Consider the following 57,671-nt stretch of genomic DNA (forward strand, 5'->3'; position numbering starts at 1 on the left):
AAAAGACTTTCCTAAGTTTTTACAAGATGTGCAAGGAAGACTAGAAGTAAGGGGTGAAATATATATCAGTAACAGCGACTTTTTAAAGTTAAATGAAAATAATGAATTCGCTAATCCTCGAAATGCAGCTGCTGGTTCTTTAAAGCAATTGAATGCGAACATTACAGCAAAAAGGCCTCTTAGATATTTTGCTTATTCTTTAATTGGTGGAATAGAGAAAAGTCAAAGTGAGATACTAGAAAAGCTTGAGAAATTTGGTTTTTGCGTAAATGAGAATCGTTCCTTAACAAGTAGTTTGAATGGAATGCTAAAGTTCTATAACGAGATCTATGATTGTCGTTATAACTTGGATTATGATATCGATGGGATAGTCTACAAAGTGAATGATTTGGTGCTACAAAGTCGTCTGGGAAGTACACACAAAGCTCCACGCTCAGCACTTGCATATAAGTTTTCTGCGATTTATGCGAAGACAAAGTTAAATAAAATATTTATACAGGTGGGTAGAACGGGGGTTTTAACTCCAGTTGCAGATTTAGTACCAGTCAATATTGGTGGAGTATTAGTTAGCAGAGCAAGTCTACATAACCAAGACGAGATAAAACGTAAAGATATAAGAGAGGGAGATGTTGTAACAATTAAAAGGGCTGGGGATGTAATTCCTCAAATTGTCAAAGTAGATGAAGGTTCTCGTCATACAAATATGCCTGAATTTATTTTTCCTGACATATGTCCTGAATGTGGCAGTAAAGTGCAGATTGAAGGAGTGGCAGTAAGATGTCCTGAAGAATTTAATTGCAAGGCTCAAATAGTAGAAAAACTAAAACATTTTGTATCAAAAGATGCATTTGACATTGTTGGCCTTGGTGAAAAACAAATAAAGTTTTTTTATGATCTTAGCCTAATAAGGCAAATTCCAGACATTTTTATTTTAGAGAAAAGATTAAAAGAGTTTTCATTGAAAGAGCGTCATGGTTGGGGCGAGAAGTCAATAGCTAATCTATTAAGTGCTATACAAAATAGAAGAGTAATCACTCTAGATAGGTTCATATTTTCTTTGGGTATCAGATTTATCGGCCAAGTTGCAGCAGAATTGCTCGCAAATTATTATGTATCTTATGATAACTGGTATAATTCGATGTCATTAAATGATGTTGAGTTGGTAGGTATAGATGGTATAGGAGAAAAAGTAGCTGAATCTTTAAAATCGTTTTTTTCTCAGGAACGTAACATTAAAATGTTAAATGACCTTACTGCATATCTGCAAATTCTTCCCGTGAGCTCCAACTCTAGCGATTCTTTTTTGAATAACAAAACTATAGTGTTTACTGGTAAGCTACGTGCTATGAGCAGAGGGGAGGCAAAAGTAAGAGCTAAAGTTTTAGGGGCAAAGATCAGTTCAATCCTTTCTACTAAAACTGACTATTTAATTGCAGGAGAAGATCCAGGTTCAAAATATAAAAAAGCAATGGAATTGGGTGTGGAAATTTTAGATGAAGAACAGTGGAACAAGTTGTGCTAAACACAACTTAATCTGATGGGAATGAATTAACTGATAGAAGAATTGAAAACTAATATCAGACTCTTATTTAATACAATTGAACACTCTCTGCTCTTTATAAACATTTATGCAACAAAGCAAGTTAAATAGCTAAGCACCTCTCTAATATATGATTTCTCTGTATTCAACAAGATTAAATCTGACAGTTTAAAAAAGTAAGTTATAAAATAATAAAAGAAAGGAGTGTTAGAAATGAATACAATACAAACAAAAATATTAAAACCAAAACTAGGTTTATTAGAGCTAGCAAAACAGCTCGGGAATGTATCTCAAGCGCAAAGTAATGGGATATTGAAGAGATACGTTTTATAGATTCAAGGAGTTATACGAAAATGGAGGAGAAGAGGCGTTACATGAAATCAGTAAGAAAAAACCGCTATTTGCAAACATAGTTTCCGAAGATATAGAAAGAGCAGTAGTAAATATTGCAACATAATTTCCAGCATATGGACAGCAAAGAGTTGCAAATGAGCTGAGAAAAGAGGTATCCGAAGGTGGTTGTATAGGCTAAGAAACGACATTAAAACGTTCAAAAAAGACTTAAAGCCCTTGAAGCGAAGGTTGCACAAGATGAAATAATTTTAACTGAAGAGCAACTTGCAGCTTTAGAGAAAGTGAAAGAATAAAGATGGTGAAATTGAAACACTGGTTATTTGGGTTCTCAAGACACTTATTATGTAGGCAATATCAAAGGTATAGGAAGGATCTACCAGCAAACTTTCATTGATACCTATTCAAGGGTTGCTATGGCAAACAGACAAAACTGCAATCACTGCTGCAGATCCTCTTAATATACCATTCTTTGATGGATAAAATGTGACATTATCACACATTTTGACTGATAGGGAATGTGGCAAACCAGAGAATCATGCTTATCAGCTTTATTTGGGAATTGAAAACATTGATCATTCAAGAACTAAGGCCAATTCTCCATAAACTAATGGAATATGCGAGAGGTTTCATAAAACTAAGCAAGATGAGTGTTACAATATTATCTTTAGAAAGAAAATCTACAGCTCTTTGAAAGATTTGCAGATTGATGTTGATCATTGGCTGCGTTCTTACAATGAGACAAGGCCTCATTAAGGCAAATATTGCTATGCCTATGCAAAATTGTCTTGATAGCAAACAAATTGCTTTTCAGAAAAATATTAGCAACATTAAACAAAAGACTGATATTAGTTTTCAATTCTTCTGTAAGTTAATTCTCACCTGTCAGATTAATTTGTGTCTAGTACAATTTATATCAACTCCCTCTAGAAAGCTAGATGGATTTTCCATTGTACAATCTGACTTTCTAATAGTCTCACCTAACTCTTTAAAAGCACTACTATTTCTTTCGAAATATCCATTTTCTATAGCTGTCAAAACACTTTTCCCACCTAAAAGACAACTCTGCCCTAAACTTGATTTATTCTCTAACTTGTTAAATCTTACTTCATTGACAAGCCTCACTTCTATTTTATTACTATCTTTCTCACTAGGACATAGATGAATACTGATCTCTCCTACTTCAGTGGTAAAAGACATTTCAATGATATCTCCAGAGCACTCTGTATAATTTCTCCTTCCTCCTATATTTTCAACTCTAATTATACTGTTTCCAATTTGGAGTATACCAATGTTTAGATTTAAATCTTTAGCTTTTTGATTATTTAATATCCTTGCAACTTCAACAATACTATTTTGTGGATAATCTATGCAAAAATATCCATTATCTATTTCTAGTCTAAAGTCATGTTCATCAATTTGCTCACTTTTATTTATAATACTTTCAAGTGCTAATTCCTTAAGCTTTAAAAGGTTTTCGGATCGTTTACTCAAAGTGTCTAAATCTGAACAAATTACGTTCACAAAATCTTCATGCTCTTCGTCGCTCAATCCATTTAAAGATGCACCTTCTGATATTACCTGAAATATTTTGCTCTTGTGTAAGAACTCATGAATTCGAGTAGTGTCAGCAGATAAATATAGCTTTTGAAATATGTCAGCTATACGATCTATCAAGGACATACCAGATTTATATGGAAAAGTGAACATTATTCCTTGTTCCAGTGCTGCGCTTATAACTTTATCAAGTTCTTTTTCGCACTCCTCATAATCTTCTTTGCTACCAGAGTAACCTAAAATGTCTAGATAATCATGAATCTTATTTATTTTTTGCCAAATACTTTCATACTTTTCTTCTTCTCTTGTATTCAGCTTTACCTTTGTTAGAGAAAAAGAGTCTTTTTGACGGATTAAAAGAAAAGTATCTTTTCCTTTTTCTTTATGGGTTATCTCGTCAGTATAGAATAGCTGACTGTAACGCTTACCAAAACTTTCATCATAATCAGGGCTAGGGCTAACATTGTCTTCATTTTCACTTTCACTATCCGTTCCATTCCATACTTCAATCGGGAAATCAGTATTTTCAAGGTTTTTATCTTCGCTTGTGAAACAATTTTCTGTTTTTCCATATAGCCGAGTTGATTTATGATCATCGCTACTTTCATTATCAGCTTCATTCCATACTCCAATCTCGCAGTCAGTATCTTCAGAGTCTTTATCTTCACTTGTTTTATCATATTGATTATTTTCTCCTTCTCTACATAGCCAGGTTAGTTCTTGATCATCATTATCTTTAATACACCTGGTTTCTACTTCAGGTATAGACTGAGTTCTCGCTATTTCTTTTCTTACGTTTTCTTTGTTTATTTCATCTGCAAGAGAAACTTCATTACCAATATAGAAATTTTTCTGTTTTAAACTCTCGTTTTCCTTCTGCAGACTATTGAATTCTGCAAATAGCTCTTTATACTCTGATAAATACATACACAATTGATCTCTTATGTCACTAAGTTCCTTCTTTTTTTCTAGTATCTGATTTTCATAATTACCTTTCAAATCCTCTATACTGTTTATCAGCACTGTACTTTCTTTTCTTACTCTGTTTAACTCAGCTTCAGTCAAATCGAGTTTTTGCCGTAACTCTTCATTTATTTTGTCTGTTAACTGAATTTCATTCTTTGCCTCTTTTAATTGGTTATTTAAGTTCTGAGTTACATCACTTTTGTTCTGAGTTTCTAATGATAATATTCCTACCTTCTGTTTTAGCTGTTTGATTTCTTGATCATTTTCAGTTACACTTATTATACTTTTTTGTAATTTAACTTCAATCTTTTTAATTTTTCCTTCTAGGGTTTGCATTTCTCTGGCAAATTCACTTGCTTCCTCTTCTGCTCTTTTCTTATGGTATTTTTGTAACTCTACATTTTTTTTAAGATCAAAATTTTCCTGTTGTAGATTTTCTATTTTGCTTTCTAAAATATCTATTACTTGATTTTCCTCACTGCTAATCTCACATACCTCTTCAGGAAAATGTGCAAATTTATAAGATGAAATGCCTTCAAGGACGTTACTAGCAAATAAATTATATTGTACTACCTGCTTCGAACTAAACATACCTATACCCCCTACTAAAATAAACAAGTAATATATTGTATGCGCTATATATCATAAATAAAATCGGTTTGAACATAATCTATTTACTAATTCGTATTGTGAATTTTTATAGAATAGGTTTAGGTGTAAAATATTATAATATCATTAAAGTAGATGGATAAAGCACAGTCTTTTTGAGAGGATAAATTTAATGAAAAGACCATACTAATTAGTGTTATAAGGAATTTGATCATTTACTCTTTCCAAAAATCACAAGAAAGTACCTACCTTCGTGAGAACAATTTAAATAAAAGCGGCGTTATGTAAATAAGAATGTGAAATTGTTGTAACAAAGTTATACAAAACAGTTTGTATGTAAACATGGCTAAAGTAGGTTAATATAGTTGGTCTTAGCGTACAGTGAAATCACCATATAAAAAAGTTCCTATGTATTACGTGGTAGACCAACACATCCCAAAACGAACAGTTCTCACGGTTGGTGTTTTTAGTTACTGGAAATGGTTATCTTACTTAATTATTAACAAAATGCAATACTAAATTAATAGTAGTTTATTTTAGAATAATAATTAAGGTAGACTTATAAAAAACAGAATTAAAAAGCAAATAAAAGGCCTTATATTGAGCCTGCTAAAAGCCTTTTGCCCAAAATTACTCTAAGTCTGAAAAATTTTCTAAAATAGTAACTGACAAAGTTTTAAAGGTAGAGCAACATGCCTAAAATATATTAAGTTTTGTTAGGTAGGAGATTAAGTATGGGTTACGAAAAGATATTATTAGCTTCTATAGGAGAAAGTGATTCTTATAAGGGGGCTAAAGAATTGGAGATCAAAAGGTGGTGTAGTGCGTACTGGCCACTAATGGAAATCTGGGGAGAAAGAAAAGCACTGTTTTTTCAAAAGGTCTTTAGTGATAAAACTTGCTGGGAAGTAATGGGTGATCAAGTTAAACTCAATAGATATACTGCTGGAAAAAAATTGCTAACATTGAAAGCTGAAGATGGGCAAAAGAATCTTCTCAATCCCTTTGACCGCTACAGGATTGCATGCTGGTGTTGTTTTGAGGACGAGATAAGAGCTATTTTTGAGGAATTTAAATTAACATTAGGTAATAAGCCAGTAGAGAGTTTAGTTAAGGGATGTGATAACGGGGCTTTAATGGTCTACTGGTCACATGCTATGAATAACCAGGAACATCAGTTAGAATTAAATAATGAGCATCCATACGTTTACGCTTTTAAATGTGCAATGCTGGAAAAGCATGTTGAAGCTTTGGAATTCTTCTGGAATAAGTTACAGTCAATTGGTTCTGTATCCCCAAAAAGGAAAGAAGATTTATTAATGGAGGTAGCATATAATAAAGGGCGTTTTTCCACTGACGATGTTGGTATGGTTGATTTCTGTCTACGTTACCTTCATGAAGATAAGTATAATGAGTTATTGAAAAGGGATTTTAAACAACATGGGTGTTATTATACTTTAAGTATATTAAGAAGAAACCATTCTTTCGAAAATGCTAGAAAGCTATTTGAACATTTAAAGCCAGAAGATTTATCTCCTGAAGCTTATAGTACATCAATGTTTTCGGCATTAAACTCGCTTGTTTCTGCACCAGATGATAATTTTATCAAATCTGGTAGTGATATGCTTACCTCTATGTGGAATAGTCCTGGCTTTGAGTCTCATAAACAACACTATTTAAATAAGCTAAGCGAACAACTCTCATCAACCAGAGATTTGGTAGCTGCTATCCAATAATTTAACGCTTCCAAATTTCTGTAAAATTTTGCAATCAATCTGTAGACTTTTTTTAAATAAACACAAAGCTTCGTTATACATTTTTTTTCATGAACTCAACTGCTTCTTCACTAAACCTAAAATCTAAACCCTGTTTTGTAATTTCTATCGAGTCTTCATTTAGCAATTGGCACATTGTTTCTATGCTGCAATCATCAACTCCTATGTTACCAAAAACCATAGCTTTTATGAATGATGAGCCATTAAGTTTTCTCTTTCTTTTTATAAAACCTACTGCAATTGATATTTCGTCTGCTTTTTCATTAAAGAATTCATTGAGGTCTTTTGATAAGCAAGCTATTCTGTCCATTGTAAGTTCTCTCATTCATATATCCAAGAGAATTTATACCTTATTATTTTCCTTCACTCTATCAACTTTACTTACACTTTTCCTTAACTTGACGCGTATGGTTTATTTAACACTCCCTTCATAAATGTTGGAGTGAATAAGTAGGAATATTATGTTTTTTTCCTAAGTTGTAAAATTTCAGAATGAGAGAGACCGGTAATTTGAGCTATAACATCTATAGAGACACCGGCCTTGAGTGAGTTTTTTGCAACTTCAATTTTACCTTCAATTTTACCTTTTTCATGGCCGATTTGGATGCCTTCTTGTCTACCTTTTTCTTGACCTACCTTAAGACCTTCATCAAATTTTTGAGCGAAAGCAGCAATCTCATCCATTATGCGTTTTTTCATTTGTTCATATGCTAGTAACTCTTCTTCTGACCAATTAAACTTATTCATCTCTTCATAAGCTCGTTTTATTATTACGTCACTACCAACTATTTTATCTAGGTCTTCTTCGTTTGTTTCTGCTGCATATCGGAAAAAATAACACCATTTTTCTACTATATTTTCTAATTGGTCTTCTTTTGTCTTTGTAAATTTTGGTAATTCTATGAATACAAAGTAAAAATCCTTTAAGTCATGTTCAAAGCTATTTTGATCTAAAATGACATGATTAGATTTGTACTCAGCCTTATCTGGAAAAATAATACAGTCAGCAACAGCAATAAAGATAATTTCTTTAAGGTTATGATAATCATCACCTTGATCAGCTTGACTTGAGTAGGCTTTGGCAGCATAATACTGAGCGCGTTTTTCGAAGCCCTTGGTCTTAGTGAACTGCATTTCTATAATGTATCTTGAGCCTTGAGAGTCTTTACAAAGAACATCGACAATACTCTGCTTTTTAGCGGCAATTTCAGGGTCTAAAATGGTAGCTAAGAATTCAACATCGTGAATAGCAGCTAAGCCAGTAAAGCCTAAAATATCGTTTAAGAAATGAATGAGAATGTCTTTATTCTTTTCGGTGCCAAATATTCTTTTGAAGGCATAATCATTGCGTGCATCAAGAAACTTAGAAAGAGCCATGAGAAAGTAAGATAAAAAGCATTAATAATTATACACAATTGTGAAGAAATATTCAACTAAAATTCAAACATAGAAAGAAGTATCCCTTTTGTATATCTTTATAAAGAAAGAGCTCTTTGAGAAACTCTTTGATAGAGGCCTAAAACTCGTCACTAAAGTAAAAAAAAGGTATGAAAAATGCACTAATTTCACTTAAAGAGAAGATTTTACTAAGGAAAAGATCGATTGTTGAGACTGTTTTCGACTCCTTGAAAAACAAATTTGAGATTGAGCACACAAACAGATCGCCAACAAATTTCCTAATTCATGTTTTTCTGTTCTGATTTCCTACTCCATGCAGTCCAAAAAGCCTTCTATTTCTATGCCTTTCTTTATCCACTAATCCATAACTGGGGTCTTTAGCTGAAATAAAGCCATGTGGTGCTACAGAAGAAAAATTCATCATACTCTAAAAATCATAAATACTAGAATAAATTTTTTAGAAATTATCTTAAGCTATTAACCTAATATGGTTTTGAGAATCTCCAACAAAAAATACAAAGGGAAGACAAAAGATGGTCCTCCCTTCTGCTTGGGCTTTTGTTAGTAAGCTTTTTCAGGTACTTGTTGGGTAGCTACTTCTAAGTCAGGTTTATCTAGTTTATCACTAGGCTTTGATGCTAAATATGTAATACCACCGACAATAACTCCTATTACTAACGCAGCTGCTACAGCTATACCAACTATAGCCAATATTGGTAATTGAGCAGTGATAACACCACATTGAATACCTACTATCAATGCAGTTATAATACCCAAAGTAACACCAGTTTTTATTGCTTTGCTAATTATGTGTTTAGTTTCTGCCTCTTTTAAAAGCTGTATTACATTTTCATTATTAGCTAGGTCTCTTGGAGTTTTACTGTACTTATTCTTTTTTAAAGGATTAGCTCCTGCTTTTATTAGAGAATTTACTACATCCATATGACCATTTTCAGCAGCCAAAATTAAGGGAGTTTTTCCGTATTCATCTTCTTTATCAACATTAGCTCCTGCTTTTATTAGAGAATTTACTACATCCATATGACCATTTTCAGCAGCCCAACTTAAGGGAGTGTTTCTGTATCTATCTTCTTTATCAACATTAGCTCCTGCTTTTATTAGAGCTTCTACTTCTTCTTTTTTACCATTTTTAGCAGCCAAAATTAAGGGAGTTTTTCCGTATTCATCTTCTTTATCAACATTAGCTCCTGCTTTTATTAGAGAATTTACTACATCCATATGACCATTTTCAGCAGCCCAACTTAAGGGAGTTTTTCCGTATTCATCTTCTTTATCAACATTAGCTCCTGCTTTTATTAGAGAATTTACTACATCCATATGACCATTTTCAGCAGCCAAAATTAAGGGAGTTTTTCCGTATTCATCTTCTTTATCAACATTAGCTCCTGCTTTTATTAGAGAATTTACTACATCCATATGACCATTTTCAGCAGCCCAACTTAAGGGAGTGTTTCTGTATCTATCTTCTTTATCAACATTAGCTCCTGCTTTTATTAGAGAATTTACTACATCCATATGACCATTTTCAGCAGCCCAACTTAAGGGAGTGTTTCTGTATCTATCTTCTTTATCAACATTAGCTCCTGCTTTTATTAGAGCTTCTACTTCTTCTTTTTTACCATTTTCAGCAGCCCAACTTAAGGGAGTTTTTCCGTATTCATCTTCTTTATCAACATTAGCTCCTGCTTTTATTAGAGAATTTACTACATCCATATGACCATTTTTAGCAGCCAAAATTAAGGGAGTTTTTCCGTATTCATCTTCTTTATCAACATTAGCTCCTGCTTTTATTAGAGAATTTACTACATCCATATGACCATTTTCAGCAGCCCAACTTAAGGGAGTTTTTCCGTATTCATCTTCTTTATCAACATTAGCTCCTGCTTTTATTAGAGAATTTACTACATCCATATGACCATTTTCAGCAGCCCAACTTAAGGGAGTTTTTCCGTATTCATCTTCTTTATCAACATTAGCTCCTGCTTTTATTAGAGCTTCTACTTCTTCTTTTTTACCATTTCTAGCAGCTAAAGGCAAAGATGCTTTTCCTTCTTGTTTATATAAACTATATTGACTTTTTTCCCAACTCAATTCTCTACAGAGAATAAAATTTCCTTTGAAGCTAAAATATTCATCTCTTTTATCCATATCAACAGAATTTATTTGTTTACCACCCAACCATTCTTGCAATTTTAGTTCTAATTCTTTTTGTTGTAAACATTGTGAGGTAACTATTTGATTGTACACATGACTGACTGCTGCAAGGTGAAGTTTCCATACCATATGATCATTAGTATTTTTCTTGAGAAGTTTTTGATTGCTGATCAAATACTTCATAGTTTTATATATTGCGGATAGTATAAAGTTATCTTTTGAATTAACGCAAATGATTGAATTTTCCAAATCGTCTGAGTCCCAGGGGATGTAAGGTGCCATTTTGTAGCCCGTATCATTCATACTTATTTCCCCAATTTTCTCTGCTGCAGGTAGAATATCAAAATCAAGGTATATTGCTGGCCCGTTTTCAATAAGAATAATAAGACGCATTACATCTATTTTCCAAGCAAAAGGTATTTTCTTGTTTTCTAAAAATCCAAGATCATACTTATCTTTAAATGTGTTATTGAAATCCACAATTTTTATATTAGTTTTTCCACCTTTATCGATGCTTTCTAAGTCATATATCTTTTGTACCTGTTGTATCGTTAGTCCTGTCGAAATATAATACAGCCTTATTTCACGTTGTGGCTCATGATCTGCCCAATTCAACAACCTAGTTTTGTATGGAAATGATTCATTGTCCGGAAGAGGAAGTTGATTATATTCTAACTCCGAAGGGTCCCTTACAAACCATAACATTTCGATTGGTACATTTTCTGGCAAGGATTTCTCAAACTCTTCTTTTTTGCTATCACCTAACATTATCTTAACTCTCATTAACTATCAAACACCCTTTAAATATACCATAAATATATAATAAGTTCAACTAATTCTTAACTTAATGCTAAAAATGCACTAAGTAAATATCTAGCTCCCTAGCATCACAACAAATTGAATTATTTACTCTTTAAAAAGGTCGTATATTTTTGAGAACACGTTACGTAAAAATAGGATTGTAAAAATAGAAGTTTGAAATATTTACAGCAAAGTTACGCAAAACTGTTCATATGTAGATTTAGCAAAAGTAAGCCAATATAGATGGTTTTAGCATACAGTGAAATTATTATATTAAAAAGTTCGCACGTATTGAGTAGTAGTCCAACGCATCCCAAAACAAACTCTTCTCTCACTAGCTAGTTTTGGGTTCTGGAAATGGCTGTGTCGTTTAGGTTTTTAGTGATGTGTGAGATTAAGTGGGTATTAATTTATTTGTAATAATTTAGACTTGATCTGACAGAAGAATTGACGAGTTCAAAACTGATATCAGAATCTGTTTTAATGTTATCAATATTTTTTTTGGTAAGCAATACTCATACTATCAAAAAAGGTCTGCATAGGCATAGCAATACTTACTGGAATGAGTTCTATCTCTGTTATAAGAATGCAACCAATGACGACATCTAACTGAAGCTCCTCCAAAGTACTATAAATCTTTTTCCTAAAGATAATATTGTAACATTCATCTTGCATAGTTCTATGAAACCTTTGACATATACCATTAGTTTGTGGAGAATAAGCTTTGGTTCTAGAATGATCAATATTTTCTACTCCCAAATATAACAGGTACGCATGACTACCTGGTTTACCACAATACTCTGTACCACGATCAGTTAAAATGCGTAGCAATGGAACTTTCTGTTCATCAAAAAATGGTATAACTCTATCATTGAGAAGATCTGCAGCTGTGATAGCAGTTTTCTCCGTATAAAGCTTAGCGAAGGCCACTCTAGAGTAGGTGTCAATAAAAGTTTGTTGATAAATTCTTCGAATACCTTTGATATTGCCTACATAATAGGTATCTTGACTACCTAAGTATCCAGGGTGTTGTGTCTCAATTTCGCCATTGGCTTCTTTTTGTTCCCTAGTTTTTTTCTAAAGCAGCAACTTGCTCCTCCGTTAAAATTATACCGTCTTGGACCACCTTTGCTTCCAGGGCTTTCAATCTCTTTTTAAAATTTTCGAGATCGTTTCTTTGCCATATTGACCTTATACCACTAGCAGATATTAGAATTCCTTTTTTCTTTAATTCATTAGCTGCTCTTTCTTGTCCATATGCTGGAAACTCTACTGCTATTTTAACTACTGCTTCTTTTGTATCCTTTGGTACTCTATTGGTAAGTAATGGTTTGCTTTTGTTTATCTCATATAATGCTTTTCCCCTCCTGTTTCATATAGCTCTTTGAAGCGGTAAAATGTATCCCTTGAATATCCCATTACTTTACACGCTTGGGATACATTTCCTAATTGCTTTGCAAGTTCTAGCAACCCCAACTTTGGTTCTAGTATTTTTTCTTGTGTTGTACTCATGTCTGACACTCCTTTAAAATTTATTTATATTTTTATCTTACTTTATTAATCTGTCAGATCAAATCTAAACTATTCTACCAAAGAAAGGTGTTACCCCTTATATATTTGGCAGCAGAAAATGGTCATACATATATAGTTAACCTTCTTCTAAAGGAAAAGGCTGATGTTAATGCTAAGATTAAGTAAGGTATTACTCCTTTACATTTGGCAGCATAAAATGATCGTATAGATATAGTTGATCTTCTGCTTTCTAACTCAAATATTAATGTTGGTTGCATAGATCTTAAACTTATTACTGGAAAAAGTGCAAGCAAAAAAAAATCTTGTTCAAAAAAAGACTTCAAGATAATGAATTGTTCAATACGCTAAAACAAGCAGCAACAGAAATAGGTGAAAATAAAGTAGATGAATTACTGGAATCAAAAAATAAGTATAGTTTCAAACCAAGCTTAAACTACTCTCCAGATGGTAATAATGAAAATAAGACTATTGAAATTGCTATTAAAGCTGGTGGAAAGTTATTAGATCTTTTATGTACTTATGCTGAGAAGAATATAGGTACAGACACTGAAATATTTAAACGACTCAAACATGCTAAAGAAAACTCTCATTCTAAGAGAGATCTTTGTGATGTTTCTGTTTTAAAACATTCTACTCCAGATCAAGGCTTTTTGTTTAGTAATGGTTAATGCTTCCTTCTATAATGCAAAACCCATACTCACCCAACCTAATTGATTACTTGCAATCTTGATTCCAGTTTTAAGCCACTCGGATGACAGAGAAAGGATTACTTGCATGACATGAAAAGGAGCACCTAGTAGATCACTTCTTCACAAGGATCTTATCAGCAACACGCATATCAATTATGCTCCAATTGCTAAAAGTAAAGTCGGTTGTATTTTGCAAGTGGCTTAAATAATCCCATGCGCTATAAGGATTATCTTCAGGCAATTTTACTGTGGCACTGTCATCGAGTATGATATTCCATCTTCTATTTCCTACATAAACACAAGAAGAAATATGATCACTTAATTGAGTTTTCTTCTCTAGTATATATTTAATGAATTTTAGGCTTGATAACGAATTTTGTCCTTTGATTATAACGAGGTTATCTATCTGGTAATCATCTACAATTACTTTACCTTCAGAGTCAATTACTGAAGTTTTGTTATCATCTTTCCAAAGAGCAAAAGGTTTGTGTTCATTTACATCAATGAGTAAGGTGTGGGGTAAAATCCTATAAATTCTTACATGTGTTATCCATTCGCTTACAGATTGTATATTATCTGTTAGTTTTGAGAGTGATACATACATGATAGGTTGTGTTCTATCTACTAAGCTTAGAATGTTCTGTTCATTTGTAAATTTGTTTCCAGTAACGGTTACTTTGTCGATTGAAAATCCATTGCTAATTAATAAGCTCGATAAGCGATCGTTACACCAAGTAAAGTAGTAATTGAATCGATTTGTTATTTTATCAAGTGAACTATAAAGTACTAGTGTAAGGAAGAGTGCAGTTATAATCATGAAAGCACACTTGCGCAAAAAACTCCTTTGGCTTCTAGTAACATTGTTCAACATCGGCTTGATCTCTAATATTCTTATGGTGTAAACTGTCTTTGACAATAATTTTAATTAATTCATTAAAATCAATTCCTTTTGTCAATTTTGCAATTTCTGGTACTAACGATAATTCAGTAAAGCCAGGATGTGTATTAATCTCAAGCATTTTTAAAGTGTTATTTTGGGGATTATAACGGAAGTCTGAGCGGGAGACAGTTTTGCATCCTAAAAATTGATGAACTTTTAGTGCGTGTTCCAAGGTCATTCTATATATGTTGTCAGGAATTTTAGCAGGAAATATATGTTCTGCAAATCCATCTGTATACTTTGCTTCATAATCATAGAATTTATTTTTTGGTCGTATTTCCATAGTGCCAATTGCTTCGTTCAGCAATACAGCAGTATGTAACTCTATACCCGGTATGTATTCTTCTATGATTATCTTTTCCACTATAGTAGAACTGTTATTTTTTAGCTCTAAGTAATCCTCATGTGAGAAAATCATGTGTACTCCAATGCTTGAGCCTTCGTTAATCGGTTTTAAGACGTACGGGTAATCAACTTTAATATTATTTTTTAGCACATCTTCTCGACTAATTACATAACCTCTTGGAGTATCGATATTAAGAGAATGGAATATATGCTTTGACATCACTTTATTCATAGCAACAGACGAAGCCATAACTTCTGAGTGTGTATATTTTATACCTAAAATCTCCAACAAACCTTGAATACAGCCATCTTCACCATAAGGTCCATGTAGGGCAATAAAAGCAAGAGCGGGATTAGTTTTTTTAAGCTTTTGAGCAATGTTGCTATCAACATCTATTTCTATTGCCTTATATGAAAGGCTGTCAAGCGCCTTCTTTACTGCTTTTCCGCTCATAAGCGATATTTCTCTTTCGCAAGAAAATCCACCACTTAAAATTGCTATAGTTGGAACCATAAGCACCCTAATATTTTGCTATACATCATATGTAAAAGATACTTTTATCTTCAATAGAAAAAAACGCTTTGAAACTTGCAGATGGTGTCATGAAAACTGGTTCCTTTATTATCAGACACCAGATTGCAAGTAAAACTGGAAGATCTTTTTCAGTAATATTCTTTAAAAATTTAATTTTGTAATCCACTTGACTTCCACTTTACATCTGTGTAATCAACTGTTTCTACACCTTCAATGTCATATTGATCAGCAACTACAGATAGTTCCATTTCACAATCTATTTAATCAAAAAAATGTAAGTCTATTTTTGTACTCTACGACCCTAAATTTTCATCAAAATAAGCTGTCTTATCCTTTTTTTCTTTATACTCTTCTGCTGTATCTAGGGGTTGCTTTTTAGCTGTAATGTTTGGCCATTTTTGCGAATATTCTACGTTTATATTGTAAAGTGATTTAAAGATTTTTTGTTCATTGTTCAGCAAGCCTTCGTCTAGTTCTATAATATCTTTTATGGAATCATCAGTTACAATCGCATCCACTGGACACTCAGGTATACATACTCCACAATCAATACACTCATCTGGGTTAATCACGAGCATATTTTTACCTTCATAAAAGCAGTCAACGGGACATACTTCTACACAGTCCGTATATTTACATTTTATGCATTTATCTGTAACAAAATGCGTCATAAAACACTGTATATCCACATTATCTTGGGTACACTAAATTGATAAGAAATTCAAGCCTTTTATGAAGATAAATAAATTAAATAACGAAGAATTAGAAATATGGCTAAGCTTGTCTAGAACTGTGGGACCAGTAAAGTTCTTTAGTATACTTAGAGCATGTGGGTCGCTATATGAATTGCTTAAATATCTTAATAAGTTGACTGACAAGGATTATGGAATTTAAAATGCACGAGAAGAAATTAAGAATGCAGAAAAAATTGGAGCCAAAATAACACCAGAATGTGATCCAGATTACCCTGAAATTTTAAGGAATATCTCTGGTTGTCCTCCTGTAATAACTACACTTGGTGATGTATCATTATTAAGTCGTGAGATAATTGCAATAATCGGTGGACGTAATTCTTCAATGAATGGAAGAAATTTTGCCAATAAGTTGGCACTGGATTTAAGCGAAGCTGGTTTCATCGTAATTTCTGGTCTTGCAAGAGGGATTGATACTGCAGCAAACAGTGTAATATATAAAACTACCCCACTATTGCTGTTACAGCAAGTGGAATTGACGTAGTATACCCAAGAGAAAATTTTGATCTATACAAAAGAATCAATGAAAATGGCGGATTAGTAATTACTGAGCTTACATTTGCTACTAAACCAAAGCCTCAGTATTTTCGCCAAAGAAACCGAATTATATCTGGCCTTTCACTCGGTGTTGTGGTAATTGAAGCATCAAAAAAGTCTGGTTCTCTTATCACAGCAGATTTGCTTTGAATCAAGGAAGAGAGGTATTTGCAATTTCTGGTTTCCCTTTAGATTCACGCTGTAGTGGTAGTAATTATTTAATTAAGAACGTCGCTAAACTTGTTGAATCCGCTGATGATATAGTAGAGAGCGTGAGATTTATTTTACCTCTGCAGCAAAAAAATCTATTTGATACCGTTGCTGAATTAAAGCTGACAAATCCTTAGGAAAATATGATCCTCCAAATCCTGGAACAGCTTTGAGAAATTCCTTACCTATTCTATGGTCCATTCTCATATTGTTAGCTAAAAGGTCAATGTCTGCTCCTAATAGCTCACATAAACCTGCCATCTCATTGATAAAAGCAACCTTTGTTGCTAAAAAAGCATTAGAAGCATATTTAATCATTTCAGCAGTAACTGTATCAGTGACTATTAACGGAATATTCTTGTCTATAAATGATCTATATATAACTTCTAGTTTTGCCCTAGCTAGCTTAGTTTTTACTCATATTATTATCCTATCTGGGTATAAAAAATCTGATATTGCAGAGCCTTGCTTGAGAAACTCTGGATTAACTCCCAAATCAAAGTTATAGCCCTTATTAGATAAATGATTATGTATATTTTCTGCAGTACCAGGAGGAACAGTTGACTTTATTACTATTAAGCAATCTTGATTAACTCTCTCAGAAACTTCACTTACTGCATTATATACATTCTTTAAATTTGCATTTCCTAGGGAGTCTGATGGAGTACCTACAGTTACAAATACTACTTCTGTATTGGGATTTATTTGAGAATACGAATCAAAAAATCTTATCCTTTGTGACTTTATATTATTCTCTAAATAATCTGCCAATTAATGTTCATATAGAGGAATTTTCCCTGATTTCAAAAGTTCAATCTTCTTAGTATTTATGTCAATGCAATCAACTTTATGGCCCTGCTCCGATAACATTCTACCAGATACTAAGCCTACATACCCTACTCCTATAATAGTTATGTGCATTTTATTATCACCTTAAAAATATAGCTTAGCATCTAAAATAAATACCATTAACAATTATAAAATTTTGCTGTTACATTATTTTGCTTAATTGCCTTACCTTCCGAGTAAACTATAAATAAGGTTGACGGTATTAATATCAAAGTACCATATAAAGCACTTTTATCAGGTAATTCATTAAATATAACGTATGCTACTATTGCAGAAATTATTAGCTCTATGTATCTATAAGGTGCAAGTGCAGTAGCATCAGTAAGAGCAAAAGCTTTTAATATGAAGAACAGAATTAGGTTTGAACTTGTTCCCAAAATCAGCAGTAATATTAATTCTGGCAAGTAAGGCATATGCCAATAAAATAACAAAGATGGAGTGGAAAAAATTGTTGTTGTTAGAGCTGAGTAAAATAATATACTTATTATTGACTCCTTCATTAAAGCTTCTTATTAAGTACATCTAGTGTAGCGAAGATTAGCGCGGATACGATAAAAATAAGAATTTTAGGATTAAAGTCCTCGCTATAAGCTTTAGTAGTAATGGCAATACCAATAAAACCAATGACAGCTACTACCCATCTTTGCCAAATTATATTTTCTTCCAGAAAAGGAATTGCAAGAAGCATAACAAACAATGGTATTGAGAAACCTATAATTGTTGCAGTTACTATTGGGCAAATAGTCAACCCATAGGTCCATAAGGTCATTCCACAAAACAACAATGCACCTCTAGTTATTTGAATAGATATTCGACTTGTTTTACAAACTCCTATTCCATAGTAAAATATAAAAGGTATAAGAGTAATAGTGCTAAATAAAAAACGGAAAAAGATTATCTCAAAACTTTGAAGGTGTAAACCAAGACACTTTGATATAGTATCATTGACTACACTACTAAGTAAACTGAGTATAAACCAGGTAACTCCAAGCAAATAAGCTCTTAGTCTGTGATCCATAAAACTCCCATTTAATATTTATGAGATAACTTTACTTTATAAAAGATCAATAATAGAAAAGGTTTCTTCTATCTACTGTTTAACCATATTCATAAATATTTAGTAGAAATAATTTGAGAAGTATTATATAAAATGCAGCTTTATTGTATTATTTTAATAAACAGAAATGCTAACTGATTTTTTTTGTAATATATGATAATACTTGCGAATACTATCACATTATCAGGAAAAGTAATCGGGAGTACTGACAGCTGTGGCGATTTTACCAACTATCTTCTCTGCTAGCATTAGCAATACGTGTTTCAGTGTTAGCTGTGATGACGTTAAAGAAAGTTATCAAACAAGCAGGTTAGCAGCAAAACTTTATGAAAATGCTTCAGTTGAGTTAGCTAAATAAGGGTTTAATATAGATATATTAACTACTTTTACTTATATCTTAATATATTATTTAACACTCCCAACCGTCTTTAACACAATTCAATTTTAACAATCACCCAACTCATCAGCAATTAGGCCACTTGCTCGTACAATAATATCACTAGCAACACATGCCTTTGCTAGATTTTTCGCAACTTTGATTTTTTCTGTTTTTTTTCACTTTTTCTTTACTATCCTTCATATCCCTAGATAAAAATTTCTTCACTAATTCTTGCTCTGCGATTTCTTGCTGAGCTTACAGGAAGGAAAATCAATTATATAATTCGCTGTCCAAGTTCGTCTTTCAATGAAATAAACGCTATGTTTAAGACGGAAAGCCCATCTAGTACGGTGGTAGTGTCTACTGCACCTATTAAAGTAGCAAGACAGCTACGAAAGATAGGATTACCTGATGAGATGAAATTCAGGTTAGTCAAAATAATACTTTCTTCTGGAGAAGTTGAAGTGTTAGTAACATCTCTGTTAGATAAGAAAAGTTTTACAGTCGAAGAGTTTGAGAGATTATATTACTTACGCTGGGGAGTAGAAACATTTTTTCTAGGCTGAAGGGAAGATTAAATTTGGAGAATTTCACAGGAAAAAGTATTGAAACTATCAAGCAGGATTTTTGGTCAATTATCTTCATCATATTGCCAAAAGTGATAGGCTTTTCTTTAATTGACGCTAAAGGAGAAGATATAAAAACAATAGCAATATTAATTATGAGCTATTAATACGTGACATTAGCCTGTTTCATAAGCTAGGAATGTTTAGGGATAAATACCTGATAGGTAAAAAATATAAAAACCACAATTTGTTTAACATACCAGACAATGAGTCCACTATTTTGAGTTATATGTTGTATTAAATTTTGCCTTTGAATATCAAATTAGTGCAGTTATAGGGATAATAGGCTTCAATAGTAAATTGAGTGAGACGAACGATCCATTGAACGTTATCATAGAGCATTTTATAAAAATTGCCGTATTGATGATTTTTTGGGGATTTATTGATGAGAATAAGGTGCTTTTTATTTTGATGAACTGTGGTACAAAAACACGTCTAAAATAGTGAATCGTATACGCTCTGCTATTAATAAGCAGTTATTAAAGCGAAAACTACCAAGTATATCAATTATTTATGGAAATATAATTCAAAAGCATAGTGTGAAGAATGCTTAAACGCTTTTGTCATTAATTGGTTTGTAGTATCTAAGTTCTACACGATATAAAGATTGTTTTTTATTTCTGTTAAGCTTACACTGAGAATTTAAGCTTGCTTATAAAGTTACTAATCACACTGTTTTTATCATTGCTAGTGGGAGGAAGTGCTAACGCTAGGGTAGTTCTGGATAAGGAGATGTCTTATGTAGAACTAGATGGAAAAGTAGATTTAAGATTTGGCTACGCTTTCAATAGAGATTCTTTTAGCTCTGCCAAAGACAAGACCTCAAGTTATTCAGACCTACGCTTGCTTTGTTTACAGCAAGTTTATCCAAATACTAAAATGGGTTTTGGTGTTAAGGCAGGAGTTTCTGGTATTGCAAACTTAAAGGCACTAGACATAGAAAAGTTAGAAATGGAGAAGTGGTATTTTGTCATAAAGAATCAGGAGTTTGGATCATTTGAATATGGTAAAGGAAGTTTAGTTAGTCAGAGTATGTTAATTAACACTTCAAAAATTTATACAGCTGCTGGGGGAATAAATGGTCATTGGACAAACTATGCAAATCTATGCGGTAATGGAAAAAAAGATGATGACTCTGGGTACAATAAGGACAAGGTATTTTGGGTAAAACCCAATGTTTACAGCGAATATAATGGACTAGAGCTGAAGTTAAAACAACCAATGATAAACTATATTTCTCCTGAAATTCATAACTTTCAACTTGGATTCAGTTATGTTCCAGGTAAAAATAATTTACAATATAATAATTTAATAGCCGCTGGTCTTTCCTATAAAAATGCCCTATCAGATGAAATAAATTTTACTACTGCTTTGACTGGCGAATTTGCAAGGGAAAATTTAACTGACTGTACAAACAAAAATTCTAGCGATCTTCAGTGTCATAATCAATTACTACACTGGAATTTTGCTGTGAAACTAAAGCTTTTTGAACTTGATTGCATTTTGTCGTACGGGAATGGTGGTAAATCTGGTAAGAAGGGTAGTCATGAAACAAATAATATGCATTATGTAAATGCAGGTATTGCTTATCATTCTGATTCTCGTAAAGTGAGCTTAACATATTTTAATAGTGTTAGGGATATTGCAGACAAAGGTACAAACGAATTAACATCAAAGGCTTTCAGTCTTGAATATCCATTAGCTGTTGGTACTTCATATTACTTTGATATTGTAAGATTCAGTACTAAGGAGCTTGCAGTGGAAGATAATAACTCCGGATATGTGCTTTTTGCCGGATTGAAGCTAAGTTTTTAGTGAAGTAACTGGTATGTAAGTATCATAATAATGAGAGTAAAATTGAGTTGTTAATATATTTGCTATTTGATATTATAAAAATAACTCTTGCATAAGATTTTCAATAAAAAGACATTCTGTTACTAATCCAAGTGTAGAAGAAAACAGTTATTAATTAGCAAACCAAGCCCTTCAGTGAGCGCATCTCTTCAGGTGCTCTTTTTTTTCTTTTTTATATATAAAAAAATTAGATAGTATTGTGAGTGCGGTTTTTTCTGTGTTCTGATGCTTTTCAATTCTATCGCTTTTGTATTGAATTTCCTTTTTTTACTACTATTTCTCTATATTGTTGTAAGAAAGAATAGAAAATTTAGTGAGAATCTTGAGAAGAATTTACTTAAAGTAGCACATGAACTTCAAGAGTCAAAACAGGCTTTAGTAGATAAAAATAAGGAAATAGTTGATTTGAAAGTGAGGAACGCAGAACTTGAAGTAATTCTTCAAAAAGAGCGTGAAGAAAAGAAAAAGGAAATAGAATTACTAACAAAAGCAGAGGAGAGGCTTACGAACACTTTTAAAGCACTTTCTCTTGATGCTCTTCAGGTAAACAATAATAATTTTATGAACTTAGCAAAAGAAGTAATCGATAATAAGCTAAAAGAAACAGAAAGTGACTTCAAACAAAGGCAAGCAACGATCAACGAAGTTATCACTCCAATAAAAGAAAAATTAGAAAAATTCGACAGTGAAATACGTGAGCTAGAGAAAGAGAGGGTAGGGGCCTACGAAGGTTTAAGGGAGCAAATTGGAGCATTAATGAACCAAACTTCTAGCCTTGCTAACGCCTTGAGGAAACCTCACATTAGAGGTAAGTGGGGTGAAATGCAGCTCAAAAGAGTGATGGAGATGGCGGGAATGATTGAATATTGCGATTTTTTTACTCAATCCTCAGTAATTGATAAAAATGAGGACAATTTGTTACGTCCTGATTTAATAGTAAAAATGCCATCAGGAAAGCAAATAATAATAGATGCTAAAGTACCACTTGATTCTTATATGGATGCTATGTCGCAAAATGATTTACAGATACAAAAGGAAAAATTGAAGAATCATTCTCTGGCAATAAAAAAACATATAAATAATCTAGGCAGAAAGGAATATTGGAACCAATTTGAAAATACTCCAGAGTTTGTGGTGCTTTTTTTAACAGGAGAAGGGGTTTTCAGTGCAGCACTAGAGTGTGAACCAGCTTTGATAGAAATTGGAATAGAAAAAAAAGTAATTATTGCAACACCAATCACTTTAATCGCGCTACTTAGGGCAGTAGCCTATGGGTGGAAGCAAGAGATGATAGCTGAAAATGCAAAGAAAATAAGTGAACTAGGCCATATTTTATATGAGAGAATCTGCACAATGGGCGAAAATTTTGATAATTTACGCAGAAGCTTAAAAAGTGCTGTTGATCATTACAATAAAACTGCTGGTTCGCTTGAGGCAAGAGTGTTTCCTGCTGCCCGAGAATTCAATAAGCTCGGTATACATGCAAAAAATAAAGAACTCACTGCTGCAAAAGAGTTGGAATCTTTACCACGCAGTTTACATGCTGAGAGGTTGAAAGTAGATTAGTATTTCAGGTCTCCTTAACTTACATTTGCTGATTAAAACAACTTTCTAAAAATTTTTTTTATATAGCTCAATTCCTGCACATCATTTGCTGCATAAACAGGTATAGTTTTTTGCTCAGTACCAGGTATTTCTACAAAAATTTTGCCCACTTCTTGACCTTTTTTAATTGGTGCAGGTACCATATCTTTATACTCAATACGCACTTTAATTTTATTATGTAATCTGCGATTATAAGTTATGGTAACATCGTTTGCAACTGTAACGGGCACTTTTTTATCTTTTCCATAAACAATATTTATTTCTTCAACTACGCTATCCTTAGCAAATATTTTCTTGGTATGAAAATGATTTAAGGAATATTGTATTAGTCTTTTTGCTTCCTCTATTCGCTCTTTCTCGGTATCCAAACCATTCACAACAGCAAAAATTCTCCTATCGTTCCGTTTTGCAGATGCTATAATGCCATAACCACCAGCACTTGTATGACCTGTCTTTAGACCATCAACTCCAATATCATGGAAAAGTAAAAGATTTTTATTTTTTTGTACAATATCGTTATATGTCAAATATTGTTCAGAGAATAAATCATAGTATTCAGGAAAATCGGTGAAAATTCTTTTTGCCAGTGTTACCAAATCTTTTGCGCTCATAAAATGGTTTTCATCTGGCCACCCGCTTGAGTTAACAAAATGACTATCATTAAGATTTAAATCTTGTGCAACTTCATTCATTTCAGCAACAAAATTCTCCTCTGATCCTGCAATACCCTCGGCTAGCGCTATGCATGCATCATTACCTGAGGCAATTGTAACTCCTTCAAGTAGTTCTTTTACCGTAACAAATTGACCTTCTTTCAAAAACATGGAAGAGCCTTTTCTTTCCCACGCTTTTCTGCTTACTCGAAATTTATCTTCCATATTTATTATTCCAGCTTTTAGATAATCAAAAGCTACATATAAAGTCATCAATTTGCTCATTGAAGATGGGACCATTTTTTCCCTGGAATTGTGTTCAAAAATGAACGAGTCTGAAGCTAAATCTAAGACAATTGCTTGCTTTGCTTTGGTTCTAAACTGATATGAGTATGAGCAAAAAGGAAATACAAAAATTAATAGCAAAGTTACTAATTTGCTTAACATATTTATAATTTTAAATTTATAGTGTACCAATTAATAGTATGATTTTGCATGAGCATTTCAATAGATCTCTCGCATAAAACTTCCTTGACAAACTGCGCCAGCCCCCTTATTCTTACAATAAGAGTGTTTATCCTTGTTTCCGATCTGCGCGGGTTCAACAACAAAAATTCAGTAAAAAAAACTCAGGTATTCATTGGCAAATTACATAAAAATTATAGCGGCTGCATGTCTTTTTTTATTTTTCTACATTCAGCCAAAATGCGCTTATTTTAAGCGTTAGCACATTATTACGGCGCCAATTTACATTATCATAGGGTCAAAACTTGTTACACGGCGGTTTTTTTGTCTTTTTTCGCTTGGTAAATTTCTTAACATTTATAGCTAAAGCTTCAGGACAGCACTTGATGCTGGAAATTTTTTGAGCCCAAAAGTTATGCTAGGTTTTTGTTGGTAAGAAAGGATGGATCCCAGCAAGCACTGGGATAGAGGCTACTTGAATTGACAAGAAGGAGGGAGAAGGAGATGACAAGAGAGGGGCTACTTTCATTTGCTGTCTTCAAAAATTTACAATTATGCTTCATGTGTTTTATTAAATATTTTACTTAAAATTTAATTTATTATTATAAGAGATAAGCAATTCATGAATAATGAAAGATTACAAAAAAGGTCATAGAAAGGGCCTAAGAGAGAGAATTATTTTAGATAACGGACAATCATTACTTGATTATGAGATTTTAGAACACATTTTATATTCAGAATATAGTAGAATCGATGTAAAGCCAGTAGCAAAGAGTTTGATAGAAAATTTTGGTAGTTTAAATAAGGTTTTAATGCCGATTGGCTTTATTGCATAGGACTGATAGGCATGTAAATCAAAGTAAATTTACGCAGATAATTTAAATTTAGCCATACCTATATCAGTAAATATGTTCAATAAGTAGCACTTAATTAACAGCTCTTTTTCATGATTTACCTCTGATTTATTTTTCAAGCTAAACACAAATATTTGCTTCAACCTATAGAAAAAGACTTCAATATAAGACCGTGCTCCATACTTAATTTTTTTCTTCCATTCATTAATACCATCTTCATAATTCTCATATGACCTAATTCTACTAATATACTCGTTTCCTTCTGATAAGTAATCAGCTAAACAAATTTTAGTATCCTTTCTAGGGCGAATAATAGGCACAATATTGTATTTTCTGCATTCTTTATACACACTTTTTATATCATAAGCCGCATCTGCTCGAATAGAACAAATATTATACTTATCACTGACTTCTTCTCACATATCACAGACCGGCAAATAGTCTACAGCAACACTACTAGTGTAGTTCATGCTTATTGCTTTCTTATCATTCACGTTTAAAACAACATGTAGTTTTCTTACTTGACCATAACCACTGTATTTTCTTTTTCGAGTATTAAGCTTACTGTGCCCACCGTTATTATTGTAGATACTAACTCTAGTGCTATCTACGGCAATTTCAATATTTTCAAAATCATCTTTATTGGCTCTATTGTCATCAATCTTCAAATTAAGCTTTTTAAATCTTCTGGAAGCTTGTGTATAGCTGATAATCTTAAGTTTTTTTGCCTATTTGTACCATATAACCTTTTACAAAACCTACAGCTTGCCTCAAGCCAATTCTAAAAAGATGAACTATTATGTGTATTAAAATCACAACCTTATCACTATAAGTAGTATTGCCACCTGCAACTTTTGGACTATTTTCATACCAATTTTCTATAGCTTGATTAACAAAATGAAAAATATTTCCTCTTTTTTTTGAGAAATTCGTTATATTCTCTTTGGTTGCTTACTCTCACTTTTTACAGCATAAGTTATGCTTGTTTGGAAAATGCCTATTCTACAACAAAATTCGTTAGTAGTCATATATTGAAAAGCTTTTCTTCTTACAATAACCTCTACCAACACTAGCTATGCAACAAAGCCACGCCGATTTAGAAGCACTGCAGAATATCAAAGGAGTTAGTAATGCAGCTATATCTGCTATCTTTTGTGTTAAACAGGCTTTTGTTCGTTCTGTACGAGAAGAAGTAAAGGACCTACCTATAATCAATAACTGGGAAATTTGCTTGCTTATTTAAAAGCAAGTATAGTAAGCCTTAATAAAGAAAGTTTTCCCGTCATCTATATGAATAAAAGATATCGTCTAATAGCGGAAGATCTGCAGAACTTTGGTACAGTAGATCAAACTCCTATTTACGTTAGAGAGATCATAAGACGTGCTCTTTTGATTGGCTCAACATCCATTGTAATATCCCACAATCACCCAAGTGGAGATATACAACCTTCAAGTAGCAATATGTTTCTCACCAGACAGCTTGCAAAAGCATAGGAATAGAACTAATAGATCATATTATTATCACATTTAGTAGCTATTTTAGTTTCAAGGAAAATAGGCTTTTATTAGAGTAGATCTAAAATTGCTTTTGCCATTTTTCTTATTGTGGAAGTAAAGCTATACATGAGGTGATTGCCAGTGGAACAAAATTTTCCTTCTGGAAGACAATGTGTGATTTAGGTGGCGTAATAGTTGCAAATTGAAAGAAATACATGGTATTTGCCACTATTAGAAATCTCCTGTTTTGATAAGAATTATGAGGTCTTTATTGGTTTTTTGAATTTTGTTGAAGCACTTACATGCTTACTCTAATATTTTGTTCATAGAGCCTAGTTAGTTCAATTTCAACGTTAATTTGTGAAGCTCTGAGTTCTGTTAGGGGGTTTTCTGGTTGAAGATCTAGCTTATTCTGTATGTTCGGTAAGCAAATTAAAGCCAAATCAAAAATTTCATCATACTGCTCTGCTTCATTTACACAATTGATTATTTCCTTAAATTCTTCCACATCTTGCGGCGTATCTTTTAATATTGCGCTTATTTGGTTAGGTTTTGACGAAATTTCCTGATATCCAGCAATTCTCTCTTGATATATATCAATCATTTTTTGACATGCAATGCCTCTAAATGGGTATTCTGCTTTTTCCTTTATATAGGAGCTCTGAAAATTTTTGCAATTAAGGACTGCTTCTCTACATTTTTATGTCACTAATTATACTGGTTATTGACTTACTTGCTTTCTCATTCTTCTTTTTTTTGATTATACATTCATTCTTTGTTTGGCTCATTTTATCATACAGATTTCTGCATTCTTTATATGATACCAGCGGTTTTAGTATTCCTTCCTCTACACCTTTATTATAAAAATTCTTCAACTCATCGCTTGATAGTATTCGTATAGCATCTTCCCTTTTACCTTGTGATTTAGGATACTTTTTGTTCAGTGAACTAATATAATTTAATAGGAAACTCTTAGTTAAATCTTCCTTTTTAACTTCTGATAATTTTTCTAGTATTTCTATATATTTCAAAGTTTCCGCAAAAAGCTGCGCACCAGATATAGCAAATCCTGGCAGTGGTTTGCTCTGCGCCTTATAAAAATCGGTTTGTAAAAAATCTTCGGATTGTTTTTTTTATTACTGAAAGTTCATTGAAGGCTTTTTCTGGATTGATTTTTTTAAAATACCAGTAGCTTTTTTAATCGTTCTTTCTCTCTTTTTATTATCTTGTTTTTCATCTAAGATTAAGCTTTCAGCCTCAGTAAAAGCATTGCCTTGGGCACTTTTGGCAATATTACAAACAACGTTTTTTACAACTTGCTTAGTTGCTACATAATCTATTTCCTTTGTAAAGCAATCAATAAACAGCTGCCAATTTTTTTTTTGTTAACGGACTTACTTGTCTTATGTTCTAAATCTTCTACATCTTTGAATCCTAAAATAGTATAGAGATTTTTCAATTATTGGTTCAGCATGTTGTTTTGCCACTTTACCTTTTATATCGAATAGAAATTCACTAATCTTAGTTGTGCCCATAATATTACCTCACAATATTGATGTTATATCATATAAAGTATAAAAGCTTAATGCTTAATTTTTACTTACTATTAATATAATTGAAGGTTAACTTTGTTCCTATATTAAAACTTTAACTCCCAATTTATTATTAGTAATATCATTATATGAATCTTATGCCTGAATTTGGGAATATATTGTTATTGGTAGCCTGTTTGTTATCTTTAACGTATTTGTTTCTACCGTTTAGTTCTTACCGATTTGTTTCCTCTGCCATATTTTTTTGTGTGTCAGCATCAATGGCTATTTTGATCTACTGCCACATTAAAAATGATTTTTCACTTGAAAACGTATATTACCATTCACACACAACAAAACCTTTGATCTATAAGATTTGTGGTGTTTGGGGAAATAAAGAAGGGTCTATGTTGCTTTGGACCTTAGTGCCTGTCATGTATTTATTACTAATGGATATTTATATACCTTCTGTCATCCCAGTGCCCAGACACTGGGATCCAGACAATTTAATTGCAAGTGAGTACATCAAACGGCAGTGTAATAAAAACTGGATTCCAGTGTCAAGCACTGGAATGACACCAGAACGAACTAATGGTAGTAAATTAAAAAAAATATCTCTTATCACCCAAGGCTTGATTTGCTTTTGTTTTTTACTGTTCACTTTACTTGAATCCAACCCCTTCACTAAAATGCCAGGCATTGAAACAGATGGACTGGGTTTTAATCCGATATTGCAGGATATAGGCCTTGCTATTCATCCACCGGTATTATATTTGGGGTACCTTGGATTTAGCGTTCCTTTTTCGCTCTCTATAGCTGGATTAATTTTAAATACTGAAGGAAATGTTTGGGCTAAAATTGTCAGGCCTTGGGTACTTATTTCTTGGTCGCTGCTCACTTTGGGCATCAGCTTGGGTAGCTGGTGGGCATATCGTGAACTCGGTTGGGGTGGATTTTGGTTTTGGGATCCAGTGGAAAACGTTTCTTTGATGCCGTGGCTAATTGCAGTGGCGCTGACACATTTGTTGCTCGTTGTACGAAATTTCAATACTTTAAGGAATTTTACTATTTTACTTACGCTCACAACTTTTATATTGAGTGTGACTGGAACATTTCTAGTCCGCTCAGGAATACTTACCTCAGTGCACACGTTTGCAGATGACCCAAGATATGGACTGTATATATTAGCTCTACTTGGTGTAATTACAGTCAGTAGCTTAGTAATATTTGTAGTGTTTACGAGAAAGAATCACACATCTTTCCAGTATTCGATTACTCAAGTGACAGAAGATAGAAGATTCTTTTCACGCCTTACGATGATGCTGATGAACAATTTATTATTCATCACTGCCTTTTTCATCGTGTTTGTTGGCACTTTATACCCTACAGTGCTTGAGTATTTAACCGGTGAATTAATTTCAGTTGGAGCACCATATTACAATTCTTTATTTAATTCTATTGCACTAGCTATTCTAGTGCTCACCATGATAGGGCAATGCTGCAGTTGGCAGGGAAATAGTCTATTGCCAATATTCCGTGAATATAGATTTTCATTTTGTAGTGCTGCAGCTATTTTGCCGTTTATCTTTCACATGGAGCTAATGATTGTACTATCAATTACCATCTCCATAGCATTATTAATCTTTGTTTTAGAAGCATATAGTAAAAGAATTTGTTTATTTAAGGTAGCATTTGGTGAATCAATTTTATTAGTAAGAAGAGTTTCTAAGTCCTACTATGCAATGATGCTTGCTCATGCTGGAGTGGCAATTCTAGTGCTTGGTATATCTTATTCAGTTGGTTGGCAGGAGAAAAAAGAAAACTACTTGGGAATAGGAGACAGCATAACAGTCAATAAATTTAAAGTTACTTTACGAAATATTGAGCTAATAAAAGAAAAAAATTTCCATGCAGTGAGGGGTACAATGGATATCAGGAATTTGCTGAATAATAAGATATTAGGTGAAGTAACTCCTGAATATAGATTTTACCTTGCGGAAGTTCAGAAAAATGTTGAAAGCAGTATCTACCATAATTTATTTTCTGATATTTATGTTGTAATTGGAGAGATTGATAAGAGTAAGAGCAAAATCGCAGCTAAAGTGCAATATAAACCTGGAATGTCTATAATCTGGCTTGGATCCTTTCTTATCGCTTTTGGTTCGCTCCTTGCTGCTTTGCCTTCTAGCAAAAAAGTAGTTCCTTCAGTATCATAAAGTTTGCATTTTTTGGCAATTTAAACTTAAGCTAAGCAACACTAACCTTGCTAGGGAATTTTCTCTATGTTCTGTTGTACAATAGGCAATAAAGATATATTTTCTAATGAAGAGCTTACATGATATATGGAATCTACTTACTCAGGCCTTTTAAAATATCCCTGCTTAATAGCGTCGTAGACAGAAGAACCACTAAGCAAGCAGTTCTCACCTAACTCTTCTTTATAATCTTTAAACTTTTCCAATATTTCCTCCTTGGTACTCACTTCTAATATAATTTTTCCTTCATCTTGCACATCAGAATACAATCTAGCATCTACTTTTCCCAAATCAGTATGAAAAGTCAGTACAATATTGCCTATAAGGTCAGTATAATTTCTTACCCCACCTTCTGTTAAAATTTCTGTCTCGCTTTCACCTATTGCTATCACTTCTCTTCGAAATTCTGTGCTTTCATCTGTTCCATTTATGATTTTTGCAACCTCGACTATACTATTCTTTGAGTATTTCAAGTAGAAAGTGAAGTTGTCCATTTTTGCCTCTTTTACCTTACCAGTAGTTGCGTTTTTTGCAGCTTCTAAAAATCTTAGAGAGTAATGTATATAGCTTTTACGTGCTTCTTTAAGATTAGCTTTGTGGTCTTTAAACTTCTCTAGTTTATCAATTACAATTATGCTACTTTGAGTTTCAAATACCGCACCTCTTTTTACCAAATTACATACTATGCGACTAGCAACTTCTATGTCTCTTTCACCTTGAAAAATCTTTAATTCACTAATTCTTCTTATTACATAATCTGTAAAATTATACTTACTCTCATAAGTATTTCCATATATATTTCCCTCACAAGTAAGATTGAACCTTACCCTAGATTTTATAGCTTCATTTACAACCTGTTCTAGCTGATTTATGTCTTGAACTTCATCTAATTTACAAAAATATTTATCTGGATCTTGCTCATCTAGTAGAAAATCCTCTCCCCATAGATTTACACTTTTGTACAAATACTTTTTTCCATTATAGTCAACTTGTGTTTTTTTTACGAAAAGTTCTATAAATAACATCATCAGTTAAAAATTATTCTTTAATATTAAGGTTGGGATTATTAATTGCAAATTCTATTGGGGTTTTACCTTTTTTATCCTTTATATCAAGATTAGCTCCTTTCCTTAGAAGCAATTTGATAATTGTATCACAATGACCAGAACGAGTAGCATAATGCAAAGGCGTTCTTCCTGTGTCGTTCTTTTCATGAGGATCAGCACCTGAATTCAACAGTAAATCTATGCATTCTTCTGAATTGCTACATTCCATACTTGATAGAATATGCAGTGTTGTCAGTTTAGATTCTCCTCTTTTAAGGTTGAGAATGTTTTTTAGATCTTGATTACTTTTATGATCTAGTAAAAATTTTTTAATTTTTTCAACATCGTTCTTATAATCCTTATAAGTAACATGTGGAAAGTTTTTAAAAGTACTTAAGAATTTTTATTCAACTCCTTCTGACTCTCTGTTAAGTTAGACATGTCAACAAGACACGTAGATATCAGCTTGCCAAATGCACTTCTTTCGACAACATCCGTTAAGGAGCAGTCATTGCGAAGTAGCAACGAGTATTTAATCAATTCATATTCATCATCTTGTTGCTGTGTTTCTTCTGCTTTCTTAGAGTGCTCAAAATCATTTTTTATTAATTCAATCAAAAGCTTTAGTGTGTTAAAACTTTTATGTCCCAATAAAGGATCTGCTTTGTTTTCAAGTAGAATTCTTGCTATTTCTGAATAGCCATTTCTAATAGCTCAGCATAACGAAGTACGCCCGTATTCATCCGCTACGTCAACATTATCCCTTTTCTCTAATAGGAGTTCTACTATTTCTTCATGTCCATTGATAGTAGCACAATGCAAAGGAGTAAACCCATTTTGATCTGCTACATTAACATTAACCCCGTTTGCTATGAGAATCTCTACCACTCCTATACTGCCACTTTCAACAGCAAAGTGTAAAGGATTCCATCCATCTTGATCTGCTGTATTAACATTACCCCTTTTTTTTATTAAAAGCTCTGCTATCTTTACAAGATCATTTCTAGCAGCTATATGTAACAACGTACTTTGATCATCGAATGTATAATTTATGTTAAATTCACTATCTTGCCACTTTTTATACCTGTCTGGATCTTCTTTTTCCAATTCCTCTTTTACCCTTTCGATTATATTGTTCTCATTTAAGTCACTTATTGTCCTTAATATTTTAACAACCGTTCATATTCCATAATTATACCTCAAACTATTTGTTTTTGTACTATAGCTAAAAAAAATATTTATCCATAATAAAATAACCAACACCAGGGTAAGTGGTTTGCTGCTAACATATTTAAAAATATTATGAACTTAATAAGAGAAAAAAATACCCCTGTAATGGAGCAATATTTAAATTTGAAAGCTCAATACACGGATCATCTATTGTTTTATAGACTGGGAGATTTTTATGAATTGTTTTTCGATGATGCTATTAAAGCTGCAAAATTGCTGAATATAGTGCTAACCAAGAGGGGCAATTCAAATGGACAAGAAATACCAATGTGTGGAGTGCCAGCACACAGTAGTGAGTCTTACCTGCACAAGCTAATAGATTTAGGATTCAAAGTAGCAATCTGTGACCAATTAGAAACTGCTGATGAAGCAAAAAAGAGGGGCTATAAATCCATAGCAAAACGTGATGTAGTGCGAGTTGTAACTCCAGGTACAATTATAGAAGATTCACTACTGGAGGATAAAAGCAATAATTATCTCGCATCCATAGTTGAACAAAATGATGAATATGCTATTAGTTGGCTTGAATTATCGACGGGAAAATTTTTTCACACTTTAACGAGTTTGAAAGCTCTAGATAGTGATTTGTTGCGTATATCACCAAGAGAATTATTAATTTCTGAAAAATTCATTGAGGACGAAAAAATTAGATCGATTTTAAAAAATTATAAAATATCAATTACACAACACGTACAGAGTTTTTTTGAGTATAGTAAATCTCACAGAACGTTATGCGAGTTTTATAAAATCAGGGAACTTGGAAGTATAGGAAATTTCAGCAAAGTAGAAATCATGGCGTGCGGTGCACTGCTTGAATATGTCAGAGTAACACAAAGGAGCTCCATTCCAAGGCTTGAATTCCCGAAAACCTATAAGCAACAAAATTTCATGCTTATTGATGCTTCAGCAAGGAGAAATCTTGAGTTATTCTCAACTCAATTTGGTGAAAAGAAAGGTTCACTAATTTCAGTTATTGATCACACAGTTACAGCTTCTGGTGGACGCCTGCTCAAACAAATGCTTGCTTCACCACTTGCTTGCTCCAAGGCAATCAATTTGAGGCTCAACACCACTCAATTTTTTGTAAATAATTATGAGACACGTAGAAAAATACGAGAGATATTATCTAACATTCCGGATATTGAGAGGTCTTTATCGCGCTTAATACTAGGACGTGGTTCGCCAAAGGATATGAACCTATTAAAAATAGGCCTAGGAAAAACTTTAGAGTTATCTGAGTTTCTGTCTACCTTGCATAATTATTGTTTAAGTGAAGAACCGGCAGCTAACTCTCAGATGTCATTCCAATGCTTAAACAGAGAAAAGTCTACTACTCAGGTGATAAGTAGTAACGAAAGTGAACTAAGCACAATACATAAAAGTCTTGGTAACCATAAAGATCTATTCGAGCTTCTAAACAGTGCTATCCTTGATAACAACCTCAGTTCCGTAAAAGAAGGAGGATTTATCAATCCAAAATATGATCAAGAATTATCCGAATTATATTGTATATTGAACAACAGTAATAAGTTGGTAACTAAGCTCCGTGAGTCTTATCGCGACCTAACTGGCATTGCTGCACTCAAAATATTACACAACAATATACTTGGTTACTACGTTGAAGTGTCGGCAAATCACAAAATAACTTCGGATATATTTATTCATAGGCAAAGCTTAGCAAATAGCATGCGCTATACCACTAATGAATTGAAAGAACTAGAAAATAAAATTCTTACGGCACGTGATGCTGCAATCGGCTTAGAAGTGAAAATTTTTAGTGAACTATGTAGTAAAGTCGCTAAAGAATCTGAAAAAATTGCTCTTGCTGCAAATGCTTTGGCAAAACTTGATATTAGAGCCACGTTTGCGGAGCTTGCAGTGCAAAATAATTACGTAAAACCCATTATCGATGACAGTAAAGAGTTCAACATCTGTAGTGGAAGACATCCAGTGGTTGAAGTTAACGATAAATTCATTTCAAATAGCATCAATTTAGCTGGTATACATCTAATTACTGGGCCTAATATGGCGGGAAAAAGCACTTTTTTGAGGCAAAACGCTCTCATTGCAGTTTTAGCTCACATGGGGTCATTTGTGCCAGCAGAGAGTGCACATATAGGAGTGATTGACAAGATATTTAGCAGGGTTGGTGCAACAGATAATATAACAGCTGGTTATTCTACCTTCATGGTAGAGATGATCGAAACAGCAACGATAGTAAATCAGGCAACAGATCGTTCCTTGGTGATACTTGATGAAATTGGTAGGGGCACAGGGGTATATGATGGATTATCTATTGCACAGGCGGTGATTGAACACGTTCACAACATAAATAAGTGCCGCGCCATTTTTGCAACTCATTATCATGAATTGACTAAAGTAGGTGAATACTTAGAAAATGTAAAATGTTTTTGTATGAAAATAAAAGAATGGAAAGGAGAAGTCATCTTTTTACATGAAGTAATTGAAGGCATTGCAGATGAGTCATATGGAATACACGTAGCAAAACTTGCTGGGTTTCCTGATTCTATTTTAAACAGAGCAAGAGAAGTATTTGAGGAGCTAAAGGCTTGAGGAAAGTAACATTATATTACTCCACAATTATGGAGTTTTAGCAATCTATGGCGCTTTAATTTTAGTCAGCTTTCTGAATAGCTGAATTAACGTGGCATTGATCTATTGCCACATTGGTCAAGATTCCAATTCCACCACCTACAACTGCACCTACAGCTCCTAATGCTAGTTGAGTACCAATTCCAGCAGAAGACCCAATGATTAATGGAGCAAGAAAATATAATGCTAAAGCGCAAGTTATTGCAGCTACACTTATAACAGCCAGCTTTCTCGGACAAAAATTTTCTGGTGCCTCAGCACTAGATATGAATGATGATCTTACTAGATTTTTCTACTTTCATAATCTAAAAAGCCACTCACTGTTCTCATTATAGGACGGGTAGAGCGGTCACCAGTCAAGTAAATTCTATCTCCTATTATATCAAGCTCTTTAACTTGAGCTTTATATTCATCCCAATAGTTTGATAATTCTTGTTGGTCATTGAGAAGATCTGGTTTATTTGAAGTTGTTAACAAGTGTGAGTCATGTTCAAAATATATCTAATTGTAGCTTTCCCTATATCTATATGCCCTTCAGTAATTGCATACTTTAAAACACCTTCTGCTTTTTTCCTTCCAATATTAAGATCAGCACCAGCTTTTATCAATAATTCTACTATCTTTGGAGAATTATGAAATATAGTAATATCTAAAGGGACCATCTCATGATAATCTTTAATATTTAAGTTTGCTTTTTGTTCTATAAAATAACTTATAAATTTTAAGGTTTCATCAGATTTTTGATTGTCTATGTCTTTATGTTTGTAATATATTGTAATTGCAAAATTCAACGCAGTTTCACCCTTCAACTCACTACCACCCATAATTAATGTCTGATAGCTTTTTACCCCTTGATTGATTAAGTTAACATCCGCGCCGTTTTCTATTAAAGCCTTAGCTCCTTTGAAATTGCTTTTTGCAATTTGCAGATGAAGTAAGTAACAACTAAGATTATCAGTTGCATTAGGATTTACACCTTGTTCAATCAGATACCTTGCAATTTTATCATTAAATTTGTGATCATAAGTTGCAGATTGTAGTGGCTCAGGATTTTGCTGTAACTCATCTTTAGCTATTAAGCTACTCACCTGACAGATTGATTTTACTGACTCTAAATCTCTTCTTCGAACTGCCTTTGTGACTGCAGCACTAAAGCTTATACCCTTTTCTATTAGATATTTGTCCATTTTACTATCAACAGCATAACCTAATAAATTTGTACCATTTTGGGAATTAATCTCAGCAACAACATCTTTAATAATAGAGATGTTTTTCTCAAAAATTGATTTTACTTTTTCTAAGTCATTCTCCTTAACAGCTCTAAGAAGCTTTTTTAATACAGAATCTTTCTTCTTATTTTCAGATAGAATTTTCTGTAGTTCCTCAGGATTCATAAATACACCTCAACACACACAATCAAAGAAATTATATCCAATTTTCTATAGCTTGATTAACAAAATGAAAAATGTTGCCTCTTTTTTTGAGAAATTCGTTATATCCTCTTTGGTTACTTACTCTCATTTTTTGCGGCATAAGTTATACTTGTTTGGAAAATGCCTATTCTACAACAAAATGCGTTAGTAGTCGTATATTGAAAAGCTTTTCTTCTTACAATAACCTCTACCGACACTAGCCATGCAACAAAGCCATCCGGAATTGTTTGTAAAGGATCTTCAGATATTATCTTGCCCAAAGGTTAATTTATTTTATAATCTTTCTGTATTCTAGAAATTTCAATTAAATGAACTGCTATAAAACTCACGCGTGTAATGAATTAAGGAAGAATGATGTAGAAAAGGAAGTTACTCTCTCTGGGTGGCTGTACCGTAAACGTGACCATGGTAACCTAATCTTTGTTGATTTAAGAGATTTTTATGGAATTACTCAACTGGTATTCAATAATGACAAAGACTTTTTTGATGAAATTTCAAATTTAAAATCAGAGAGTGTGATTACTGTCACAGGAACAGTCAAAGCTAGAACTGAAGATACGGTAAACAGCTCTATTTACACAGGAGAAATTGAAGTTATAGTTAGTAATTTGCAAGTTGAATCGGAAGTTGAGTTCCACTGTGATGAAGAAATAGCAAAAGAAGAAAGGAGTATACTAGCAAGTATCTCCGGCGAGCAAGAATACCCAGAAAACATGAGATTTAAATACCGTTTTCTTGATTTAAGACGTGAAAAGGTTCGTAATAACATTATTCTGCGTTCACAGATCATTTTAGAGCTCAGGAGGCTCATGATAGAGCAAGGATTTTTGGAAATTCAAACTCCAATACTTACTGCCTCTTCTCCTGAAGGTGCACGTGACTACTTAGTGCCAAGCAGACTAAATCCTGGTAAATTCTATGCATTACCACAAGCTCCACAGATTTTTAAGCAGTTGCTTATGGTTTCAGGGTTTGATAAATATTTTCAAATTGCACCTTGTTTTCGTGATGAGGACGCAAGGGCTGACCGTTCTCCTGGAGAGTTTTATCAGCTCGACCTTGAAATGTCTTTTGTGACTCAAGAAGATATATTTCAGGTTATTGAATCTACTTTATATAAAGTGTTCGCGAAATTTTCTCGCAAGTCTGTCGGTAAAGATTTTCCACGTATTACATACAAAGAAGCAATGCTCAAATATGGATCTGATAAGCCAGATTTGCGTAATCCATTATTAATTAGCGATGTAACAGAAATTTTCCGTGATTCAGAGTTCAATATTTTCAAAAGCAATATTGAACGCGGTATGGTAGTGAGAGCCATTCCTGCTCCTAAAACAGCAGAGGAACCTCGTAGCTTTTTTGATAAAAAAATAGAACATGCACAAAAGGAATTCGGTTCTAAAGGTCTTGGATATATAACGTTCGATAAAGATGGAATTGCAAAAGGACCAATTGCTAAATTCCTTGATGACAATAGGTTAAATTCCATAAAAGAAATAACAAATATAGAACCTGGAGATAGTGTATTTTTTGCTTCTGATAAGGAAAATGAAGCAGCAATAATTTCAGGGAAAGTGCGTATTCTTTTGGGATCAGAACTAGGTCTTATAGATGAAAATATCTTCAAATTCTGTTGGGTGATTGATTTTCCTTACTTTGCGTATGACGATAAAAGTAAAAAAATTGATTTCTTTCATAATCCATTTTCTATGCCACATGGTGGCTTGAAAGATTTAGAAGAAAAGAATCCACTGGATATCCTTGCTTACCAATATGATCTTGTTTGCAATGGAATAGAGCTGTCAAGTGGAGCAATTCGTAATAACAGACTAGATATTATGTACGGAGCTTTTGCCATTGCAGGCTACAGTAAAGAAGAAGTTGATGCAAAATTTGGTGCGCTTGTACGTGCATTTAGGTTTGGAGTGCCACCTCATGGTGGAATAGCACCAGGAGTTGATAGAATAGTTATGCTACTTGCTGATGAGCCTAGTATTCGTGAAGTAATCTGTTTTCCTATGAATCAGCAAGGTGAAGACGTTCTAATGGGTGCTCCTTCTAAAGTAGAGGATAAGCATTTACGTGAGTTGTCTTTAAAGGTTATTGAATAAAGCTACGTATAACTTGAGTTTAGATGGGGAAAAACAAGAATATTGAACTCTGTTGAAGTAGTGCTAGGGCCTAGCACTACTTTATAGTTTTAGGATATCAAAACGTTTGGTCTAGCGGGACTTGGCCCTCTATTCCGTCTACTTCTCCTCGGGAGGTGTAATTCCAATAAGTATAGTCTTTACCCGCATCCTTCCAATCTTTAGGTAATTCAGGCTCCGATCTCCCTCTCCAATCAGCAACCCATAATGGGTATTGAGAAAAATTATATTCTTCTTGTGTATAGTAATCATTCCACATTTTTGGTGAAGCATATACAATTGGACTGTATCCTTCTTCATCCAGTTGAGTCAATAAAGAATGAAGTTTTTCGGCTCTCTGTGTGTTAGTGTGTTTTATAGGATTATCACATTTTGTTGTTCTTCCTTCGCAAATACCAGTTGTAGCACTAACAGCTAACTTATTTGTACCTGGCTCAAAATCAGCTTTTTTAAGTTCGTTAACTATGTTATTCAACTGACCTTCAGGTGTCGAGGTCATCCTAAACACATGATATGCCCCACTTTGCACATTATTATCTTTCATACCTTGAAAATTTTGTCCAAATTTAGTGTCTTGAAAAGTTTCTCCCTCAGTTGCCTTGGCAAACGCAAACCTTACCCCATCCTTTGCAACTTTCGACCAATCAATCTCTCCATTCCAATGAGATACGTCTATACCTTTTTCACTCATAACAACCTCGTAATTACAATAAATGTTCAATATAAGACATAATAGCGAAAATCTTGAGATATGTCTATACCTTTTTCACTCATACTAACCCCATAATTACAACAAATGTTGAATATAAAATATAATAGTGAAAATCTAATGAATATCTTTTGGGCATATTGTAAACAATTTTATACTAAAACAGTTACAAAGTTCTAAACTACAATCTATAGACAACAATACTTGTTATTAGTAAGTTAAATTATAGTGAGTTAAAAATCATGAACAATATTCAAAAAGCAATACTATCAAGCATCATCTGCAATATGATTATATGGTATGAAATAACTCTGTTTGGAGTTTTAACGCATATAATAAGCAACGTCTTTTTTCCTTCAGAAAGTGATTATTTAAGCACAATCAAATTTCTTGGCAGTTTTGCAATTGGATTTGGATTTAGACCACTTGGTGCATTTATTTTTGGTTATATTGGAGATAAATACGGCAGAAGGAAAATTTTGCTGACTTCCGTAATATTAGCTTCGATATCATCTACTGCAATTGCAATTATACCAAGCTTTAAAGAAATAGGAATATTTTCTCCTATATTGCTTCTGCTTTGTAGAATAACACAAGGAATGGCATCAGGTGGAGAAACAAGTATCAATTCAGCTTTTTTAATAGAGCATTCAAGCGATAAAAAAAATCTAGGCTTTTTAGGTAGCATGAAAGCTTTTAGTGGTGCTCTTGGTTCTATTCTATGCTTTGTAATGATAGCTATTTGCAAAAAGTTTACAGGTGAAAGTTATGAAATTTGGGGCTGGAGGCTGCCCTTCTATTTTTGCTCTATTATGGGTGTAACAGGCTTTTTAATAAGATACATAATGGAAGAGAGTTTAGCGTACAAAACTCATGACCAAAATAAAAGCTTATCTAGTTCTCCATTTTTTGAACTAATCAAAACCTACAAAAAAGCATTTATATTAGCAATTGGACTTGGTATTGCCCAAAATGCAATCGTTTATTCGGTAATTATGTTTTATAACATATCTGTCAAAGAACTTACCTTCTCAGGCATTGATATTAAAAATCTAGTAAGGATCATGGTTGAAATCACATTTGGAACGTCTGCAGTGCTGTTTTCAATACTTTCTGATAAAATTGGAAGAAAAAATGTGATAATTCCTACATTAGTAACTTTAGCTTGTGTTAGCTTGCCGGTACTTTCTCTATTATCATATGATAATCACTATATTATAACATTCACTTTTATGTTGATGAGCATACCGATAGGTGCATCTTTTGGAATATATAATTCTCTCGCCTGCGAGTTATTTCCAACGAAAGTTAGATGCACTAGCTTCAGCTTAGCTCATAACATATCAGCAGGTATTTTTGGTGGCCTTTCTCCATCGATATGCATGTGGCTTATAGAAAAAACTGAAACAAAACTTGCAGCAGGGATTTACCTTACTGTTTGTGCATTGATTAGCCTAATATCTGTACTTCAAATTAAAGCCAAAGACAAAAAAATTGATTGGTGAAATCGCTTCAGTCAAAAGATAGCACTTCAATAGATTTTTCGATATGTTTAGGGACAGGAGCAGTAATAGTTACTTCTTTATTATTTGGCAACTTTAAAGACAAAGAATATGAATGCAGGTGAATCTGATTTGCTACTCCATCAATAAAAGCTTTTTTACCGCCATATTTACCGTCACCAAGAATAGGGCAATTTATATGAGCTAAATGTACACGTAACTGATGGGTTCTACCAGTAATTGGTTGTAATTCTAGATAAGCGACATTGTGTTTTAGCCTTGACAAACTTGAAAAGTGTGTAGTGGCATTCTGTAGTGAGTCTTCATCAATGACCACTCTTTCTTGTCCTGAAATATATTTTTTCACCAACGGATAGTCTATTGTTCCATTATCTTTGCTCGGTATACCAGAAGTTAATGCTAGGTAAGTTTTTTTTATCCTCCGTCCTTTAAATTCTTCCATAAGGTATCTTGCAACGCTAGCATTGCGTGCGAATATTATTACTCCGCTTGTATCCCTATCCAGCCTATGAACAATTTTAAATATTTCTCTCTCTCTTATTTGGTCAAGTAAATCACTAATGCTAATTTTTACCTTTATGCCGCCTTGAACAATGACCCCTGCGGGTTTGTTTATAGCTAGTATATATTCGTCTTCATATAATATGTTATCTCTTAGTAGATTCACTAACTTTTCATTATATTTGCAGTCAGAATTAGTGTTCTCAATATAGTCTAAGTATCTTATCATTATAGCTTGCCCAGAGCTTACCCTATCGCTGGATTTTGCCGTGCAATTATCAACCTTGATTAATCCTTTCCTTAAAGATTTCTCAATTGCAGATTGTTTCAAATTGGGAAAAATTCTTCTGATGTACCTATCGAGCCTAACGTTATTGTCTTCTACTAATATAGTTTTGATACCTTTTGACATCTTACTTATAAAAATTTTATTTTGTAAACTAAAATCTAACATAGCCAATGTACTCCTCAGTTTCAGCTACTTGCATCAAGTGCTACGTGCTGGAATTTAGAGGATTATTTAACTCTTTATAAGAGCTTCATATTTTCCTACAGCTGAGTAAAGTGGTAACAATGATAGTTTCTCGATCATAGAGAGGTGAGTATTAGGCTCTTTAATACTAGGGCCTGGACACGCTTCAGTGTTAGGCCCTAACTTCATACACTCAATGCCGTTAGCTAAAGATGTTACTCTTCCTACATTAACATTTTTAGTGCGATATGACCACCTGCAAGGACTATGTAATATTTGTTCTTTTATTCCATCCATTTCAGCTGGACACGCTTTAGTGTTAGTCCCTAACTGCACACATTCAATGCGGTCAGTTATAAGTGCTACTCCTTTTTCATTAAGTTTAGCGTTATACTGTAATTGTTCAATTTTATTAGCTTGATCTCTTATCATACGTTCAAAGTTGATAGATAGATGTAATTCTATTTCTCTCAACATATGTGTTGCACTATCATTAATGCTGTGTTTCTGAATATACTTGATTCTAAGTCAAGCTGTGTAAGTATAGCTAGTGCTCTTTGTTCTGCTTCCACTAGAAGATTACTTATACCTTGACGTTTAGCTAAATCTCTTACATTTTCATAACAATTATCAGGCAATGAAGGATTTGCGCCATAGCATAGTAAAGTTATTACTACTATCCAGTTTCTATGTTCGACAGCATAAGTTAAAGGAGATTCCCCTAAGTCATTCTGCGCATTAACATTTGCTCTATATAAAATTAAGATCTTTACTACTTCCGGATGGTTATACTTGACAGCTTTATGTAAAGCAGTTGATCCTAAATCATCACCTGCATTAGCATTTGCTCCAGCTTCTAATAGGGCATGTACCATTAGTGTATCACCATGTCCGGCAGAACAACGTAAAAACCCGGCTCCCATCAATTTCATCACATCCTTCCATATTCCAAGTTGTATCATAGTAGTTACTGCTTCTAGATAATTATATGGACAAATAGAAAGTAATATTTTCTGTGGATCATTCGTCTCAATACTTGCTCCATGGGCTATTAGATAATACATTACTTTTCTATTGCCTTTTGTAGTAGCACAATTAAAAGGAGTCCATCCCCATGCATCCTTATGGTTAATATTTGCTCCATATTTTATTAAGAGCCCTACTGCTTCCACATTACCATTCGTAGCAGCAATATGTAAGGGATATCGTCTAATTAAATTATCCTCTAGATTAACATCTGCTCCATGTTCTGATACGCACTTTAATAGATCTTCTAATATTGAAATATCGTTCTTTGTAGCAGCCCAATATAAAGGAGTCCATCCAAGTACATCTGCTATCTCAATATTTTTGTCAACATTCTTGTCGTTTTTTATTATACAATCCATCATTGCTCTATCAACATTTGCAATAGCAATATGTAAAGGAGTAAGTTTAAGCGCCCCATTCCTCTTAACATCTGCTCCATTATTCATTAATAACCTTACTACTTCTTTATGGCCATTCCTGGCAGCTTCATAATACACATTTTTACTTTCTTTAGTCTATTTAATGTTTTTAGTATCTTTTGTGTATCTAGCATCACTGGTACCTTTTCTGAGATCTTTCGTGCATTTAGCACATCCTCTAGCGCCACTGCTTTTGATTCTTCTGATTTCTCTTGTACACCTAACCTTTTTAGCATTCTTTTTACCATCTGTTGAGCATTTGACACCCTTGACTTCTTTTTTAGTATCTTTTTTGCTTCTTCTTTTGTCTGCGGTACATTTACCACCTTTAGTATCTTTTTTAATGGATCTTGTGTCTCTTATACTCTTGGAATCTTGCTTCTTGATACTTCTAATCGATGCGATATCTCTTCTAACATTCTTGATGTTTCTGCTTGCCCTAGTATCTTTACTTCCTTTAAGAGCTCTCTTATTCTTTCAATTACATTGTCTTTACTTAAATTTACCTCTTGATCAATTAACCTAATATTGTGTTCCACTGTTCATATGTCATTACCATAGCTTTACCTCATACTATAGAGTATTTTTTGATGCTATATATTATGGTAGAATAGTCAACGCATTTTCCATAGTGTAACTTTAGAGTCTAAAAGGACTGTTATTAACTTACAGAAGACCAAGCTTGCCTGAAAGCACTTAATTGATTATAATCACAGGTTTTAAGGCAGTAAAATGACAGCTTTTTTTCCTTTGGTTATTTTTTTGATCTTATACCTTGGAAGTGGTGTCTATTTTTCCTTTATTGGAATTGATAATCCGCTTAGCCAAGTTTCACCAGTAATTTGCCTACTACCGGCGCTATTTTTTGCTGTTGCATGCAGTACAGGTAAAATTCGACGTAATATCGATACTGTCATTGAGGGTATGGGCGATAAAAACACCCTTACTATGTGTTTAACTTTTCTATTTTCTGGAGCATTTTCTGTGGTGACTCAATCAATTGGTAGTGCAGATACTGTTGCTGATTTAATTCTCAATTTCCTTCCAGCAAGATTACTACTGCCTGGAGTATTTTTGGCTTCCGCTTTTATATCAACTGCAATTGGTACGTCTATGGGGGTTATTGTATTAATGGTGCCAATAGCTGTTAACTTAGCAAAAAGTGGGGCTTTTGGTCTTGAAATAGGAACTGCAACTGTAGTTGGAGGTGCCGTATTTGGTGATAATCTTTCAATGATATCTGACACTACTATTGCATCTGTTTCTTCACAGGGGACCACGATAAAGGATAAACTTAAAGTGAATTCTAAAGTAGCATTTGTTGCCAGCATTATAACGCTTGTCTATCTGGCAATTATTGCAGATAGTACAAAAATTATTCCTACATCAAATTTAGATTATTTATCAGTAATAAAGATTATTCCTTATATTTCTTTAATAATCATGGGGTTATTTGAAGTTACTACTTTAGTAACAATAACTATAAATATAATTATTGCTAGTGTATTAGGGATGACTTTTTTTTACTATACTATCATTCAACTCTCTCATGACATATATGACGGTTTCAAAAAAGTAAACGAGATAGTGATATTTGCTCTATTTATTGGCGGATTGAGTAATATAATGTACAAGCAGGGTCAAAAGGCATTACACAAACTTATCGATGAAAGCAATATCACAAAAACTAAAGCTGAATTTGTAATAGCGGGCATAGCATCTATGTTTACTGTTTTAGTTGCTAATAATACCATTGCTATTTTATTAAGTGGCGATATTGCAAAAAGGCTCGCGCAAAAGCATAATATTCCGTCATACCGTAGTGCATACTTGTTAGACATTTTTGCTTGCGTTACAAAAGGCATTTTGCCTTATGGTTCCCAGCTGCTGCTAGCAGGTAGCATTGCTTCCGTCTCACCTATTTCTTTGTTAACACAAGTTTATTACTGCTTTATTTTAGCAGCAGTTACAGTAGGTGAAATAATCATCGATGGCAGACGTTGTGCGGCTACAACTTAATGTACGAAGATTTCTCTTCATATTACATTTGTGCCCATAAGAAACGAGTTGCCATTTTCATCAGCTACTTGGATAACAGATATATTCACAAAATTGTTCCATTTTTCTCAATAGATTTTGGTTTTCTTTTCCCCTTGTTAGCAGAGCATAAAACTTAGCTTTTTAATAAATCTCATTTTAACTCCAATACACTAACTATGAAACAATCTATATTGCCATCAAAAACGGAATTTATATTGCCAACTTCATGTCCAGTCCTTAAATCCTTTACCATTTGATATGGATGCATAACATACGATCTGATCTGACTGCCCCAACCTATATCGCATTTATTTCCATATTCTTCGGCCATTTTCTGTTCTTTTTTTTCCAATTCAATTTGATATAAACGTCCTTTAAGTAGTTTAAGTGCTTCATCTTTATTTTTATGTTGAGAACGACCATTTTGGCATTGAGCTACAACGCCTGTTGGAATATGCGTAATACGTACCGCGCTTTCAGTCTTATTTACATGCTGACCACCTGCTCCAGAAGCACGGTAAGTGTCGATCTTTAAATCCTTTTCATCCACAACAATATCTATTGAATCTTCAATCACTGGAGTTACTCCTACACTTGCAAAACTGGTATGACGTTTACCATTTGCATCAAATGGTGATATTCTAACTAATCTATGAACTCCACTTTCGCTTTTTGCCCACCCATAAGCTTTTTCTCCGATGATCTTTATTGTTGTAGATTTTATACCAACTGCATCACCATCTAATTTTTCTACAACTTCAACTTTAAAATTGTGATAAATTTCTGCCCATCTTGTATACATGCGCATGAGCATCTCAGTCCAATCATTGCTCTCTGTTCCACCAGCTCCTGAGTGGATTTCTAAAAAGCAGTTATTGTTATCTGCTTCACCAGTAAATAAGGATTCTGTCTCTTTAAGTTTGATTAATTTCTCTAGCTTTACTAACTCACCTTTAACTTCAGAAAAAAATTCTTCATCATTCTCATCAATAGCAGATTTCATCAAGCCGATAGCATCGTTGTAATCGCTTTCTAGCTTTGAAAAAGATTCTATGTCATGCTTAATTTTAGAGCGTTCTTTTAAAATTCCTCGTGCTTTTTGATTGTCTTGCCACAGATTATCATTTGACGCTTGAGAATCCAGCTCTTCAAGACGCAACTTCAATTTTTCTATGTCAAAGACACCTCCTGATAAGAGAAATACTTTTATTTAAGCCTTGAAAGTATTCAAGGATTTCTGGATGGGTTTTCATTATACTTTAGACTTTAATATATTTATTATCACTAACAATAACAGCAAACAAAATAGAAATTTAACCATATAATAGTTAATTCAAAACAATTTCATTATACTTGAATGTTCAATAAAATCAAGTGTGTATATTTATTAAAAAAATAAGGTAAAGTAATGAATATTAAAACAAGTTCTCATTATGGTTTAGACAAAAAGGCTATTGATGATTTAATAGAGTCTCTCGATAATCAAGAATTAGAGAATGTTCGTAACATTGTAAAAACGATAGATAGCGTTCAGTTAGCTTATTTTTTATCTACTTCGATCAGTGATCACAGGGAGAAATTAGTTAATATCCTTGATCAACATTTGTTAAGTGATGCCTTAGTACATGTAGTACCAGATTTACAAGTAGAGATCATAGAAATATTGGGAATAGAAAATACAGCAAAGTTACTAATGCTTATTGATGTAGAAGACATAGTAGCTATAGTGAAAGATTTAGATAGAAAGTCTATAGAAAATATACTTAACTACTTACCCAATGCAACTCAAAAATTAGTAGAGGAATTGTTATCATACCCAGAAGAAAGTGCAGGAAGGTTGATACATAAAAATATGGTTATAGCTCCATATTATTGGACGATAAATCAGCTAATGGAATTCTTGCGCAACTATAAAAAAATACCAGAAACATTTTATCAAATTTTCATCATTAACTCAAAATTAGAACCCATAGGCATTTTCAACTTAAATAAGGTAATATCTCACTCAGGAGAAACAATAATAAAAGAGATAATGAGTCAAGATATAAAAATAATTAAAACTGGAATGGACCAAGAAGAAGTAGCAAGAATATTTAAAGATTACGCTCTATTATCAGCTCCAGTAGTAAATAAGAATGGTAAAATTATAGGTGTAATCCTTATTGAAGATGTAATCAAAATTGTTCAACAAGAAGCAGAAGAGGATGTGCTTAAAATAAGCGGTGTATCTTCTAAATCTGATATAAATGCCCCTATACATAAAACTATAATTAAAAGACTACCTTGGTTACTGTTTAACCTCTTAGCTGCAACAATATGTTCTATAGTAGTTGGCTTTTTCGATAACGTAATACAAAGTTTTATAGTACTGCCAATAATTATGCCAATCATTGCATCGATGAGCGGAAATGCAGGATCCCAAACAGTAACACTAACTATCCGGGCAATCGCAACAAAATATCTAACTGAGCAAAATGCAAAAAGAATACTGGTGAAAGAATTTTTAATAGGTCTTATAAACGGGGTGATCTTATCTACTATTTCATTAGTAGTGTTAGCAATAAGGTTTCACAATGTCAAAGTGGAGATGATTTTTGTGTTCTCCATGATTATGATGTCAATTATTGCAACGTTCATCGGAACTTTCATTCCTATAATGCTTCATCGTTTAAGATCCGATCCTGCTGTTTCGTCTTCAATCTTAACATCAGCAACAACTGATATTCTCTCAGCTCTTATATTTTTTGGTCTAGCCACGATCTTTTTATTAAATAGCTGAATCTTGCTATATAAAAAAATTGCTTTACAAGCTTTACCGTCCACGTTGTCATTGCTCATAGATGCATTGAAGAAGAAAAATAACAGTCGATAAAAAAATAAAAGTACATGAAACTGAGCTGCTTTAGTTTTAAAATAAAAATTAAAATAAAATGCTAAAGTATGCAAAAAAATTCTTGCTTTGCTAGGTCTCTTTAGCTAAAATCCAGTCCAATGTAATGAATACATGGGGTGTGGGTTGGATGCATTGTGTTATGCATATCACTCAGAAAGCAACTAAGGATTTTTTGAGGATATATCTATTTTAGTCAGAAGTCAAAAGAAAAGCACACTGTTACTCAGCAATTAAAATTACTTAGGATTACCGTAAGGTTTCTACCGCAATTTGGTTTGGTACAGCTGCATAAGAATCAAATGTTGAAATCAATCTTCAGAAAAGAGGTTTACGACAAAACAATCAAAATATGAATATTAAAATATAGGCGGCTTTATGTTAGGTAAAGAAAATATAGGAGAACAAGTAGCAGATAATCAAATGGATTATGTAGATGCTGGATCAGCAATAGTTGATTATGAAAATATATTAATCTAGTGAAGAACTTCAGTGTGGACGAAGTCAAGAGAGCCCTAGAGTAACAAGATCTTCATCTATAGGCAGCAGTAGTACATCTACTGATGATGAAGAAATGTTTAGCTGTATAAGCATTACAAGTGATGAAATAGTGAAAAAAGTAAGTTTTTTTTGTTAATACTTTTGTTAAAGAATTAGAGGAAAAACTATCTGAATGTTCTAAAGAAGCAAAACCAGGTTCAAAAGTACGTAAAACAGGTAAAGTAGTAGCTAAGGTTGTATCAACTGTGGGTAATTATATTCCACCAAGTGTGGAGAAAGTAGGTACTTCTCAAGTTATGGAGTGTGTGAGTTTTATTTCTATAAACCAACATAGGAAAAAAAGCAAAAATATTTTCTACAATAGTTGCGCCTTCAGAAGGTAACTTAAGAAAGATTTTAATAGAAGCTGGCTTGGAAATTTTTCAAAGTTTTGAGAAACAATTCACTAAAATTGTGGGTAATAATCAGTCGTCTTGTAATAGGGGGATTGAGAAGTTATCAATGGATACCGTATCCAGAGTAATAAATTACACTACATCTTGCAACGAGAAAGGAGAATTTCCCAATCTTCACATAACTCAAGGTATTATTTTAGGTAAATCAAAAAGAAAGTAACCGTTTACTACACGTACTGGACATCAAGTAAAAGATAAACAAAGTGGTGAAATGTTGATGACTTCAGAGTTATATGAAAAGGTGGAAATAGAGAAAGCAGAGGGTGAGATTATTAAGTATTATCAATTGAAGGAGCATGATTTTGCTGAAAAATACGGCTATCGGCTTCCCTTTAAGTGGGAATTAGAAAATTGGGAAGAGTTGGAACAAAAATATGTACTTAGTGAAACATCTAAAAAAAAGAGAGTATGTGCGTATTTTAGATGAGGAAAAAAAAGAAAGGATTGGCTAGTAGTATATTAAAAGAGATCAATGAAAACGATTCAGCAAAAAAAAAGGATATACAAGAACTGCGTGAAGAAATCAGAAATTTATGAATACTTCATGAAAAAGAAGGTAAAAATACATTTTCCTTTAATTTGGGCTATTTACCAAAATTCTTTATAAAAAGAGAAGTGATGTTAGACGAATTAAAAAAGAAGTTAGATAGTAAAAATCAAGAAGTAGAACTGTCACGAATGGTCTTGATTAATGGAGAATATGGAACAGGAAAAAGTGAATTAGCTAGAAGCTACGCATATAGTAAGGAGAGTAATATTTGGACAAAAGTTATATGGATAAATGCTAAAACATATGACACTCTTTTCAATTCATTTCTTAATTTAGCTAAAGAATTAGAAATTCCTACAGAAAATGATAATGATATGGATTTTAATGTTGTTCGAGATAGAGAAACAGAATCTATTGTCCAGGATGTGTACCAGTATTTTCGAGACGTAAAAAGTCTTTTCATCTTTGATAACACCAGTAAGTATAAGGAGATCGAAAAATTTTTACCATCCTATTTTTCTAATTTGTTTTTTCATGGAGAAAAGCCTTGCGTTTTAATTACTTCTCGTAGCAAGAATTGGGAAAAAGAAATAGAAAAGACACAGTTGAATGATGGATTTTCTCTAGGAGAAGCTATAACATTTATTGAAAGAACCTTAGAAGTAAAAGATAGGTTACAGGATTACTATCTAGTAGAGTTAGCACAAACATTGGGCTATCTTCCATTAGCTTTGACACAAGCAACAGCATATATTAAACAAGAAAAGATTAATGTTAGTGAATATCTAAAACTCTATAATGAAGAAATGAAAAAACCGAATCCTGATTGTCTCGAGGCGCTAGGTCTCAATAAAATAAGAAGAGAAAAATGTTGGGCAGCAATCGCATGATATTGTATCATATACGGCTTACTTGGATCCCAATCAAATTGATATAGAAGAAATTTTCCTCCAGAAGAAATCAGAAAAAGGTAAGCAACAAGTTTTGGATGCTCTTAATCTACTCAATAAGTTTTCAGTGATTGAGCTAGAGGAGTCAATAGCAAGAGTTCATAAAGGGATACAAAAAACAGTAGGAGTAGAGAAAGAACGAACAGGAATAGAAGAAGAAACTTTAAGAGAAATGATGACATCATTCTGCCTTATAAATCCGAATAACATTATATCTGTTTAGAGTCATGCAAGTAAATATGACAGATTAGTTAATGAATTTATTGATTCTATTTATGATAGAAGTACTATCTTACATTTACTAGCCAAAGATGGTAATGAAGAAGTTATTAAGCTGATATTAGAGAAAATAGAACCTAATAAATTAAGCAAAATTATTAATGCTATTGATGAAAGGAATTTTACTTCTTTAGATTATGCTGTCATACATGGTCACTTAGGTACTGTTCAGCATCTTGTAAGGAGAGGGGGTGATGTAAATCTAAATAACACAAAAGGTATGAATCCTTTGCACTTTGCTGTTATATATGGTAGATCGGATATTGTAAAATATCTTGTAGAGAAAAGAACTAATATAAATCTACGTAGCAAAGAATGTCAGAGTCCTTTCCACTTTGCTGTGATGCATGGTCAGTTAGATATTGTTGAATACCTTATAGAGAAAGGAGCTAGTATAGATAGACAAGATGAAAAAATATGAGTCCTTTGGACTATGTTATTGTATATTCTAACTCAGAAGAAATTATTTATTATCTTGAGGATATGCACTTAGCTCCAGACTTAAAAACACAATCACATAAAAGAAACCTAGAGGCATTTGATGAACATACACTGCCTAAAAAAAAGAAAATTAAAAAATATAAGTGAAGCATTGCAATTTGAAGATAAAGGCACGGTTAACTTAACTCATAGGTCACCTATATCTTCATTTAATAGCTTCTCTGTACAACCTGCAAACAAGGACTTAAGACTATAATTTTATAGTAATCTATTTAATTTTATGAGAGGAATTTCAAAAAAAACAGAGAAATAAAGTAATAAATTGATATAAATTCTCGTAGAACAAGTGGTAGACCATACGATCTCAAAATAAAATCTTCTTACAATAGCTGGTTTTGGTTGCGGAAGTGATTGTATTTTCTAAGTTATTAGTAATATATACTATTAAGTCAGTATTAATTCGTTAAGAACTTTCATTAAAGATTATCAAAAAAAAACTTCTAAATAGGGATTGACAAGTTTTAGAGATGGAGTGCTTTATGAAAAGTATATTGAGCTATTAATTTTTTATGTATAATAAATATGATAGTGAAAATGTTTTTCTTTATATTATGAGGTAGCTGTTTTATTCAGAAAAAGATTTTTTTTTCTTACTTTGAAATTTAGTGGTTTTTATGGAGGGTTAAATAATTAATGAATTATTTGCTGCTGTACGTAGTGGAGATGCTAATCAAGTTGCGGATCTTATCAATAAAGCGGATGATATTAATGCCAGGGACAATAGAGGCAATACTCCTCTACATTTAGCTGTTCTTGCAGATAAATTACAGGTAGTAGAAAAGCTTATAGAGGGAGGGGGTGATATTGATGCTAAGAACAATAATGGCAGTACTCCTTTGCATTGGGCTGTTAAGAGCAGTCATTTAGAAGTAGCTAAATTTCTTATAAGTAATCATGCTGACGTTAACGCTAAAAATAAAGATGGTTGGAGATCTTTGCACCTTGTAGCTTCTTATGGCAATTTAAATATAGTTAAGCTCATTCTTGATAAAAGTAGTTATGTTGATGCTAGAGGAGCTTTAGCCGTGGCAAATACGCTTAATGAAGAAGACAGCTTAGAAATACGAAACCTTCTAGAAGGAAGAATAAGAAGAAATGAAGAAATCACCCAACATCTTAACTTACAAGAAGAAAGCAGCTCCCTATCAACACGTGTCCATAATCGCCATAGTATTGTAAAAGAAGATGAAAATTCATTGAAAAATGATAAGATAGGTCCTAATAAAATAGGAGTTACAAGCGGAACAAATAAGCCATCTTCATTTATCAATATTTTTGCTTACACTACGGTAGATACTATTAAAGGTATTTTCAGTTTGTTTCTTCTACTTTTAAGGCAGCTATAAGTATGGAACCTCCTAAAGCTATTACAGTTCAAGGTATTGATAACAACGGTATACTTCTTTTATTAGATGTATTTATAAGGAAAATCACAGGTCAGAAGTATATTTCCACAGTAGTTCAGTCTATATCACCATTAGAAGCACAGGGCTATGCATTAAATATTATAGAGGAATTTGAGAAAGTAGTAGAGCAAGCTGCATTAAAAAGTGGGATATCAATGCATCGGTTAAATATTGATTGTGTAGAAATGCAGAAGGAACTAGATTTGATAGTAAATCAATCAATGCAACAGATATTACACAATAGAGATAGTACATTAGAAGTTGAAGAACAGCAAATAAACTTAGAGCCTCAAAGTTATTTAAGTAATACTTCTGTTCAAGGTCATTTAATTCAGGATAGAGGTTTAATAAATCAAGGTAAGGCTTAATTCCTTAGCTTTTTGATTTCATCTAGTAAAAGGTTGGTAATTTGATCTTATAACATCAATGGGCACACCAGCCTTTATTTTGCATGCATTCAAGCAATGTGTGACTATTACGCAACCTAAAAAAATAATCATATACTTTCTTCCATAGAGGAAAATCTTTTGCTCTACTGGTAAATACCTTTCATTATGTATTGTATAACACTAATAATTGTTCTTATTTTGTGCTTTCTTGGCCACACCTTGTGCAACTCTTGGCTTAAGAAATTTCCATTCTTTGTCACTTACATCACCTGGATATATTTTTCATTGATCCTATCATATTATCTTCCTGATTTCCTTTCAAGATATGTTCTAAAAAGTAGAATCCGTTCAGCAGGGTGACAAAATAAGATAGAAAAGACAGCCATAGAAATAAATGGTGTCATCCCAATATGATGCTTTCTCTGTCATCCCAGTACTTGACACTGGAGTGACAACATTTTTGCTTCGATATTTACACATTAGCCATGCATATGAACGGATACAAAAGTAGAATTTACAATTCTATCTAAAAGGATACCGAAAAAGAGCAAGAGTCCTATCTGGGAATTATTTTTAAATATGGACATGCATTGATTAGAATCGTCTGGATTGAAATTTTTGTGTTGGTGGTGAAATATTAATCCTATGGCAAGTAAAGCAATATAAAAGATGTTATTTAATGATGATAGTATACCAGCGTACAACCATGCCATTAAGGATATTAAGTAAAATCTTTTCAACCAAGATTTTGTTGTATTGCCAAAATATAATGCAGTAGATTTCATTCCTAATTTCTCATCATCTTTTTTATCTTGATGAGCGTATATAGTATCATAACTAAGCGTCCAAAAGACGCATCCTATATAAAATAGCAAGGATTCTATGCTAATCTGGTTTGTTATTGCTGCTGAACCCATGAGCGATCCCATGTTGAAAGTAAACCCTAAAAACAATTGTGGCCACCAAACGTAACGCTTTAGCAAGGGATAGATAACCACCATGCACATTGAAATTATTCCAAGTATAAGAGTAGTTTTATTGGTTAATAATAAGATTACCAGCGCAATAGACAGTAACAGTGAAAGTAAAGCCAAAGCTTGCTTTATGTTTAATGCACCACTTGCAAGTGGTCTATATTTTGTTCGTTCAACATGTGCATCTATTTCTCTATCGAAGATATCATTGATTATGCACCCTGCGGGTCTCATTAAAAATGCACCTATAGTAAACAAAACAAGGAGAAAAAGAGGTTGATACGATAGAGAAGTTGATGCTAAAAGAATGCCGCTTAAGCTAGAAAATAGCAGAAGCCATAAACCTGTTAAACTGTGTATTCTCATTAATGAGAAATAATGGTTTAAATACATTAATTAAGTGTGATTATGTAATATTTTGCTTACATTGACAAAATTATCGAATGTTAAATCAGGCTTAAAAACCAACTCAGGTATAAATCGCAAATCAACATAACACAATATAGATTTACGTATTGACCATGCAGATTGGTTCATTTCACTAACAACAGTGCTGATATCAGCATTATCATTTTGGATGTTTAATGAAGATAACACAATATATACATCTGCTTTCTGCAAATCTTTGCTTAGCTTTACATCAGATACTACTACTTTTTGATTAAGAACATTACCTTCCATTAAGACTTTTGATATTGCCCTATGTAATACCGATGCTACCTTTAGGTTTCTAATTTCCTTTTTCATATTCAACTACTATAACGCCCTTTCTTCTTGCACTAATTGATAAGCTTCCAAAATATCTCCAACTTTAATATCGATATTACCCTCTAGCGATATTCCGCATTCAAAGTTTACACCTACTTCTTTAACGTCATCTTTAAATCTACGTAGTGCTTTTAACTTTCCTTCATGCACCAATTTGCTGCCACGTACTACCTTAATTAAAGAATCTTTTTTTATAACTCCATCAGTGACATAACATCCGATTATATTACCGGCTTTGGATGCATTAAATATTTGCCTTACAGATGCAGAACCAACACGAACCTCTCGTGTAACAGGCTTTAACATTTTAGTTAGATACATCCTCATGTCTTCAATAAGCTCATATATTATATTGTAAGTATGTATTTCTATACCTTTTTGTTTTGCTAATTCTTTTATTTTTGAATCCACTTTTACATTAAAAGCTAAAATTACCGCGCTCGATGCTTCTGCAAGCAGCACATCTGAATCTGTTACTCCTCCTACTGCTTTGTGTAGAATATTTAATTTCACTTGGTCTTTACCAAGCTTATCAATTGAGCTTGATATTGCTTCAATAGAACCAGTGACATCGCACTTTAAAACTACAGATAGTTCTTCTGTTTCACTATCATTACGACTGAATATATCTAAATTATTGTCGTCTAAATCTTCTTTCTTTTTCTTGATTAATTCTAACCTGTATTCAACAATTTCACGAGCCTGCTTTTCAGAGTTTACAACAACAAATTTATCTCCAGAATTTGGTACACCATTTAAACCAGTAACTTCAACTGGAGTAGAAGGTAGTGCCGCTTTTTCTCTTTGACCAAGATGATTAATCATACTGCGTACTTTGCTATATGTTGTACCAACTATCAATATGTCACCAATCTTTAATGTTCCTTCTTCAACTATTAATGTAGCTGATATTCCTTTAGCTTTATCTATTTTCGACTCTATCACCCATCCAAGTGCTCGACAATCCTCTATTCCTTCTAGCGCCATTAATTCAGCAATTAATAAAATTGCCTCTTCTAGTTTATCTAAGTTGATTTTCTTTTTTGCTGATACTGGCACAATTATAACATCACCACCAAGTTCTTCGGGGATGAGGTCATACTGAGGCAAACTATTAATTATTCTTTCTACATCGCCAGGTTGTGATTTATCAATTTTATTAATGGCAACTATAATAGAGACATTTGCTGCTTTTGCATGGTTTATTGCTTCAATTGTTTGTTTCATTATTCCATCATCAGCTGCAACTACTATCACAACTATATTAGTAATATTGGCACCACGTGCACGCATTGCAGTAAACGCCTCATGCCCTGGTGTATCAATGAAAGTAATTTTTTGCTTATTTTTTGTCGTTAATTGATAAGCACCTATATGTTGAGTGATGCCACCTGACTCTCTTTCTGCAACATTAGATTCACGAAATGCATCGAGCAATGATGTTTTACCATGATCCACATGTCCCATAAAAGTAACGATAGGTGGTTTTGGTTTTTTAGGTAAGTTTTCTCTTTTGCTTATGAAGAGTAAATTCTTTTCTTTATCAGCATCACTCACTCGTTTAGCTGTATGACTAAATTTTTTTGCTATTTCGCATGCTATATCTGGATCTACTAGATCATCTACTCTATAGCTCTCCCCAACTTCTTCTTTGAGCATTTTTAGCACACTCTTGCTATCTTCTGCCATACGAATAGATAACTCCCTGATAGTTATTTTGTCTGGTATAATAACTTCCCTTGATATATTTTTACCCTTAGTAGACTTTGATTGTTTACTTCTTATACCAAATTTTTGCCTAAACACAGGGAGGTGTTCATTTCTTTCATCTATTGCCTGTGTAATTACTAGCTTAGAATGCTTAGAATATATATCTTTGCTAGCTTTGAAAGACTTTTTATCATTGTTCTCATATTCAATACTATCTTCTTTTTGTTCAACTGAGTTAGTATTACTTAAAACTTCCTTATTTATTTCTTTAGGTACAGAGTGTGATTCATTTTTATCTTCAGCTTCTTGATTACTTTCTTCTTTTTTTATTTTCTCTTCTTGTTCTCTCTGATTCCTTTCTTTCAGCAAAGTAGCATTCTGTACAGCATTAATGCGAGAAATTTGTTCTTTTTTAGTTAAAGAGCCTAATTTACTCTCGTCAAATAAACTATATTCTTCTGCAGAATGAATTTTTCTTCTTTTTTTTACTATTGTAGTACCAGTACTTTGACTGTCTAAAGAGTTTAAATTAATATCTAATTTAAGCTTGCTTAAGCCTTGTAGGGTTAATTTTTTATTACTGATATCTTCATTATTCATATTGTTTTTATATTAATCCAAGCTTTTTACGTGCTTCTATGATTATTAAATCTGCTGTATCTTTTAGATTTTCTTTATTATTAGTTGAGGAAGAGATTATGCTGCAAAATTCATAATTTGATAAATCTGCTATGTCCTCTAAAGTTTTAATATTATGTTTACTAAGAGCAATTTTATTATCTATTGATAAGGCTAAGTTGATTACATCGTCTTCCATACCTAAATTTTTCAGCTCTTCTATTTTTCTATCATTC

50 protein-coding genes and 13 pseudogenes (2 of these 63 cut by a window edge) are annotated in these 57,671 nt (G+C 33.0%); 28 read left to right on the forward strand and 35 right to left on the reverse strand.

Features of this window, described 5'->3' with window-relative positions; genetic code table 11:
- Both ligA and wTKK_RS05505 read left to right on the forward strand, forming a co-directional pair.
- Positions 1-1,522: the 3' portion of an NAD-dependent DNA ligase LigA gene (gene ligA, locus wTKK_RS05500; protein ID WP_407512608.1), read on the forward strand. Its footprint begins 434 nt before the window's first position; only the last 1,522 of its 1,956 coding nucleotides appear in the window; its start codon lies off the left edge, out of view; it ends in the stop codon at positions 1,520-1,522.
- Between the two features lie 231 nt (positions 1,523-1,753).
- Positions 1,754-2,711, forward strand: a pseudogene (locus tag wTKK_RS05505) (integrase core domain-containing protein); the annotation flags it as partial.
- Between the two features lie 65 nt (positions 2,712-2,776).
- On the opposite strand, the gene wTKK_RS05510 reads toward wTKK_RS05505, so the two are convergent.
- Entirely contained in the window at positions 2,777-5,005 is a 2,229-nt protein-coding gene (locus wTKK_RS05510; protein ID WP_407512609.1) for a GumC domain-containing protein, read from the reverse strand.
- 752 nt (positions 5,006-5,757) lie between these two features.
- Between wTKK_RS05510 and wTKK_RS05515 the strand changes: the two genes are divergently transcribed.
- Positions 5,758-6,759 (forward strand): hypothetical protein, encoded by a 1,002-nt coding sequence (locus wTKK_RS05515; RefSeq protein WP_407512611.1) that lies wholly within the window; start codon positions 5,758-5,760, stop codon positions 6,757-6,759.
- Here the strand turns inward: wTKK_RS05515 and wTKK_RS05520 are convergent.
- A pseudogene (locus wTKK_RS05520) lies at positions 6,742-7,108 on the reverse strand (IS4 family transposase); the annotation flags it as partial. The gene wTKK_RS05515 and the pseudogene wTKK_RS05520 overlap by 18 nt on opposite strands.
- 149 nt (positions 7,109-7,257) lie before the next feature.
- Positions 7,258-8,175 (reverse strand): Rpn family recombination-promoting nuclease/putative transposase, encoded by a 918-nt coding sequence (locus wTKK_RS05525; RefSeq protein WP_407512612.1) that lies wholly within the window; start codon positions 8,173-8,175, stop codon positions 7,258-7,260.
- 97 nt (positions 8,176-8,272) lie between these two features.
- On the opposite strand from wTKK_RS05525, the pseudogene wTKK_RS05530 reads away from it, so the two are divergent.
- A pseudogene (locus wTKK_RS05530) lies at positions 8,273-8,557 on the forward strand (transposase); the annotation flags it as partial.
- Positions 8,558-8,757: 200 nt separating this feature from the next.
- Here the strand turns inward: wTKK_RS05530 and wTKK_RS05535 are convergent.
- Both wTKK_RS05535 and wTKK_RS05540 read right to left on the reverse strand, forming a co-directional pair.
- The gene (locus wTKK_RS05535) at positions 8,758-11,139 is read right to left on the reverse strand and encodes an ankyrin repeat domain-containing protein (RefSeq protein WP_407512613.1); all 2,382 of its coding nucleotides are present in this window, start codon (positions 11,137-11,139) and stop codon (positions 8,758-8,760) included.
- Positions 11,140-11,661: 522 nt separating this feature from the next.
- Positions 11,662-12,684, reverse strand: a pseudogene (locus wTKK_RS05540) (IS481 family transposase).
- Positions 12,685-12,771: 87 nt separating this feature from the next.
- Here wTKK_RS05540 and wTKK_RS05545 point away from each other — a divergent pair.
- Together wTKK_RS05545 and wTKK_RS05550 are read left to right on the forward strand one after the other, a co-directional pair.
- Positions 12,772-12,870 (forward strand): ankyrin repeat domain-containing protein, encoded by a 99-nt coding sequence (locus tag wTKK_RS05545; RefSeq protein ID WP_407512614.1) that lies wholly within the window; start codon positions 12,772-12,774, stop codon positions 12,868-12,870.
- Between the two features lie 137 nt (positions 12,871-13,007).
- Positions 13,008-13,373, forward strand: coding sequence for a hypothetical protein (locus wTKK_RS05550; protein ID WP_407512615.1), 366 nt, complete (start codon positions 13,008-13,010; stop codon positions 13,371-13,373).
- A gap of 133 nt (positions 13,374-13,506) precedes the next feature.
- Here wTKK_RS05550 and wTKK_RS05555 read toward each other — a convergent pair whose 3' ends face one another.
- The 4 genes from wTKK_RS05555 to wTKK_RS05570 form a co-directional block, all read right to left on the reverse strand.
- A complete protein-coding gene (locus wTKK_RS05555) occupies positions 13,507-14,265 on the reverse strand; it encodes a cell division protein FtsQ/DivIB (RefSeq protein ID WP_407512616.1) in 759 nt (252 codons plus the stop codon).
- Positions 14,246-15,199 carry a D-alanine--D-alanine ligase gene (locus tag wTKK_RS05560; RefSeq protein WP_407512617.1) on the reverse strand — a complete coding sequence of 318 codons (954 nt, stop codon included), beginning with the start codon at positions 15,197-15,199 and terminating at the stop codon, positions 14,246-14,248. Before wTKK_RS05560 ends, wTKK_RS05555 begins: the two co-directional genes overlap by 20 nt.
- A gap of 19 nt (positions 15,200-15,218) precedes the next feature.
- A complete protein-coding gene (locus wTKK_RS05565) occupies positions 15,219-15,380 on the reverse strand; it encodes a hypothetical protein (protein WP_407512619.1) in 162 nt (53 codons plus the stop codon).
- Positions 15,381-15,507: 127 nt separating this feature from the next.
- Complete coding sequence (locus tag wTKK_RS05570) at positions 15,508-15,885, reverse strand: ferredoxin family protein (RefSeq protein WP_407512620.1); 378 nt, start codon at positions 15,883-15,885, stop codon at positions 15,508-15,510.
- A 61-nt stretch (positions 15,886-15,946) separates the two neighbouring features.
- Between wTKK_RS05570 and dprA the strand changes: the two are divergent.
- Positions 15,947-16,817 (forward strand): annotated as a pseudogene (gene dprA, locus wTKK_RS05575) (DNA-processing protein DprA); the annotation flags it as partial.
- Here the strand turns inward: dprA and wTKK_RS05580 are convergent.
- The 3 genes and pseudogenes from wTKK_RS05580 to wTKK_RS05590 all read right to left on the reverse strand — a co-directional run bounded on the left by wTKK_RS05580 (position 16,783) and on the right by wTKK_RS05590 (position 18,580).
- Positions 16,783-17,031: a hypothetical protein gene (locus tag wTKK_RS05580; RefSeq protein WP_407512621.1), complete on the reverse strand. Its 249-nt coding sequence runs from the start codon at positions 17,029-17,031 to the stop codon at positions 16,783-16,785. The pseudogene dprA and the gene wTKK_RS05580 sit on opposite strands and share 35 nt — an antisense overlap.
- A 99-nt stretch (positions 17,032-17,130) precedes the next feature.
- Positions 17,131-17,634, reverse strand: a pseudogene (locus tag wTKK_RS05585) (NAD(P)-binding domain-containing protein).
- Positions 17,635-17,681: 47 nt separating this feature from the next.
- A pseudogene (locus tag wTKK_RS05590) lies at positions 17,682-18,580 on the reverse strand (DMT family transporter).
- Positions 18,581-18,833: 253 nt separating this feature from the next.
- On the opposite strand from wTKK_RS05590, the gene wTKK_RS05595 reads away from it, so the two are divergent.
- The 5 genes and pseudogenes from wTKK_RS05595 (at position 18,834) to wTKK_RS05615 (ending at position 23,044) form a co-directional block, all read left to right on the forward strand.
- Positions 18,834-18,977: a hypothetical protein gene (locus tag wTKK_RS05595; RefSeq protein ID WP_407512622.1), complete on the forward strand. Its 144-nt coding sequence runs from the start codon at positions 18,834-18,836 to the stop codon at positions 18,975-18,977.
- Between the two features lie 251 nt (positions 18,978-19,228).
- Positions 19,229-19,644, forward strand: a pseudogene (locus wTKK_RS05600) (transposase); the annotation flags it as partial.
- A 280-nt stretch (positions 19,645-19,924) separates the two neighbouring features.
- Complete coding sequence (locus wTKK_RS05605; protein ID WP_407512623.1) at positions 19,925-20,068, forward strand: hypothetical protein; 144 nt, start codon at positions 19,925-19,927, stop codon at positions 20,066-20,068.
- A gap of 210 nt (positions 20,069-20,278) precedes the next feature.
- On the forward strand, positions 20,279-21,439 hold the full coding sequence (locus wTKK_RS05610) for a porin (RefSeq protein WP_407512819.1): 1,161 nt from the start codon (positions 20,279-20,281) through the stop codon (positions 21,437-21,439).
- A gap of 264 nt (positions 21,440-21,703) precedes the next feature.
- On the forward strand, positions 21,704-23,044 hold the full coding sequence (locus tag wTKK_RS05615; protein ID WP_407512624.1) for a DNA recombination protein RmuC: 1,341 nt from the start codon (positions 21,704-21,706) through the stop codon (positions 23,042-23,044).
- Between the two features lie 32 nt (positions 23,045-23,076).
- On the opposite strand, the gene wTKK_RS05620 is transcribed toward wTKK_RS05615, so the two are convergent.
- Positions 23,077-24,183, reverse strand: coding sequence for a D-alanyl-D-alanine carboxypeptidase family protein (locus tag wTKK_RS05620; protein ID WP_407512625.1), 1,107 nt, complete (start codon positions 24,181-24,183; stop codon positions 23,077-23,079).
- 647 nt (positions 24,184-24,830) lie between these two features.
- On the opposite strand from wTKK_RS05620, the pseudogene wTKK_RS05625 reads away from it, so the two are divergent.
- Positions 24,831-25,010 (forward strand): annotated as a pseudogene (locus tag wTKK_RS05625) (RadC family protein); the annotation flags it as partial.
- A gap of 56 nt (positions 25,011-25,066) precedes the next feature.
- Here wTKK_RS05625 and wTKK_RS06305 read toward each other — a convergent pair.
- Positions 25,067-26,016 (reverse strand): annotated as a pseudogene (locus wTKK_RS06305) (IS5 family transposase).
- A 114-nt stretch (positions 26,017-26,130) separates the two neighbouring features.
- Between wTKK_RS06305 and wTKK_RS05645 the strand changes: the two are divergent.
- Entirely contained in the window at positions 26,131-26,298 is a 168-nt protein-coding gene (locus wTKK_RS05645) for a hypothetical protein (protein WP_407512627.1), read from the forward strand.
- Positions 26,283-26,629: pseudogene (locus wTKK_RS05650) on the forward strand (JAB domain-containing protein). The gene wTKK_RS05645 and the pseudogene wTKK_RS05650 overlap by 16 nt, the downstream one beginning before the upstream one ends.
- A gap of 221 nt (positions 26,630-26,850) precedes the next feature.
- Here wTKK_RS05650 and wTKK_RS05655 read toward each other — a convergent pair.
- From wTKK_RS05655 to wTKK_RS05665, 3 genes are all read right to left on the reverse strand, one after another.
- Positions 26,851-27,156 carry a hypothetical protein gene (locus wTKK_RS05655; protein WP_407512628.1) on the reverse strand — a complete coding sequence of 102 codons (306 nt, stop codon included), beginning with the start codon at positions 27,154-27,156 and terminating at the stop codon, positions 26,851-26,853.
- An 88-nt stretch (positions 27,157-27,244) separates the two neighbouring features.
- Positions 27,245-27,583, reverse strand: coding sequence for a hypothetical protein (locus wTKK_RS05660; RefSeq protein WP_407512629.1), 339 nt, complete (start codon positions 27,581-27,583; stop codon positions 27,245-27,247).
- 372 nt (positions 27,584-27,955) lie between these two features.
- A complete protein-coding gene (locus tag wTKK_RS05665) occupies positions 27,956-28,087 on the reverse strand; it encodes a hypothetical protein (RefSeq protein ID WP_407512630.1) in 132 nt (43 codons plus the stop codon).
- 155 nt (positions 28,088-28,242) lie between these two features.
- On the opposite strand from wTKK_RS05665, the gene wTKK_RS05670 reads away from it, so the two are divergent.
- On the forward strand, positions 28,243-30,300 hold the full coding sequence (locus wTKK_RS05670; RefSeq protein ID WP_458695414.1) for a cytochrome c-type biogenesis CcmF C-terminal domain-containing protein: 2,058 nt from the start codon (positions 28,243-28,245) through the stop codon (positions 30,298-30,300).
- A gap of 137 nt (positions 30,301-30,437) precedes the next feature.
- Here wTKK_RS05670 and wTKK_RS05675 read toward each other — a convergent pair whose 3' ends face one another.
- The 4 genes from wTKK_RS05675 to wTKK_RS05690 form a co-directional block, all read right to left on the reverse strand.
- On the reverse strand, positions 30,438-31,304 hold the full coding sequence (locus tag wTKK_RS05675) for a hypothetical protein (protein WP_407512635.1): 867 nt from the start codon (positions 31,302-31,304) through the stop codon (positions 30,438-30,440).
- Positions 31,305-31,377: 73 nt separating this feature from the next.
- Entirely contained in the window at positions 31,378-31,614 is a 237-nt protein-coding gene (locus wTKK_RS05680) for an ankyrin repeat domain-containing protein (RefSeq protein ID WP_407512638.1), read from the reverse strand.
- A 164-nt stretch (positions 31,615-31,778) separates the two neighbouring features.
- Complete coding sequence (locus tag wTKK_RS05685) at positions 31,779-32,036, reverse strand: hypothetical protein (RefSeq protein WP_407512641.1); 258 nt, start codon at positions 32,034-32,036, stop codon at positions 31,779-31,781.
- A 63-nt stretch (positions 32,037-32,099) separates the two neighbouring features.
- On the reverse strand, positions 32,100-32,492 hold the full coding sequence (locus wTKK_RS05690) for an ankyrin repeat domain-containing protein (protein WP_407512642.1): 393 nt from the start codon (positions 32,490-32,492) through the stop codon (positions 32,100-32,102).
- A 195-nt stretch (positions 32,493-32,687) separates the two neighbouring features.
- Between wTKK_RS05690 and mutS the strand changes: the two genes are divergently transcribed.
- Positions 32,688-35,189: a DNA mismatch repair protein MutS gene (gene mutS / locus wTKK_RS05695; RefSeq protein ID WP_407512645.1), complete on the forward strand. Its 2,502-nt coding sequence runs from the start codon at positions 32,688-32,690 to the stop codon at positions 35,187-35,189.
- Positions 35,190-35,510: 321 nt separating this feature from the next.
- Here mutS and wTKK_RS05700 read toward each other — a convergent pair whose 3' ends face one another.
- The 3 genes and pseudogenes from wTKK_RS05700 to wTKK_RS06310 form a co-directional block, all read right to left on the reverse strand.
- Positions 35,511-35,705, reverse strand: a complete 195-nt coding sequence (locus wTKK_RS05700; protein ID WP_407512646.1) for a hypothetical protein — start codon at positions 35,703-35,705, stop codon at positions 35,511-35,513.
- On the reverse strand, positions 35,699-36,622 hold the full coding sequence (locus tag wTKK_RS05705; protein ID WP_407512648.1) for an ankyrin repeat domain-containing protein: 924 nt from the start codon (positions 36,620-36,622) through the stop codon (positions 35,699-35,701). Before wTKK_RS05705 ends, wTKK_RS05700 begins: the two co-directional genes overlap by 7 nt.
- 37 nt (positions 36,623-36,659) lie before the next feature.
- A pseudogene (locus tag wTKK_RS06310) lies at positions 36,660-36,761 on the reverse strand (IS5 family transposase); the annotation flags it as partial.
- 208 nt (positions 36,762-36,969) lie between these two features.
- On the opposite strand from wTKK_RS06310, the gene aspS reads away from it, so the two are divergent.
- Positions 36,970-38,772 carry an aspartate--tRNA ligase gene (gene aspS, locus wTKK_RS05710; RefSeq protein WP_407512650.1) on the forward strand — a complete coding sequence of 601 codons (1,803 nt, stop codon included), beginning with the start codon at positions 36,970-36,972 and terminating at the stop codon, positions 38,770-38,772.
- A gap of 97 nt (positions 38,773-38,869) precedes the next feature.
- Here the strand turns inward: aspS and wTKK_RS05715 are convergent, their stop codons facing one another.
- Positions 38,870-39,502, reverse strand: a complete 633-nt coding sequence (locus wTKK_RS05715; protein WP_407512652.1) for a glycoside hydrolase family 25 protein — start codon at positions 39,500-39,502, stop codon at positions 38,870-38,872.
- 260 nt (positions 39,503-39,762) lie between these two features.
- On the opposite strand from wTKK_RS05715, the gene wTKK_RS05720 reads away from it, so the two are divergent.
- Positions 39,763-41,025, forward strand: coding sequence for an MFS transporter (locus wTKK_RS05720; RefSeq protein WP_407512654.1), 1,263 nt, complete (start codon positions 39,763-39,765; stop codon positions 41,023-41,025).
- A 7-nt stretch (positions 41,026-41,032) separates the two neighbouring features.
- Here the strand turns inward: wTKK_RS05720 and wTKK_RS05725 are convergent, their stop codons facing one another.
- The 5 genes from wTKK_RS05725 to wTKK_RS05745 form a co-directional block, all read right to left on the reverse strand.
- Positions 41,033-41,956, reverse strand: a complete 924-nt coding sequence (locus wTKK_RS05725; protein WP_407512821.1) for an RluA family pseudouridine synthase — start codon at positions 41,954-41,956, stop codon at positions 41,033-41,035.
- Between the two features lie 108 nt (positions 41,957-42,064).
- Positions 42,065-42,493 (reverse strand): hypothetical protein, encoded by a 429-nt coding sequence (locus wTKK_RS05730; RefSeq protein ID WP_407512656.1) that lies wholly within the window; start codon positions 42,491-42,493, stop codon positions 42,065-42,067.
- Positions 42,487-43,491, reverse strand: coding sequence for an ankyrin repeat domain-containing protein (locus tag wTKK_RS05735; protein WP_407512823.1), 1,005 nt, complete (start codon positions 43,489-43,491; stop codon positions 42,487-42,489). The genes wTKK_RS05730 and wTKK_RS05735 overlap by 7 nt, the downstream gene beginning before the upstream one ends.
- An 11-nt stretch (positions 43,492-43,502) precedes the next feature.
- Complete coding sequence (locus tag wTKK_RS05740; protein ID WP_407512658.1) at positions 43,503-43,790, reverse strand: hypothetical protein; 288 nt, start codon at positions 43,788-43,790, stop codon at positions 43,503-43,505.
- Positions 43,791-43,823: 33 nt separating this feature from the next.
- Complete coding sequence (locus wTKK_RS05745) at positions 43,824-44,003, reverse strand: hypothetical protein (protein ID WP_407512659.1); 180 nt, start codon at positions 44,001-44,003, stop codon at positions 43,824-43,826.
- 193 nt (positions 44,004-44,196) lie between these two features.
- On the opposite strand from wTKK_RS05745, the gene wTKK_RS05750 reads away from it, so the two are divergent.
- Positions 44,197-45,483, forward strand: a complete 1,287-nt coding sequence (locus tag wTKK_RS05750; RefSeq protein ID WP_407512661.1) for a Na+/H+ antiporter NhaC family protein — start codon at positions 44,197-44,199, stop codon at positions 45,481-45,483.
- 172 nt (positions 45,484-45,655) lie between these two features.
- Here the strand turns inward: wTKK_RS05750 and prfB are convergent.
- A protein-coding gene (gene prfB / locus wTKK_RS05755) for a peptide chain release factor 2 (RefSeq protein WP_407512663.1) occupies positions 45,656-46,757 on the reverse strand; the annotation gives its coding sequence in 2 pieces (ribosomal slippage) (positions 45,656-46,690 and positions 46,692-46,757; 1,101 coding nt in all).
- Between the two features lie 155 nt (positions 46,758-46,912).
- On the opposite strand from prfB, the gene mgtE reads away from it, so the two are divergent.
- From mgtE to wTKK_RS05795, 8 genes and pseudogenes are all read left to right on the forward strand, one after another.
- A complete protein-coding gene (gene mgtE, locus wTKK_RS05760) occupies positions 46,913-48,283 on the forward strand; it encodes a magnesium transporter (protein ID WP_407512664.1) in 1,371 nt (456 codons plus the stop codon).
- Positions 48,284-49,567: 1,284 nt separating this feature from the next.
- Positions 49,568-49,777, forward strand: a complete 210-nt coding sequence (locus wTKK_RS05765; RefSeq protein WP_407512666.1) for a hypothetical protein — start codon at positions 49,568-49,570, stop codon at positions 49,775-49,777.
- Between the two features lie 191 nt (positions 49,778-49,968).
- On the forward strand, positions 49,969-50,730 hold the full coding sequence (locus wTKK_RS05770; protein WP_407512825.1) for an NB-ARC domain-containing protein: 762 nt from the start codon (positions 49,969-49,971) through the stop codon (positions 50,728-50,730).
- Between the two features lie 22 nt (positions 50,731-50,752).
- On the forward strand, positions 50,753-51,013 hold the full coding sequence (locus wTKK_RS05775) for a hypothetical protein (RefSeq protein WP_407512668.1): 261 nt from the start codon (positions 50,753-50,755) through the stop codon (positions 51,011-51,013).
- A gap of 33 nt (positions 51,014-51,046) precedes the next feature.
- Positions 51,047-51,490: pseudogene (locus tag wTKK_RS05780) on the forward strand (ankyrin repeat domain-containing protein); the annotation flags it as partial.
- 120 nt (positions 51,491-51,610) lie between these two features.
- Positions 51,611-51,766 carry a hypothetical protein gene (locus tag wTKK_RS05785; protein ID WP_407512669.1) on the forward strand — a complete coding sequence of 52 codons (156 nt, stop codon included), beginning with the start codon at positions 51,611-51,613 and terminating at the stop codon, positions 51,764-51,766.
- A 490-nt stretch (positions 51,767-52,256) separates the two neighbouring features.
- Positions 52,257-52,916 (forward strand): ankyrin repeat domain-containing protein, encoded by a 660-nt coding sequence (locus tag wTKK_RS05790; protein WP_407512827.1) that lies wholly within the window; start codon positions 52,257-52,259, stop codon positions 52,914-52,916.
- Positions 52,917-52,918: 2 nt separating this feature from the next.
- A complete protein-coding gene (locus wTKK_RS05795) occupies positions 52,919-53,344 on the forward strand; it encodes a latrotoxin-related protein (protein WP_407512671.1) in 426 nt (141 codons plus the stop codon).
- Between the two features lie 500 nt (positions 53,345-53,844).
- On the opposite strand, the gene ubiA is transcribed toward wTKK_RS05795, so the two are convergent.
- The 4 genes in view from ubiA to nusA are tightly spaced (at most 9 nt apart) and all read right to left on the reverse strand, a layout consistent with a single transcriptional unit that may run on beyond the window.
- Entirely contained in the window at positions 53,845-54,732 is an 888-nt protein-coding gene (gene ubiA / locus wTKK_RS05800) for a 4-hydroxybenzoate octaprenyltransferase (RefSeq protein WP_407512673.1), read from the reverse strand.
- A gap of 3 nt (positions 54,733-54,735) precedes the next feature.
- Positions 54,736-55,086 carry a ribosome-binding factor A gene (locus wTKK_RS05805; RefSeq protein ID WP_407512675.1) on the reverse strand — a complete coding sequence of 117 codons (351 nt, stop codon included), beginning with the start codon at positions 55,084-55,086 and terminating at the stop codon, positions 54,736-54,738.
- 9 nt (positions 55,087-55,095) lie between these two features.
- Positions 55,096-57,417: a translation initiation factor IF-2 gene (infB, locus tag wTKK_RS05810; protein WP_407512676.1), complete on the reverse strand. Its 2,322-nt coding sequence runs from the start codon at positions 57,415-57,417 to the stop codon at positions 55,096-55,098.
- Positions 57,418-57,424: 7 nt separating this feature from the next.
- A protein-coding gene (gene nusA / locus wTKK_RS05815) for a transcription termination factor NusA (protein WP_407512677.1) crosses the window boundary here: on the reverse strand, positions 57,425-57,671 show its 3' portion. The gene runs 1,307 nt beyond the window's last position; only the last 247 of its 1,554 coding nucleotides appear in the window; the start codon falls outside the window, past its right edge — the gene reads right to left on this strand; it ends in the stop codon at positions 57,425-57,427.

The sequence above is a fragment of the Wolbachia endosymbiont of Trichogramma kaykai genome, from assembly GCF_045765165.1.
Lineage (GTDB): Bacteria > Pseudomonadota > Alphaproteobacteria > Rickettsiales > Anaplasmataceae > Wolbachia.

What these genes read in the sequence shown, in the direction of transcription:
- wTKK_RS05510 (WP_407512609.1), bottom strand. Translation starts at nt 5,005, where the DNA reads ATGTTTAGTTCGAAGCAGGTAGTACAATATAATTTATTTGCTAGTAAC.
- wTKK_RS05515 (WP_407512611.1), top strand. Translation starts at nt 5,758, where the DNA reads ATGGGTTACGAAAAGATATTATTAGCTTCTATAGGAGAAAGTGATTCT.
- wTKK_RS05525 (WP_407512612.1), bottom strand. Translation starts at nt 8,175, where the DNA reads ATGGCTCTTTCTAAGTTTCTTGATGCACGCAATGATTATGCCTTCAAA.
- wTKK_RS05535 (WP_407512613.1), bottom strand. Translation starts at nt 11,139, where the DNA reads ATGTTAGGTGATAGCAAAAAAGAAGAGTTTGAGAAATCCTTGCCAGAA.
- wTKK_RS05555 (WP_407512616.1), bottom strand. Translation starts at nt 14,265, where the DNA reads ATGTTGAACAATGTTACTAGAAGCCAAAGGAGTTTTTTGCGCAAGTGT.
- wTKK_RS05570 (WP_407512620.1), bottom strand. Translation starts at nt 15,885, where the DNA reads ATGACGCATTTTGTTACAGATAAATGCATAAAATGTAAATATACGGAC.
- wTKK_RS05580 (WP_407512621.1), bottom strand. Translation starts at nt 17,031, where the DNA reads ATGATTAAATATGCTTCTAATGCTTTTTTAGCAACAAAGGTTGCTTTT.
- wTKK_RS05615 (WP_407512624.1), top strand. Translation starts at nt 21,704, where the DNA reads ATGCTTTTCAATTCTATCGCTTTTGTATTGAATTTCCTTTTTTTACTA.
- wTKK_RS05620 (WP_407512625.1), bottom strand. Translation starts at nt 24,183, where the DNA reads ATGTTAAGCAAATTAGTAACTTTGCTATTAATTTTTGTATTTCCTTTT.
- wTKK_RS05645 (WP_407512627.1), top strand. Translation starts at nt 26,131, where the DNA reads ATGCAACAAAGCCACGCCGATTTAGAAGCACTGCAGAATATCAAAGGA.
- wTKK_RS05655 (WP_407512628.1), bottom strand. Translation starts at nt 27,156, where the DNA reads ATGATTGATATATATCAAGAGAGAATTGCTGGATATCAGGAAATTTCG.
- wTKK_RS05665 (WP_407512630.1), bottom strand. Translation starts at nt 28,087, where the DNA reads ATGGGCACAACTAAGATTAGTGAATTTCTATTCGATATAAAAGGTAAA.
- wTKK_RS05670 (WP_458695414.1), top strand. Translation starts at nt 28,243, where the DNA reads ATGCCTGAATTTGGGAATATATTGTTATTGGTAGCCTGTTTGTTATCT.
- wTKK_RS05680 (WP_407512638.1), bottom strand. Translation starts at nt 31,614, where the DNA reads ATGGAATGTAGCAATTCAGAAGAATGCATAGATTTACTGTTGAATTCA.
- mutS (WP_407512645.1), top strand. Translation starts at nt 32,688, where the DNA reads ATGAACTTAATAAGAGAAAAAAATACCCCTGTAATGGAGCAATATTTA.
- wTKK_RS05705 (WP_407512648.1), bottom strand. Translation starts at nt 36,622, where the DNA reads ATGAATCCTGAGGAACTACAGAAAATTCTATCTGAAAATAAGAAGAAA.
- aspS (WP_407512650.1), top strand. Translation starts at nt 36,970, where the DNA reads ATGAACTGCTATAAAACTCACGCGTGTAATGAATTAAGGAAGAATGAT.
- wTKK_RS05715 (WP_407512652.1), bottom strand. Translation starts at nt 39,502, where the DNA reads ATGAGTGAAAAAGGTATAGACGTATCTCATTGGAATGGAGAGATTGAT.
- wTKK_RS05720 (WP_407512654.1), top strand. Translation starts at nt 39,763, where the DNA reads ATGAACAATATTCAAAAAGCAATACTATCAAGCATCATCTGCAATATG.
- wTKK_RS05725 (WP_407512821.1), bottom strand. Translation starts at nt 41,956, where the DNA reads ATGTCAAAAGGTATCAAAACTATATTAGTAGAAGACAATAACGTTAGG.
- wTKK_RS05730 (WP_407512656.1), bottom strand. Translation starts at nt 42,493, where the DNA reads ATGTTGAGAGAAATAGAATTACATCTATCTATCAACTTTGAACGTATG.
- wTKK_RS05735 (WP_407512823.1), bottom strand. Translation starts at nt 43,491, where the DNA reads ATGAATAATGGAGCAGATGTTAAGAGGAATGGGGCGCTTAAACTTACT.
- wTKK_RS05750 (WP_407512661.1), top strand. Translation starts at nt 44,197, where the DNA reads ATGACAGCTTTTTTTCCTTTGGTTATTTTTTTGATCTTATACCTTGGA.
- mgtE (WP_407512664.1), top strand. Translation starts at nt 46,913, where the DNA reads ATGAATATTAAAACAAGTTCTCATTATGGTTTAGACAAAAAGGCTATT.
- wTKK_RS05765 (WP_407512666.1), top strand. Translation starts at nt 49,568, where the DNA reads ATGACTTCAGAGTTATATGAAAAGGTGGAAATAGAGAAAGCAGAGGGT.
- wTKK_RS05770 (WP_407512825.1), top strand. Translation starts at nt 49,969, where the DNA reads ATGTTAGACGAATTAAAAAAGAAGTTAGATAGTAAAAATCAAGAAGTA.
- wTKK_RS05785 (WP_407512669.1), top strand. Translation starts at nt 51,611, where the DNA reads ATGAACATACACTGCCTAAAAAAAAGAAAATTAAAAAATATAAGTGAA.
- wTKK_RS05795 (WP_407512671.1), top strand. Translation starts at nt 52,919, where the DNA reads ATGGAACCTCCTAAAGCTATTACAGTTCAAGGTATTGATAACAACGGT.
- ubiA (WP_407512673.1), bottom strand. Translation starts at nt 54,732, where the DNA reads ATGTATTTAAACCATTATTTCTCATTAATGAGAATACACAGTTTAACA.
- wTKK_RS05805 (WP_407512675.1), bottom strand. Translation starts at nt 55,086, where the DNA reads ATGAAAAAGGAAATTAGAAACCTAAAGGTAGCATCGGTATTACATAGG.
- infB (WP_407512676.1), bottom strand. Translation starts at nt 57,417, where the DNA reads ATGAATAATGAAGATATCAGTAATAAAAAATTAACCCTACAAGGCTTA.